This is a genomic window from Solwaraspora sp. WMMA2065 (assembly GCF_030345075.1).
Classification (GTDB): Bacteria; Actinomycetota; Actinomycetes; order Mycobacteriales; family Micromonosporaceae; genus Micromonospora_E.
The window spans coordinates 4,596,964-4,654,634 of sequence record NZ_CP128361.1; the positions used below are offsets into that span (position 1 = coordinate 4,596,964).

At 68.7% G+C, this 57,671-nt stretch carries 48 protein-coding genes and 3 pseudogenes (2 of these 51 only partly in view); 18 read left to right on the plus strand and 33 right to left on the minus strand.

The genetic code is table 11. From position 1 onward, the window contains the following. From O7610_RS20925 to O7610_RS20940, 4 genes are all read right to left on the minus strand, one after another. Positions 1-1,840, minus strand: partial view of an AfsR/SARP family transcriptional regulator gene (locus tag O7610_RS20925; RefSeq protein ID WP_289211658.1) — the 5' portion only. It extends 797 nt beyond the left edge of the window; only the first 1,840 of its 2,637 coding nucleotides appear in the window; it begins with the start codon at positions 1,838-1,840; the stop codon falls past the left edge of the window. 251 nt (positions 1,841-2,091) lie between these two features. After that, positions 2,092-4,113: an AfsR/SARP family transcriptional regulator gene (locus tag O7610_RS20930; protein ID WP_289211659.1), complete on the minus strand. Its 2,022-nt coding sequence runs from the start codon at positions 4,111-4,113 to the stop codon at positions 2,092-2,094. A gap of 41 nt (positions 4,114-4,154) precedes the next feature. Beyond that, positions 4,155-5,879, minus strand: coding sequence for an Hsp70 family protein (locus O7610_RS20935; RefSeq protein WP_289211660.1), 1,725 nt, complete (start codon positions 5,877-5,879; stop codon positions 4,155-4,157). Positions 5,880-7,261: 1,382 nt separating this feature from the next. Then, complete coding sequence (locus O7610_RS20940) at positions 7,262-7,792, minus strand: hypothetical protein (RefSeq protein WP_289211661.1); 531 nt, start codon at positions 7,790-7,792, stop codon at positions 7,262-7,264. Positions 7,793-7,856: 64 nt separating this feature from the next. Between O7610_RS20940 and O7610_RS20945 the strand changes: the two genes are divergently transcribed. The 6 genes from O7610_RS20945 (at position 7,857) to O7610_RS20970 (ending at position 13,110) form a co-directional block, all read left to right on the plus strand. Beyond that, a complete protein-coding gene (locus tag O7610_RS20945; protein ID WP_289211662.1) occupies positions 7,857-8,066 on the plus strand; it encodes a hypothetical protein in 210 nt (69 codons plus the stop codon). A 345-nt stretch (positions 8,067-8,411) separates the two neighbouring features. Then, positions 8,412-9,470 carry an Imm1 family immunity protein gene (locus tag O7610_RS20950; RefSeq protein WP_289213656.1) on the plus strand — a complete coding sequence of 353 codons (1,059 nt, stop codon included), beginning with the start codon at positions 8,412-8,414 and terminating at the stop codon, positions 9,468-9,470. Between the two features lie 440 nt (positions 9,471-9,910). Further along, positions 9,911-11,365, plus strand: coding sequence for a helix-turn-helix transcriptional regulator (locus O7610_RS20955; RefSeq protein ID WP_289211663.1), 1,455 nt, complete (start codon positions 9,911-9,913; stop codon positions 11,363-11,365). Next, on the plus strand, positions 11,341-11,505 hold the full coding sequence (locus tag O7610_RS20960; RefSeq protein ID WP_289211664.1) for a hypothetical protein: 165 nt from the start codon (positions 11,341-11,343) through the stop codon (positions 11,503-11,505). The genes O7610_RS20955 and O7610_RS20960 overlap by 25 nt, the downstream gene beginning before the upstream one ends. An 83-nt stretch (positions 11,506-11,588) precedes the next feature. Then, positions 11,589-12,641 carry an asparaginase gene (locus O7610_RS20965; protein ID WP_289213657.1) on the plus strand — a complete coding sequence of 351 codons (1,053 nt, stop codon included), beginning with the start codon at positions 11,589-11,591 and terminating at the stop codon, positions 12,639-12,641. Continuing rightward, positions 12,634-13,110 carry a PPC domain-containing DNA-binding protein gene (locus O7610_RS20970; protein ID WP_289211665.1) on the plus strand — a complete coding sequence of 159 codons (477 nt, stop codon included), beginning with the start codon at positions 12,634-12,636 and terminating at the stop codon, positions 13,108-13,110. The genes O7610_RS20965 and O7610_RS20970 overlap by 8 nt, the downstream gene beginning before the upstream one ends. Before the next feature lie 360 nt (positions 13,111-13,470). On the opposite strand, the gene O7610_RS20975 is transcribed toward O7610_RS20970, so the two are convergent. The 8 genes from O7610_RS20975 to O7610_RS21005 all read right to left on the minus strand — a co-directional run bounded on the left by O7610_RS20975 (position 13,471) and on the right by O7610_RS21005 (position 22,379). Then, complete coding sequence (locus tag O7610_RS20975) at positions 13,471-14,841, minus strand: hypothetical protein (protein ID WP_289211666.1); 1,371 nt, start codon at positions 14,839-14,841, stop codon at positions 13,471-13,473. A gap of 36 nt (positions 14,842-14,877) precedes the next feature. Beyond that, positions 14,878-17,112: an ATP-binding protein gene (locus tag O7610_RS20980; RefSeq protein ID WP_289211667.1), complete on the minus strand. Its 2,235-nt coding sequence runs from the start codon at positions 17,110-17,112 to the stop codon at positions 14,878-14,880. Between the two features lie 181 nt (positions 17,113-17,293). After that, entirely contained in the window at positions 17,294-18,340 is a 1,047-nt protein-coding gene (locus O7610_RS20985; protein ID WP_289211668.1) for a DNA adenine methylase, read from the minus strand. 249 nt (positions 18,341-18,589) lie between these two features. Then, positions 18,590-19,729 (minus strand): hypothetical protein, encoded by a 1,140-nt coding sequence (locus O7610_RS20990; RefSeq protein WP_289211669.1) that lies wholly within the window; start codon positions 19,727-19,729, stop codon positions 18,590-18,592. After that, on the minus strand, positions 19,726-20,904 hold the full coding sequence (locus O7610_RS20995; RefSeq protein ID WP_289211670.1) for a hypothetical protein: 1,179 nt from the start codon (positions 20,902-20,904) through the stop codon (positions 19,726-19,728). Before O7610_RS20995 ends, O7610_RS20990 begins: the two co-directional genes overlap by 4 nt. A gap of 368 nt (positions 20,905-21,272) precedes the next feature. After that, positions 21,273-21,848, minus strand: coding sequence for an AMP-binding protein (locus tag O7610_RS30725; RefSeq protein ID WP_353850281.1), 576 nt, complete (start codon positions 21,846-21,848; stop codon positions 21,273-21,275). Positions 21,849-21,960: 112 nt separating this feature from the next. After that, entirely contained in the window at positions 21,961-22,161 is a 201-nt protein-coding gene (locus O7610_RS21000) for a hypothetical protein (RefSeq protein ID WP_289211671.1), read from the minus strand. Next, positions 22,158-22,379, minus strand: a complete 222-nt coding sequence (locus O7610_RS21005; RefSeq protein WP_289211672.1) for a hypothetical protein — start codon at positions 22,377-22,379, stop codon at positions 22,158-22,160. Before O7610_RS21005 ends, O7610_RS21000 begins: the two co-directional genes overlap by 4 nt. Positions 22,380-23,219: 840 nt before the next feature. Between O7610_RS21005 and O7610_RS30730 the strand changes: the two are divergent. After that, positions 23,220-23,426 (plus strand): annotated as a pseudogene (locus O7610_RS30730) (IS630 family transposase); the annotation flags it as partial. Between the two features lie 2 nt (positions 23,427-23,428). On the opposite strand, the gene O7610_RS21015 reads toward O7610_RS30730, so the two are convergent. The 3 genes from O7610_RS21015 to O7610_RS21025 form a co-directional block, all read right to left on the minus strand. Then, positions 23,429-23,659, minus strand: a complete 231-nt coding sequence (locus O7610_RS21015) for a hypothetical protein (protein WP_281553180.1) — start codon at positions 23,657-23,659, stop codon at positions 23,429-23,431. After that, entirely contained in the window at positions 23,622-24,899 is a 1,278-nt protein-coding gene (locus O7610_RS21020; RefSeq protein ID WP_289211674.1) for an IS4 family transposase, read from the minus strand. Before O7610_RS21020 ends, O7610_RS21015 begins: the two co-directional genes overlap by 38 nt. A 250-nt stretch (positions 24,900-25,149) precedes the next feature. Then, a complete protein-coding gene (locus tag O7610_RS21025) occupies positions 25,150-28,446 on the minus strand; it encodes a helix-turn-helix transcriptional regulator (RefSeq protein ID WP_353850282.1) in 3,297 nt (1,098 codons plus the stop codon). 1,001 nt (positions 28,447-29,447) lie between these two features. On the opposite strand from O7610_RS21025, the gene O7610_RS21030 reads away from it, so the two are divergent. Beyond that, positions 29,448-29,753 carry a hypothetical protein gene (locus tag O7610_RS21030; protein ID WP_289211675.1) on the plus strand — a complete coding sequence of 102 codons (306 nt, stop codon included), beginning with the start codon at positions 29,448-29,450 and terminating at the stop codon, positions 29,751-29,753. A 789-nt stretch (positions 29,754-30,542) separates the two neighbouring features. On the opposite strand, the gene O7610_RS21035 is transcribed toward O7610_RS21030, so the two are convergent. Beyond that, complete coding sequence (locus O7610_RS21035; RefSeq protein ID WP_281552225.1) at positions 30,543-30,803, minus strand: hypothetical protein; 261 nt, start codon at positions 30,801-30,803, stop codon at positions 30,543-30,545. 971 nt (positions 30,804-31,774) lie between these two features. Then, positions 31,775-32,251, minus strand: a complete 477-nt coding sequence (locus tag O7610_RS21040) for a hypothetical protein (RefSeq protein ID WP_289211676.1) — start codon at positions 32,249-32,251, stop codon at positions 31,775-31,777. Here O7610_RS21040 and O7610_RS21045 point away from each other — a divergent pair. Beyond that, positions 32,241-32,429 (plus strand): hypothetical protein, encoded by a 189-nt coding sequence (locus O7610_RS21045; RefSeq protein WP_281552227.1) that lies wholly within the window; start codon positions 32,241-32,243, stop codon positions 32,427-32,429. The two genes, O7610_RS21040 and O7610_RS21045, sit on opposite strands and share 11 nt — an antisense overlap. A gap of 75 nt (positions 32,430-32,504) precedes the next feature. On the opposite strand, the gene O7610_RS21050 is transcribed toward O7610_RS21045, so the two are convergent. The 6 genes from O7610_RS21050 to O7610_RS21075 form a co-directional block, all read right to left on the minus strand. Beyond that, on the minus strand, positions 32,505-33,488 hold the full coding sequence (locus tag O7610_RS21050) for a HEAT repeat domain-containing protein (protein WP_281552228.1): 984 nt from the start codon (positions 33,486-33,488) through the stop codon (positions 32,505-32,507). Positions 33,489-33,851: 363 nt separating this feature from the next. Next, positions 33,852-34,205: a hypothetical protein gene (locus O7610_RS21055; protein WP_281552229.1), complete on the minus strand. Its 354-nt coding sequence runs from the start codon at positions 34,203-34,205 to the stop codon at positions 33,852-33,854. A 107-nt stretch (positions 34,206-34,312) separates the two neighbouring features. Continuing rightward, positions 34,313-37,117 (minus strand): RHS repeat-associated core domain-containing protein, encoded by a 2,805-nt coding sequence (locus O7610_RS21060; protein ID WP_289211677.1) that lies wholly within the window; start codon positions 37,115-37,117, stop codon positions 34,313-34,315. Between the two features lie 455 nt (positions 37,118-37,572). Further along, positions 37,573-38,208: a class I SAM-dependent methyltransferase gene (locus O7610_RS21065; RefSeq protein ID WP_281552231.1), complete on the minus strand. Its 636-nt coding sequence runs from the start codon at positions 38,206-38,208 to the stop codon at positions 37,573-37,575. Positions 38,209-38,227: 19 nt separating this feature from the next. Further along, entirely contained in the window at positions 38,228-38,479 is a 252-nt protein-coding gene (locus tag O7610_RS21070; protein WP_289211678.1) for a hypothetical protein, read from the minus strand. A gap of 273 nt (positions 38,480-38,752) precedes the next feature. After that, complete coding sequence (locus O7610_RS21075) at positions 38,753-39,742, minus strand: glycosyltransferase family 2 protein (protein ID WP_281552233.1); 990 nt, start codon at positions 39,740-39,742, stop codon at positions 38,753-38,755. Positions 39,743-39,953: 211 nt separating this feature from the next. Between O7610_RS21075 and O7610_RS21080 the strand changes: the two genes are divergently transcribed. After that, positions 39,954-40,913, plus strand: coding sequence for a sulfotransferase (locus tag O7610_RS21080; protein ID WP_281552234.1), 960 nt, complete (start codon positions 39,954-39,956; stop codon positions 40,911-40,913). Here O7610_RS21080 and O7610_RS21085 read toward each other — a convergent pair. From O7610_RS21085 to O7610_RS21100, 4 genes and pseudogenes are all read right to left on the minus strand, one after another. Then, entirely contained in the window at positions 40,865-42,583 is a 1,719-nt protein-coding gene (locus tag O7610_RS21085; RefSeq protein WP_289211679.1) for a glycosyltransferase family 2 protein, read from the minus strand. The genes O7610_RS21080 and O7610_RS21085 overlap by 49 nt on opposite strands. 77 nt (positions 42,584-42,660) lie before the next feature. Continuing rightward, positions 42,661-43,458, minus strand: a complete 798-nt coding sequence (locus O7610_RS21090) for a DUF427 domain-containing protein (protein WP_281555756.1) — start codon at positions 43,456-43,458, stop codon at positions 42,661-42,663. A gap of 83 nt (positions 43,459-43,541) precedes the next feature. After that, positions 43,542-43,883, minus strand: coding sequence for a hypothetical protein (locus O7610_RS21095; RefSeq protein ID WP_281555823.1), 342 nt, complete (start codon positions 43,881-43,883; stop codon positions 43,542-43,544). Positions 43,884-44,028: 145 nt separating this feature from the next. After that, positions 44,029-44,235 (minus strand): annotated as a pseudogene (locus O7610_RS21100) (AfsR/SARP family transcriptional regulator); the annotation flags it as partial. A 77-nt stretch (positions 44,236-44,312) separates the two neighbouring features. Between O7610_RS21100 and mobA the strand changes: the two are divergent. Both mobA and O7610_RS21110 read left to right on the plus strand, forming a co-directional pair. Beyond that, on the plus strand, positions 44,313-44,951 hold the full coding sequence (gene mobA, locus O7610_RS21105) for a molybdenum cofactor guanylyltransferase (RefSeq protein ID WP_289211680.1): 639 nt from the start codon (positions 44,313-44,315) through the stop codon (positions 44,949-44,951). A 17-nt stretch (positions 44,952-44,968) separates the two neighbouring features. After that, a complete protein-coding gene (locus tag O7610_RS21110; RefSeq protein WP_281555757.1) occupies positions 44,969-45,253 on the plus strand; it encodes a DUF6457 domain-containing protein in 285 nt (94 codons plus the stop codon). Here the strand turns inward: O7610_RS21110 and O7610_RS21115 are convergent. After that, positions 45,231-47,501: an FdhF/YdeP family oxidoreductase gene (locus O7610_RS21115; protein ID WP_289211681.1), complete on the minus strand. Its 2,271-nt coding sequence runs from the start codon at positions 47,499-47,501 to the stop codon at positions 45,231-45,233. The genes O7610_RS21110 and O7610_RS21115 overlap by 23 nt on opposite strands. 171 nt (positions 47,502-47,672) lie before the next feature. Here O7610_RS21115 and O7610_RS21120 point away from each other — a divergent pair, with 171 nt between their 5' ends. Continuing rightward, complete coding sequence (locus O7610_RS21120; RefSeq protein WP_281555758.1) at positions 47,673-48,770, plus strand: T3SS (YopN, CesT) and YbjN peptide-binding chaperone 1; 1,098 nt, start codon at positions 47,673-47,675, stop codon at positions 48,768-48,770. Positions 48,771-48,818: 48 nt separating this feature from the next. On the opposite strand, the gene O7610_RS21125 is transcribed toward O7610_RS21120, so the two are convergent. Further along, positions 48,819-49,286, minus strand: coding sequence for an Lrp/AsnC family transcriptional regulator (locus O7610_RS21125; protein WP_281552238.1), 468 nt, complete (start codon positions 49,284-49,286; stop codon positions 48,819-48,821). A 59-nt stretch (positions 49,287-49,345) separates the two neighbouring features. Between O7610_RS21125 and ddaH the strand changes: the two genes are divergently transcribed. After that, positions 49,346-50,185 carry a dimethylargininase gene (gene ddaH, locus O7610_RS21130; protein WP_475052029.1) on the plus strand — a complete coding sequence of 280 codons (840 nt, stop codon included), beginning with the start codon at positions 49,346-49,348 and terminating at the stop codon, positions 50,183-50,185. 48 nt (positions 50,186-50,233) lie between these two features. Here ddaH and O7610_RS21135 read toward each other — a convergent pair whose 3' ends face one another. Next, the gene (locus O7610_RS21135; protein WP_289211682.1) at positions 50,234-51,439 is read right to left on the minus strand and encodes an ABC transporter substrate-binding protein; all 1,206 of its coding nucleotides are present in this window, start codon (positions 51,437-51,439) and stop codon (positions 50,234-50,236) included. Positions 51,440-51,687: 248 nt separating this feature from the next. On the opposite strand from O7610_RS21135, the gene O7610_RS21140 reads away from it, so the two are divergent. Continuing rightward, the gene (locus O7610_RS21140) at positions 51,688-52,365 is read left to right on the plus strand and encodes a bacterial proteasome activator family protein (RefSeq protein ID WP_475052032.1); all 678 of its coding nucleotides are present in this window, start codon (positions 51,688-51,690) and stop codon (positions 52,363-52,365) included. On the opposite strand, the gene O7610_RS21145 is transcribed toward O7610_RS21140, so the two are convergent. Together O7610_RS21145 and O7610_RS21150 are read right to left on the minus strand one after the other, a co-directional pair. After that, entirely contained in the window at positions 52,320-53,174 is an 855-nt protein-coding gene (locus tag O7610_RS21145) for an HAD family hydrolase (protein ID WP_281552241.1), read from the minus strand. The genes O7610_RS21140 and O7610_RS21145 overlap by 46 nt on opposite strands. 4 nt (positions 53,175-53,178) lie before the next feature. Further along, positions 53,179-53,994, minus strand: a pseudogene (locus O7610_RS21150) (HAD family hydrolase); the annotation flags it as partial. Positions 53,995-54,211: 217 nt separating this feature from the next. On the opposite strand from O7610_RS21150, the gene O7610_RS21155 reads away from it, so the two are divergent. The 3 genes from O7610_RS21155 to O7610_RS21165 are packed head-to-tail and all read left to right on the plus strand — an operon-like array spanning position 54,212 to position 57,111. Further along, positions 54,212-55,219, plus strand: coding sequence for a lysylphosphatidylglycerol synthase transmembrane domain-containing protein (locus O7610_RS21155; RefSeq protein ID WP_281552242.1), 1,008 nt, complete (start codon positions 54,212-54,214; stop codon positions 55,217-55,219). A 9-nt stretch (positions 55,220-55,228) separates the two neighbouring features. Continuing rightward, on the plus strand, positions 55,229-56,365 hold the full coding sequence (locus O7610_RS21160) for a glycosyltransferase (protein ID WP_281552243.1): 1,137 nt from the start codon (positions 55,229-55,231) through the stop codon (positions 56,363-56,365). Further along, positions 56,362-57,111 (plus strand): class I SAM-dependent methyltransferase, encoded by a 750-nt coding sequence (locus O7610_RS21165; RefSeq protein WP_281552244.1) that lies wholly within the window; start codon positions 56,362-56,364, stop codon positions 57,109-57,111. Before O7610_RS21160 ends, O7610_RS21165 begins: the two co-directional genes overlap by 4 nt. A 24-nt stretch (positions 57,112-57,135) precedes the next feature. Here O7610_RS21165 and O7610_RS21170 read toward each other — a convergent pair whose 3' ends face one another. After that, positions 57,136-57,671, minus strand: partial view of a glycosyltransferase family protein gene (locus O7610_RS21170; protein ID WP_281552245.1) — the 3' end only. 1,033 nt of this gene lie beyond the right edge of the window; the window shows 536 of its 1,569 coding nt (coding positions 1,034-1,569); the start codon falls outside the window, past its right edge; it ends in the stop codon at positions 57,136-57,138.

The following is a 57,671-nucleotide window of genomic DNA, read 5'->3' on the forward strand; positions in this document are numbered from 1 at the left end:
CTTCTGGCCGTGGGCCGGTGTCCGGGCGGTCGTCGGCGGGGTCCACCGGCCCGGCGTCCGCGGGCCCGGGGTGTGCGGGGGTGTGGGTGTCGGCGGTCGTGGCGTCAGCCGGCGCGGGGCCTGGGCTCGGGTCGGGCGGGCCGTCCGTGTCGCTGGGGTCCGCGGCCGAGGGTCGCGGATCGGTGGGTGCCCCGGTGACCGTGCGGATCAGGTCGATGGTGTCGGCGGTGGTGAGGACGGTCAGCCGGCCACCACCACCGTCGTCGCTGGTGGTGGTGCCGTCGGTGTCGACGGTGACGGTGCGGCCGTCGGGCCACGGGGTCAGCACGACGCCGTGGATGTCCAGGCGGTGGCCCTGGGCGAGGACCGCGGCGGTTCTGGTCGTCGCGTCGGCGGTGTCGTCGGCGATCAGTAGCAGGGGCGGTGGGGTGGGGTGGCCGCCGTGTCGCAGGTCGGCGACGGTGTCGGTGTCGTGCTGGTCGAGCAGCCGGCTGCGGGACATCAGCTGGGTCTCGAGGATCCGCAGGGCGGCGTCGAGGTTGGCGGTGAGGGTGAGGCGCGGCGCGTCGGGAAGGGCCCCGGCGTCGCCGAGCAGGGCCGCGGCGGTCGTGGACGGCATGACCACGTGGGTGGGCCCGGTGGTGAGGGCCGCGGTGAGCATGCCGCGGGCGGCGGCCGGCGCGCCGGGTCCGGTCAGGCCCAGCCCGCCCACTGGGGCCGTCGGGTCGGGGGCGTCGTCGGGGACGGTGCCGGTACGGTCGCCGGCGTCGGGGAGGTCCGGGTCGGGGATGGTCCGGTCCCGGGTGTCGCCGGCGCCGTGGGTGGTGGTGCCGGGACCGGCCGTATGGTGCAGGCTGCGGCGGATCTGGTGGATCATCCGGGGCAGAGCCGCCGGGTCCTCACCGTGCCGGCGGTGGCGGCGTCGGCGCGCCCAGACGGCCGTCGCCGTCGCGGCGAGGGCCACGGCGAGTCCGGCCTCGACCCAGCTTCCGTCGGGTAGCGCCACTCCGACGGGCCGCCGCCCGGTGTCGGTGGAGGTGGTGTCGCAGGTGCTGTCGGCTGGGGCGTCCGGCCGGGGGGTGTCGGCGGTGGGGTCTGCCTCGGGTGTGACCGTGGGGGTCGGTGGTTCGGGTGTCGGCGGGGTGTCCACCGCCGCCGGTGGTGGGGGCCGGTTGTCGTCGGGCGGTGCGGCCACGGTGGCGGGTAGGTCGAGGACCCAGCCGGGATGGATGAGGTCCGGGTCGGTGAGCGTGCCGCCGGTGGGGAACCGGGTGCCCCGGTTGAGGTCGTAGATGTCGGTCCAGCGGTCGTGGTCGCCGAGGCGCCGGTCCGCGATCGCGGACAGGGACTCGCCGCGTCTGACCGTGTGAGTGGACCGAGGTCCGTCGTCGGTGGTGGCGACGGTGGTGGGCGGGTCGGCCGTGCGGATGGTGTCCGCGACGGGTTGCGGGGGTGTGGCGGTGGTGGAGGCCGGGGTGGTGGCGTGGGCGGCCCCGGCGGTGGTGGCGGTGACGGCGGAGGCGCCGAGGACCGCGGCGGTCAGGCCCTGCAACGGGCGGGGCAGACGCAGGGGTGGCAGCCACCGGGCCAGCCTGGTCGCGGCGGCGCACAGCCGCGCCGCGACGGCGGTCGCGATCACCGCCCACACCAGCCATGCGCCGGCCAGCCCGAGCGCGGCGAGGAACCCCGGGGTGAGGGGCTGGTGGATCCACGCCCGCACCGCCGCCATGGACACCGGAGCGGTCGTCGTGACGCCGATGTGGACAAGGACGACGGGCAGCACGGCGACAGCGGCGGCCACGGCGGTGACCCGGACCACGGCACGGGGACGACACGGCACGGCGGCTCCTGTTCACGGGGCGCGGGACCGCCCGCGGCGTCGGCGGCGGCAACCGAACCAGGGCGGTCAACGGGGGATGCCATCGACGGTATGGCCGTGACCGGTCCGAAGACGCGGCCACGCGTCTGACAGCACCTCACACGACCTCACACCGGCTCACAACGCCAGCTCACACCACCGCCGCGCCGCCGGTCCCCGCGACGGCGGTAGGGGTCGATCTTCGTCGGCACCCCCGGGCGGCCCCGGGATGGTCAGGTCGCGGGGTCGAGGCCCGCCCCGGCCAGCCGGTCCTGGAAGGTGCGGAGCAGGCCGCGGGCGGTGTCCCCGTCGCCGAGCGCTGTCAACATGTGCGCCGCCCGCCGGTGCAGGTGTTCGTTGTAGGGGTCGACGCGGATCGCGGCCTCGAGCAGCGTCACCGCCTGACGCGGGTCGGTCTGCGTGTCGGCCAGCGCGACGTGGGCGTCGATCACGTCCCGGCGGACGATCTCCCTCGGTGTGTCGAGCCACGGCCAGGTGTACCCGTCGGCGAGGCACCCGCCGTACAGGTCGATCACCGCCTGCCACGCCGCCGGTCGGCCGGTCACCGCCGTCGTCGCCTGCCGCACAGCCCGACGCAGCCGCCACAGGTCCACGTCCAGGTCCGGGTGGAGCCGGTACCGGTCGTCGACGTGTTCCACCACGGTCACACCGCCGTCCCCGACCCCACCCGTAGCCTCCCGGATCGCTTTCCGCAGGTCACTGACGGTGGTGTAGAGGCGGCCGGTGACCCGGTGGGCCGGCGCCCCGGGCCAGATCGCCTCGACCAGTTCCCGGACCGTGCCGCCGCCGGGATGGACCGCGAGGAACACGAGGACCTGCAGCGCGGCGCTGCGACGCACCGTCACCGGCGTGTCCTGAACGGACAGGCCGACGCCGCCGAGAAGCCGCAGCCGCAGCGCCGCCACCCCCGACCGGCCACCGCTGTCCCGGTCTGCTGGCGGGCCGCCGCCGTCCGGGCCAGGGTCCGCCGGCCGCTCCCTGGCATCACCGGACGCCGGCGGCGCCGGCCCCGGCGCGAACGCGGCCTCCGTACCGTCGCCGGCAGTATCGGGTGGGCTGACCACCGCGAGGACGTCCCGGGCCGCCGCCACGTCCAGCACACACATCCGGCCCCGGACAGCGGGACCCTGCACCCGTCCCGACGTGTCCACCTCCCAGGCGCCGCCGGTCCGAGCCTGGCCCACCACGACCACGGCGACACCACCGGCCGCCGCCTCCGCGAGACGGTCATCGACAGGTCCGCGGGTGAGCAGCACCACCCGGTCGCCGCCGCCTACATTCCCGCCGGCCGGCGTCTGGCCGGCGGCCCGCGACGCGACAGCGACCGCGTCGGCGACCGTGGACGCCACCTGGACGCCCGCCACCGCCGGCGCTGCGGCACCCGCACCGAGGAACACCTCCAGGTCGGCCCGGGTCGTGACGACCCGCACCACCGCGGCGGGATCACGCAGCGACCGCACCGCCGCCGTGACCAGCACGCCACGGGCCGCGTCACCCGCGCCCGGCCCGGTCAGACCCACCCCACCGGCGGGAAACACCACACCGGCCGGCCCGTCGTCCTCCCGCCCATCCGCTGCCGTGCCGGCCCGACCGCCCGCCGCACCACCATCGGCGGCGGTTCGGGCTGCCGCGACCACCGCCGGCAGCGGCGCCAGATCATCGTCGCTGCGCCGCTGGCCGGGCACGACCGGCCGGTACGACCGGCGACGCCGCAGCCACAGCAACACCCCCGCCGCCGCCACCTGCTCCGCCGTGCCCCGCGGCAGCCAACCACCCGGAACCGTCACCCCCACCCGCTGATCAGCCGCCCGCCACCGCGGCACCTCACCGGCGCCGCCGACCTCGGCCGGCGCCGCCGACGGCTGATCCGTTACCCCACCCGGAACCGGCCCGGTGTTCGCGCCGAGCACCGCGACCCCCGCCAGCCCGGTGGCCGTCGCCTGCCACGGCGTCGGCAACCGCATCCGCCGCACCCACCCGGCGACCGCCCGCACTCGGACCAGCACCCGCAGTAGCACCACCGCGACGACCAGAAGCCACAACAGCCATCCCCCGGCCACCGCCGCCGCCGCGACCGTCCCCGACGTCAGCGGATCCGCCGCCCACCGCGCCAACCCCTCCCTGTCCGGCCAACCAGACCACGACCACCTCGTCAACCGCGCCAACCACAGCGCGGGTGCCACGACCAGCACCCCGACCACCACCACGGACACGACCCGCCGCGCCCACCCCACCGCCGATCACCCCACCCGGGCCGACGTCGGCACGACCCCGCTCACCCGGCCGCCACCGCCGGCGCAGCCCGCACGATCCGCGTCCACAACCGACGCAGCCACCACACCGCCACCGCCACCGCGAACACGGCCCCGAGAATGCCCGTCGCCCGCCAGCTCACGATCGCCGCGCCGATCACCGCCACCGGCGCCACCAGCACCAGCCGCAACACGACCGGACCCACCACCGCCACCACCACCGCCGCGCCCAGCAACCCGCCACCCACCCGACCCGCCAGATCGATCCACACCGCCATGCCCGGCGACCGGCCCGCCGACATCGAGTACTGCACCAACCACATACCCGCCCCCGCCGTCACCGCCGCGCCGTTCGGAAACGCCAGGAAATCCGCCCACCCACCCACCGGCGTCCGCCACCCCCGCGCCGCCACCACCGCCGCCGCCACCGCGCACACCGCCACCGGAGTCACCGGCAGCAGCGTCCACCGCAGGAACGGCCCCACCCCCACCTCCAGGTACAAACTCCCCACGATCGCGTACAACCCCGCCACCGCGACACCCAACGACAACCCCGCGAGAATCCCCGTACCGACCTGCCCACCCACCGACCCGACCCGCCCGCCCACCGGCCCCCGCGCCGCCGCCAACGCACCGAACACCGTGCCCGCGTTCAACCCCGCCACCACCACCAACACCGCCGCCAACGCCAACTCACCCCAGTTCACCAATACCGACCCGCTGAACAACGGACCCGCCCAGTCCACCGTCGACAAGCACTGGGTCACCAGGCCCAACGACACGAACCCCGGCACTGCCATCCCCACCACCCGCCGCACCGACGGAACCTTCGGCACCTCCACCACCGGCGACGCGCCCGACCCGGCGACACCCGCAGCTCCCCGCACCGCCGCCGTCACCGGATCCTCCACCACCACAGCCGGCACCGACACCGCCTCACCCACCGCGCGCGGCACCACCGGCACCAACGACGTGCCACCCGCACAGAACACGCCCGCCACATCACCGGGCAGCAGATCAGCCGCCGCGACCGCCTCCGCCGTCAACCGACCCACCCGCTCCGCCACCGGCCCCGCCACCCGCTCCAACAACACTCCATCCAGCACCACCCCACCCCCGGACGGCAACGGCACCGTCACCGCCGGCAGCCACGACAGCGACTCCTTCGCCGCCCGCACACCCACCCGCACCGACCACCCGCCCCCCGCCCCATCGGAAACGCCACCGTCGACACTGCCCAGCAACGCGTCAACCAGTCCACCGTCCAGCGCGTCACCACCCGCGTCCGGATCCGCCAACGTCGCCAGCACCTCGAACCCCGCCGAACCCCGCCGCAGCACCGACACCTCCGCCCCCGCACCCACGTCACACACCACCACGAACGCACCCACCGGCACCTGCGTACCCCCGGACACCACACGCTGCGCGACCGCGACCGGAGCCTCCACCAACGACGGCTGACCCAACCCCGCCCGATGCGCCGCCTGACGCATCCACAACCGCCGCCGAGGCCCCCACCCCGCCGGCACCACCAGACACACCTCACCCACCGACCCGCCCACCACCCGACCCGCCGCATCAGACACCCGCCGCAACAACGCAGCCATCACCTCGACCGACTCCACCGTCGTCTCACCCGCCGTCACCGGCCCGCCACCGGCCGCCGGTACTCCCACCAACCGGTCAGGAAACGCCGACGCGACCCGCCACGCCTCCCGCCCCGTCACCAACGACCCGTCCTCAGCCACCGCCACACCCGACAACACCGGCCCGCCATCAAACAGCACCGGCGTCCAACCACCCTCCGGGCCCGACACAACCCCCACCACACCAGCCCGACCAACATCGATACTCAGGCGCGTTCCCGCAGGCATACCAGCCAGTCAAACATGAATCACTTACTCACGTCACTCCACGCGTTGACCTCTCACCACGTCCGTCAGGTCCTGGAGCGGAAACTCCGAGCCGCGTGCTGACCCTTCTCTTGACCAGTCCCCAGAAACCAGCACGCGTCGCGATCGTCCGCCGACCCGAGCTGCTGATCACCGCGCTCACCGCCGGTGGCGTACTCCGCCTCGGACCCTCATCTTCGCTGTCGCCGCAGGCACCACGGGAATGAGAGACATCCCCTCGCCGCCCTGCTCGGCGCCGCCCTCGGCGCCGCCAGCTGGCCCGCCGCACCCCTCGGGGCGGTAGGGCCCCACCTGCTCGCTACACCCACACCGTCGCCCTGACCGTCACCACAGCCAGACCGCCGTGCCGCGACGCTGCGGGCGAGTTGCCATCCGCTTGCCGTGCGAACGCTGGTCGCAGTCGCCGAAGGGATCGACCGCGTCCGGGAGGCGGACGACCTTTGCCGGCACCATGAGGGCGCCAAACACAACCGACGACGGCGAGCGACACCCTCGACCGAGTTCAGCCACCCGTGGGCAGCCCCGCCAGGAGCCATCGACCTCTTTCGTCGCGGGTTCAGCTCAGCCATTACCGAGGCGGCGTGCCTCGGCCACCGCGTGATCAATACCGTACGTGGGCGACCTCGGCGTCCGGGGTGTGGAGTCGGCCGAGCACCGGCTCCACACCCGGATGCTCCACTGGGCTACTGGCGGAACACGGCCAGGGCTGTGGCGACCGCGGAGATCACCGCTGCCACGCCGCCAAGGACCGCAGCCACGTCACCCAGGTTGACACCCCGCCCACGGCGGGCCTTGCCGCGCGCCTTGGATCTTGGCCACCTACTTGCTAACTTCACGGTTCCCTTTCCTCTCTACACAACCGGGGGAAGGCACAGGGACGGCATCCGCTGCAACGGATGCCGTCCCGCACTACACGGCCACATGTTCGGCCGCCAGGATCAAACCACGAAGGACCATCGCCTTCTGTGATTTCCGAGGCCATTTCGGGCCACCCTGACCCCGCCTCACCATCGAGAAACACACCGCATCCAGGCCAGGCCAACAGCGATCGTCGCTGACCTGCGACTTCCCTTGCTGGCTGCAAGTTGCATTAGGCAAGACGAGGAAGATTCGCATAGCAAGATATCCGATCGAGACACGCCGATAGGATGCGAACACTTTGGCTGGCGATTCAAATATGATCAGCATTCACAAATGGGCATCGGCGCGGGAGATCCTCAACCTGTCTGCGGACGCAATACCACCCGTTTCCTCCGGTTGCCCCTCGCCGACACTCGCTGGCGTTCCGGACCGGAGCGCGACCCCGCCGATGTCGACGGTTCGTCGACCATCATCATGATCCGAGCCACCAACGGACGCAGCAGGTGCTCACAGCCCGCCGTCACGGCGCGCTCCCGGACCTCATCCAGCAGCGACTCCCAAAAATCGTCACTCGAACGTGCAGCGGCTACCCGCCGCGCCGCCCGATGCCTCCGGCTCCACGCGAGACCACGCGGCCGCGCCGGCGTGATCGCCGCCAGGTCGTAGACCACCCTCCTCAGCTGCAACAACCGCACCTCAAGTTCGGCGTACCGTCGCGCCAGCTCACCGACCTCAGCCCGAGCGGCGTCCACCACCAACTGGACATCCGCCCGCGCCTGACGCGCCATCCGGTCCCGCTCCCGCGCGGCCTCAACGCGGATCTGCTCAGCCTCCCGGACCGCCGCGGCCGACTCGACCCGCGCACAGCACACCGGTGGCCAGGCCACCAACGCCTCCGAGCTCAGAAACCGGTTCGACGCCAGCCTGCTGCTGGAAATCGACCAGACCACGATGCGGAGACGGTTGACCGACGTCGAACAGAGCGACGGCGTCTGCCGGGCCAATGACTCACTGGCCACCGCGATGGCCAGCTACCAGGCGTTCGTCGCGACCTGGCGGCGGCTCGGCGCTGTCCCTGTCGACGGTACGCAGGACCCCGACCAGGTATGCCAGGACCTGCTGATGGCAGCTGCATCCGCCGCACTCGGCCGCCACCGCTGATCACAACGCTACGGCGACTCTCCGCGTCCTGACGCACCATCAAAGCAAGGGGTAGTTCAGGGGACCAGCGGGCCAACGCCTTGAACCGGGTGATCGACGGAACACCCCCACGTGCGTGGGGAGGACTACCAGGACAGCAGACACGCAGATCTCATCGAAACACTTCACCGTCGCAGTGGTGAAGGGCGGGTTCTGGTGAGCGTGGCCGACGTAGGCGCCGCCCTGCGGGCCGTCATCGACGGCATCGAGCGTGAACGCCAGCGCGCCGCACGGGTGGCCGCTGCTCTCCAGAGCAGCCGCGACCGCCTTGCCGCGACGGTACGGGAGAGTCACCACCCGCTTACCATGCGGGCGCTGGACGCGGTCGCCGCGGCGACCGACCGTGTTCTCGGGAGGCCGACGACCTCGCCGCCCAGGCGGTGGAGGCGGCCAGGGGGTACGCCCGCGCGATGGGCATCGCCATCGCCGCCGCACACCGACGTCGGTCAGACAAGCGGACCGACCGCGACACCAGCCCCAGCCGAGGCGTCTCCACTCTCGCTATGGGTCGACGACGCCGGAGGCCGGCTGCCGCGCCGCCCCGGCGGCAAGGGCCCCACCCACGGACTGCTCTGCGACGGCGACGGAACACCGCTTACCGGAACCCCGCTCACCCAGTCAGGAGGGCTTCTCCGTAGCGGCGCGGCGCCCAGCGCCCGCGACGGACCCCGACCTGACTGGCATCCACTGGCGCAGGTCACCCGTGAGCACGTGGAGGCACACACGGCGGCGCTGCTACGCAAGCCCGGTGCGCCGAAGGACGCGGTCCTGGTGGTCAACAAACCGACCTGCGTCAGCCGAGGTGAGTACGTCGACTGCGACGAGGCGCTACCCGGTATGTTGCCCGAGGGCAGCCGACTGGCGGTCCACGTGTCCGATGGAGCGACCACCAGACCGTTGAAGGTCTACACCGGCACCAGGGGAAGGCATCGCGTCATGAGCTACACCGTCTCCTGGGACGGCCCCTCCGCCGAGGAGCCGCACCGCGGCAACGAGGTCGCGGTGTCAACGGTTGAGGAACTGGACCTGGTCCTCGACCGTGTCCACGCGCAAGCGGCCGCCGAGGACCTGCCCTACGCGGTCCAGGTCCACCGACCCGGCCGGCACGGCGCCATCATGATCGGCATCGGCCACCACGAACGGTCCTTCGTCGACTGGCTCGACCGCGGCCAACCCCACGGCAGCGACAACCGCTACGCCATCGACCCGGACCTGGACCCAGCCGCCGAGACGATCGCCTTCGACTTCTACGGAGACTGGAGCGAGGCGCCACCCGACCGCACCCGCATCAGCCCGCACCGCGCCCGCGAGTTCCTCCGCACCGGCCAGCAGCCGTCGCTCGACTGGACTACCGGCAGCCAGTGACGTACCAGGCCCTGACGTCGAAGGTGCTGCCGTCAGCTGCGGCGAGGTAGGCGTAGGCAGCAATGCCACCCTCGGCTGGGTGCTCAGCGGCGCGTCCGATCATCGCACTGATGCTGCCGGCCAAATCAGCATGGCCGGTGCGTAGGTTCCGAAGACCGTAGGCCGAGGGCTGTCGAGGTTTCGTGTCGAGGGTGTTCGACATCGCCGCTCTGGTGTTGGGTGGATGCGACCAATCTCAAGTGCTCCGCCGCCTTACCGCCGTCTGGGACCGTCGCGCACGGGCTCCGCGACATCCGAGACCGGCGGCTTGAACGGAGGTCTCGAGGTTGATCCAGGACTGGACAGCTGAAGACGGCGGGTCCTCCAGCCCCGGATCCCGCCCCACAGCTGACTACGGTCAGCTCACCAGGCACCATCGACGGTAGACGGGATGTTATCCAGTGGACGGGGCCAACCACGGCGGGAAGGACTCCGCGACCCTCGAACGACGACACCTGCAGGACGCGAAGCGTGCGCTCGGCCGGAAGCTGCGCGAGCTTCGTACGGCGCGCGGTCTCGTGCAGAAGGAGGTCGCGCGCTGGGTCTTCAGTACTCGCAGCACCGTGGCGAACGTGGAAGCCGGCCGGCAGGTGGCCGACCGGGTTTTCTGGCAGCAGTGCGACACGATCCTCAACGGTGGCGGTGGACTGCTCGACGCCTATGACGCCTACCGCCGGTTGGAAAAGCAGTACCAGACGCAGCGGTCCGAAGCGGCGTTGCGCGACCGGTGGGGTGCGGCGGCCGAGGCAGCCCTGGACCGCCCACCAGGCTCCAGTACCCTGTCGGTCCACCCGAGGCTAGCTCCCGTCGGACCGGCCGGCGGCGATCTCTTTTCGATGATCGCGGCGACGATCGGCGAACCGGCCCAGGACGCCAGAGCAGACCACACCATTCCCGCACCCCGTGGGCGGCATTTCCCCGGCGCGTCCGTCGAGGTGGAGATCTACCCGGCGACTGATGACGGCCGGATCGTCGCGACGATCCCCCGCACCGATGCCGGTAGGCAGCGGCGGCGGCATTCGCTGCAGCGTCGGATCGTCGCGGGGCGGGCCGTCACGTCTACCAGCGACGGGCTGTTCGGGCTGGACTCCCGGCAGGCGTGCCAGCGGCTGGTCGACACCGGCGACGATGTTCGTCTGCTCATTCCCCGCGCCTACCAGCTCGACGCCATCACCGCAGCGGTGCTGTGGGCTGTGGCCAACCTGGATCAGTCGCTCCTGCTCGACGACGCCCGCCTCGACACCACCCGGACCGCCGCAGCCGAATACAGCCGCCTCACCCGGTCCGCCGTCAGCGCAGACATCGGCGACGACCTGGACACCGTGTCACGGATGTGGCTCGGCTCGGCGTTCTGCGCCGACCACATCAGCCGCCAATGGGACCGGCTAACCGAGACCCCCACCTTCTGGACGCGGGAACAGACCGGTGAAGAAGCCAGCACCTGGCTGCTCTTCCGCCACAAGCTGCACTACCTGAAAGCGACCGCGACGCGGTCCGCCACCGGCTCCCAACGGCCGACAAGGATGTTCTGCGTCCCCCGATCCGCTGTGGAAACGTCCACCGAGTCGGAGCGGATACTCCTGCTGTTGGCGGTCGCGTTGATGGAATCCTTCGGCATCGACACCGCCGTCACCGACGAACCCGAGTACGGCACGCTACCCGGCCTCGTCCTCACCCCCCCCAGCGGGCGATCGTCGCCACCTGGCTCCGCGCGGACGGTGTGTGGCACGTCGACGTCACCGACCAGCACGCCGTCATCACCGAATACCGCGACGCCGCCGCACACGTACAGGCCCACTCGGTCATCGCCGGCGACACCCCCGGCACCCGCATGCGAGCCCTCGCCGACTACCTGAACCTGGACTGGACCCGCCTGCGCCACCGGAGCGCCGAACTCGGCGACCACGGCCTGGCCGGCATCGCCGAACCCCGCAGCCGCCTGCTCTGCCTCGACGGCGTCGACCGGGCGTGCCGCTTCGTCGGCTCCCTGCCGTAATAGGCTCCCGACACCACCACGAACACGCCCGTCCGTACGGAAGGAACCCGGTGTCCTCAACCCCGGCAACGCCCACGCCACGGGTGGTGGTATTCGGCCTCGGCGGCACCATCGCCATGACCAGCAGCACCGGCGGCAGTGCGGTCAGCCCCACCCTGACCGCCCAGCAACTCGTCGACGCCGTACCCGGACTCGCCGACGCCTCAATCGTGATCGACGTCGTCGACTTCCGCCGCCGACCCGGCGCGAGCCTCACCGTCGCCGACCTCACCGACCTGCACACCGCCGCGACGCACGCCCTGGCCGGCGGCGCGGCCGGTGTCGTCGTCACCCAGGGCACCGACACCATCGAGGAAACCGCCTACCTGCTCGACCTGCTCCACCACCGCCCCGAACCGATCGTGGTCACCGGCGCGATGCGTAACCCCACCCTCGCCGGAGCCGACGGCCCCGCGAACATCCTCGCCGCCATCCACACCGCCACCTCCCCAGCGGCGCGGAACCAGGGCTGCCTCGTCGCCTTCGCCGACGAGATCCACGCCGCACGATGGGTGACCAAGACCCACTCCACCAGCGGCGCCACCTTCCGCTCCCCGGACACCGGCCCCCTCGGCTACCTCCTCGAAGGCACAGTACGAATGCTGAACCGGGTGCCCCACCGGCTGACCATCCCCACCCCACGCCGGGCAGACACCGCCACCGTCGCCCTGCACACCGTCACCCTCGACGACAACCCCACGCTCCTCGACGCCATCGGCAGGCACTGCGACGGCCTCGTCATCGCCGGATTCGGCGTCGGCCACGTCCCCGAACCCCTCGTCGACACCCTCACCACCCTCGCCGGACGAATCCCCGTCGTCCTCGCCTCCCGCACCCCCGCCGGACCAACCCTCACCCGCACCTACGGCTTCCCCGGCTCCGAGCAGGACCTCATCGGTCGCGGTCTCATCCCCGCCGGCTGGCTCCACCCCTACAAGGCCCGCGTCCTGCTCCGCGCCCTCCTCGCCGCCGACACGAAACCACACGACATCACGGCTGCGGTCACCACAGCCGGCGGACTCACCGAACCCGCCGCCTGGCCCTGGACCACCACCAGTAACGACGACCGGTCGGTTGGGAGCCGTACAGATGCGTAGCCACGACCTGACCCCCGGCCGCATGATCGGCGTCGTCCTCGACCACGGCGACGACTTCTTCACCGCCCTCACCGACGCCTGCCGCACCCACAACCTCCGACAGGGCTACATCCCGATATTCATCGCCGGCCTCAGCACGGCGAGGATCGTCGGCACCTGCCAACGCCTCGACAACCCCGCCGCCCCCGTCTGGTCACACGTCGACCTCACCAACATCGAAGCCCTCGGCGGCGGCACCATCGCCTGGGACGACACCACCGGGACCATCACCCCGCACATCCACCTCACCGTCGGACTCAAGGAACACAGCGCCACCGCCCACACCAGCCACCTCCTCGACGCCACCGTCCAGTTCCTCACCGAAATGCTCATCGTCGAAGTCACCGCACCGACCATGCACCGGCTACCGAACCCCGACCTGTACGACGTACCGCAACTGCACTTCGGACAGACAGGGCACGGCAGCTGATCGAGCATGACCCAAGGTCGCTGGTCGGGTCTGTAAGAACAACGGCCTGTCTCACATCCGGTGGTGACGGACTGTGTTGCTATCCGAGGAGGATGCGTGGCAGGACTACCCCCGGCGACCAGGGATCGCGCGCGAACCGACACGACGGAAGCCGAGCCCCGCAGACCTCAGGCACTAACCAAATGACCGAAGTCAGGCTTGACGTAGGACATCTGCCGGCAGTGGAACGAAGGTCCCTCCTTCGCGCTCTCGACATCGCGGAGTCGGTGCTAGAGCTGACCGGCCCGCGCCCCACCAGATTGGTCAGCAAAATCTTGGCCGGTCCGCTGTCGCAGTTAGAACGATTTGCGGTGCGCCCAGTCACTCACTCGAAGGTACAGTGCGCTCCGTCAGCATTCTCAGCACCTTTTCGGCGTTGGCCAACGGGTAGGCAGCCCAGTGGTGAGCTAGTGCAACTGGTATTAGTGCGTCGTCATAAAGGCGCGTTCCAATATTGTCGAGCAAATCGAGCGTCCTGGCAAGTGCTGGGAATCGAGAAAAATCACTGTAGTCTGTCTCGCCATAGCCGTAAGCCAGCTCGGTTTCTGGAACTACCGTGATAACGAGCAATTGTCCGTCGCCGGAGTGGTAGAAAAGCTTCCGGCCAAAGTAGGTCTCGGCGAGACTGCGGACGCGAAGCCTCTCGGTCATATAAGCGTCATCCAGCCGCATGAGATGTCGTCGTTCAACAAAGCGTCGTATCCCATGGAAATGCTCTACCGGGTACCCGCTCTTAGCCACCCCGATGATGGTGGGCGGTTGGTGTCCTCGGAGACGAGAGCGCCGTATTATTTCTTGCCAGCAGCCTCGAAGTCCGTGCTGGAATCGAGCTGGCTCGCCAAAAAGTGCCAGATCGCCGTCACAAATAAAGGCTGTTTGTTGAAGCATGCGAGGCGACATGGCCTCGATGCCCAATGCAACGCCTATGAGCACAAGATGTTCGACGATCTGACTTGTGCGGTTCAAAACCTGCTTGTTGCTATCGTCGGAACTAAACTGCTCCCAAATTCGTAGCGCGTCTGTCGGCCACAAGGCGGTGCTACACGAACTGCACCTACTTATGGTCAGGCCGGGAATCGGGGACCCTTGATAGCCACGCGGGGGCTCGCTGAGCGCACATTCCCGGTTGGGGCACTTGGTCAGGAGGAGGTTGCCTCTTTCGGCCGCAGCAGCCTCATGAGGCCGGGCGAAGCGTTGCGTCTCCAGCAGCAGTTCAAGGAGTGACCGTTTCTGGATTACCGTATCGGCGAACAGTTCGAAAAATTCCGCTCGGAATGCCTCGTTTGGATCGTCGTAAGTCTCGTGTTCCAGGAAAGAGCCGGGCAGGAATCCTGATACGACAGACGACTCCGTAGCGTCGGCGAGTCGAGCCGGATCAACGAATGGTCCAGCCTGTTCGAGCATCTGCCGAAGATCAATGAAGACGCCGGCGATCTGCATATAGAGCACCCGCGTGGAAGGGTACCGGTCATATGCCTCTTGATCTTCATGCCCTGATCCGTCTACGCAGACTACATACTTGATATCAGGGCTGTGGGTCTGTCCCAGTGAGTCGACATCGACGATCCGATCTACAATCATGGACTTGTTGAAAGAATCTTCCGGCTTACGGTAGCGCGCAAGCCGCTCGGCAATGACAGGGTTGCTTGACGTTGGCAGATGACCGAGCCGCGAGGCCATCTCGTAGCGCACGCCACCGAGTGGCGACCGGGAAACGTACGACAATGCCTAGCCCTCCAGATCGAACATGGGTTCCGCCTGGGGTGGGAACCTCTTCGCGTAGATTTCGTCGGGATCTGGGCAGTCCTCAAAGGAGTCAGGCTGGGCCACATCTGGAGCAAAGTCGGTGCTCCGGCCAGTAGCCGGAAGACCGCATTCTGCCCGAATGCGGTTGACCATCTGAAGGTCGAACTTTGCGACCTGAATAGGGAGGGTGTAGGGTGATGAGTCGGTTCGGAGGCGGACGAATCCTCGATCGTCCACACTGAGTATCTGGTCGGTGAAGTCTGAGAAGTCGTAGAACTTGGCCAACTTGTCGACCTCTGCTGAGTTGTTCATATACGCACACACCCAGTTCGCAGTGTTTGAGAGGATTGATTGATCAACTGTGGACACCTCTTGCGTCGCATAGATGAGACCAATCTTGTACTTAGCGGCTTCGCGTGCCAACCGAACATAGGGGTCATTCGCCTTGGTAGTCTTCGCAAACTTGTCGCGATCAAGAAGCCGGTGCGCCTCTTCTAGGAAGATCTGCATAGGACGCGGCGGCATTCCATCACGGAACCGCTTAGAAGAATTGCTTAGGATCACCGAGATAACACGCTCGGCGCAGACCTGGAGCACCTGTTCCGACCCACGTGATAGGTCGACAATTACCAGCCGGCCTCTCGCGAGATCAGCGTAGATCGACGGCGCAAAATCAGTTGTCGCGTCAGCCGCGTGGTACTCACTAAGGAATCGAAGGATCTTCCAGCCGCTCGCAGAACCGGTCGGCGAGAGCATGTTCACCATGCCGTCGATAGCAGGATCACCGTGCCCCCCCGACGCCCGGTCCGCGATCCACAACGCAATCGCCTCCACGCCGGACTCCTCAGACACCTCACCGGCTTTGGGCCTCCGGCCTCGCGCCCGTCCCGATGACTTCGCAGCTCGGGCCGCTTCTGTAGCGATGCGAACACATGCCTCCTCCAGCTGCGCACCGGTCAGGCGCAAGTACTGATCCCTGCCGCTGACGTTCACACCGCGGACGTCCTTGAGGAGGTCGCGCGTTTCCTGGTTCACGGGGAGCTGGCAGCGCCAGTTCGGCGGCGGCCGCAAGCCAGCTTTGTGGAGGATGGCGAAGTACATTGCCCGCACTGCCAGAAGTCGTTTTTTGTCGCCATGGTCGTCGACGTCACTGGGACTCCGCGTGGGGTCGCACGCAAGAAAGTTGTTTATGTATACCTTGTTCTCGCCGGTAAGGAATGAGCTGATTAGACCCCAGCACCCATCGATTTGATTATCGTCAAAGAAGTTGAGGGACAGCGGACGGATGTTGTCGGCACGCTCCTTTTGGGTCGCGCCGAGCCGATAGATTCTCACGTTGTCGCCGAGCTGTGCGAGCGCCGTGCCATCCTGGCGATTAGCGTAAGCGTACTCGCCCGCAGGATCGAAGATCAGTTGTCCGACTCGTGTACGTGTCTTGTGCGCATAGAGGTGGACGGCGGACGCCAAGACTTTCATCGTGTTCGACTTGCCAGCTCGCGTCATGCCGAAGACTGCTGTCTTGTGGGCGACAAAGTCCTTCGGTCTTACCCTTACCTGAACTTCAGTGCTCTGACCCTCGGTCCTAGCTACGCGTTCGCGCTTGCGCGCCGAGGAATAGCGCAGCGTGCCGACGACCATCGTCGCGTCTGTGTCTGGCAGGTCAGCGTTAGGAGCCTCATCGCCATGTTGATCGCCAGGGCGCTCGCCCATCGGCAGCTCCACATGGTCGATGACGATCTGGAGGCTCTCGCCATGAGGCTTAGAGACAAGGTAGCCCGCAGCAGCGTACACGGCGTCCACGTCCTTGCCAAAGACAAGATCACCCGACTCATCTTCAACGAATGTGCCGAGTACCCGGCACCGGAAGGCGGCCTGCTGCATCATTGCCTGGGTGAGGTTGTCGGTAGGTGGCGCCGCGTCACGGTTTTGCCTGTAGTGGTTAGTGATGGCGCGGTCCGTGTCGGCGGCGCGGAGGTGAACCAGGTCTGCCTGGTTCGGCAGCGACGTCTCGCAGATGACGCGGAGAAGTATGACGCCACGGTCAGCCGGCTCAATCTCGGCCGAGGCTTTGGGGTCGTCGAACCCCCGCGGGAAAGCGAGAAGTAGGCAGTGTTGAGGTACGCCATACGCGCGCGCTATCCACGAGTCGTTGGTCAGCACGCTGGCTTCGTGATAACCCAGGTTGAAGACGCCGCCGATCTTCACCGACTGCTGCACGAGACGAAATAGTGGAGATTCCTCTGCTGCTGCGTGTTCTCCTAGGTTGAGTGACGACATGGCGAGACCGATACCTCCGGGCGGGTGGCTATTGAACTTTCGATGAAGCACGACCATGATGCATCAGGTGTACGACACTTTTGCGCGTCGCCCGGGAGGCATCGACGGTGTCTGGGCGCCGCTAGCTGACGGACGATCCCGCTACTACGTAGTAGGAATCAGAGAACGGTACATCTAGGAAGTTCGTCACCAGCAGCTCATCGCGTACGATCCGCGCCTGTTTGCGCTGGTTCTCGGCGGGCTGACCAGCTGCCGTGTACCTGTTCTTGACGTAGATCAGGGTTCGGGTAGGGCTCGCCGGATAGAGTGCCCGCGTCGTGGGCGTGTCGTCGTATGACAACATCCACCGGAACGGTTGATCCGCGAGTAGAGCTTCAGCCAGGCGCTTGTGATGATCATCCTGAAAAGACCACTCATACAGGTAGGGGGCTTTTTCCACATAGGGAGGGTCTAGGTAGACTAAGACCTCATCTTTATCTACTAGGTTACCGAACTCGGTCTTGAGGCGAGCGATGCTCGCCGACCAGTCGCCATGCCAGACATCCAGGAGGCGCCCTGTATCGGCGAGCTCGCCAATGGCTCGCAATTTCGTTGCAAGTGCATTCTTGTTGAACCGACAGTCGATCTTGTACTCCGAGGTTTGACTACGCCCGCCGATCGGTCCTGCCCAGCCGTGCAAGATTCCGGAGAACGTGGTCCTGTTCATGAACAAGCATTTGAGACCACGTTCCTTCACTCCACGCGGGTTCGACATCCGCCACCAGTCCCACCGCTCGACCGACACTTCTTCTTCCATCATCCGGTTGACCAGCCAGCTGGTGTGAAACGCAGCTGTGTACCAGAATGACGAGACCAACTCGTCTGCGTCCGCTAGGACGGCGTGTTGAACAGCTCCTGTTCCGAGTAAGCGAAGGGCTGCCGAAGCGCCACCACAGAACGGCTCGAGCAATAGTCGCGGGGGCGGGACGTTCGCGCGCACCAATGACTCAATGATCGGGACAAGCTGACGCTTGGCACCTGGGTACCTGAGCGGACTTAGAACAGCTTGGTTGAACAGTTTTTCGTTAGTGATGGCGCTGGGCTTGTTCAGGACCTCATCCGCTGGCCATGGTCGAACCCGCTTAGGGATGGCTCTGCTCCGCTCGCGTCGGACGACGTGCGCGGCCACCTTCGTTCCTTTCACGTGGATCGCTGGGTCCACCGCACCTGCCGCACCCTCGCGGCGTAGTACGGACACAGATCGGGGCACTCAAACCTTACGGCCGCGCCTCGGTCCAATCAAGACCGCAGGTCGGATACACCCCGAAGCGGGCGAGCGGGGCGTGGCATCACGACGTGACGAGGAGTGTGGGACGGAGGTGCCCGTGCCCACAGCCGTCACCACAGTCCGCTTGGGTTTCAACACGCACCTGGCCGTTCAACAGTCTGGCTCGCCGTCCTCCGGCGCGCCAACCGCGGACGGCTGCGCGAGCACCTGGCGCGCGAAGCTTCGGAAGCCGGCGTCCAGTCTGGAGACAGTCACGAGGAATCCGCAGACGTCTGCGAGTAGCTTGGCAGCGAGCGGGTCGAAGCCTTCACCAAATGCATCAGCGACGGTGGGTGTCACCTTCGCTAGCTGGGCTTCAGCTGCCCACTCGGCGTACCTGAGTTCGTCGCTGATGGAGTTCGGTCGGCGTAGGTGCCGAGTGAGGAGGTCGAGCAGTTGAGGATACCAGGGAGGAAGCACCCCGTCGGACCCGCCGATCACGGTTTGTTTTGGCGCGAGGCGTTGCAGGATCTCAGCAAGCCGTTTCTTTTCCTGCAATGCCATTTGACCGCCGAAAAGGTACTGCTGTAGCGCGGTGTCAATGTCGGTCACGTGGACGGCTCTGACGTTGCGGGCTGCGTGCGCCAAAGAGAGAGTGTACAGCCATGAGCAGTCCAAAAACAATGCGCGATGGACCGGGTGCTTGGGGTCAAGTGCCCTCGCAACCTGTTCCAGATGTGCCACTACCTGCAAGAGGTTGCGGTGCTCTTCGTACACCCAGTAGTCGAACTGGCGATATTCGGCTAGTTTGTCGAGCTTCTTATCCATTCTTGTGAACGCTTTAAGTGAGGCTTCCACCAGCCTCTGATCAAAAAGTATCGACAGCGGCCCTGTCGTTAACTCCAGAGTTGTCGGGTGGAACTCTTCGAGCCGGGCTAGGTCTCCCGGTTCAAGAACGGAGATGCCCAGCCTGGCCGCAAGTTGGCGCGAGGCAGCGGTTACGCCTCCAGCCCGAACCATCCACGCGTCATCGGCTGAGAAGAAATCCGAAACGCCTCGGACCCAAAACATGCGTTCCGTCGAGCCACGTTGCGATGTCTTGCAGTCAGAGATGACCGATCGCAGCGCAAAACCCGGGCTGATAACGATTCCGAGGACGTCTAAGTCGGTAAACGACTCAAAACGAGGCGTAGCCCGGCCTGTATTAGCAGGGATGTAGGCGCGCAGCGGGACGTCGACCCGAGTGGAAAAGCCCATTCGCCACAGGAGGCGGCGAGACGTGATCTTGAGCCCGAGATCATGTTCGGTCACAGGGGTGCCCTTCCCATAGCCGTTGCCATCAACACGCTGTACTCCTTGTCCGTCAGCGACTTCTTCTCGCGGCGGCGGCTCACGGTCTGCAGAGGTGCTTGATAGGGCGAGTTCAGCGAGAGCAGACCACGTGCCGCGTCATCGCCTGCGCGGTCCTCGATCGGCTCGCCGTAGGTCATGAGATCCCGGGCTAGGCGGACCGCTTCAACGTTGTCGTTGGTTACGATGAGCTGAGGCATTACCCAGTTGCCGGACGGTACGAAGTCGACGATCTGCATGCGGAACAATAGCTGGTACTGTCGCTTGTGCGATCCGTGCGGGCTGAGGCGGTGGCCCCGGTTGGGGTCGAGCAGGGCCGTGAGCAAGCGGGCCGGCTCACGAGTTCTCGTAGCACCACCGAAGTGTTCGCCACACCGTACACATGCGATGATCGCGAGTGCTTTCTCTAGCACGCACTTGCGCACAGTCAGAAGGCTCGGGTCAGGTAGGTAGGGAAGGGTGGCAAAGGGCTGGTCGAAGCCCTCGGGGCGGGTAACAGAGGGGGCCAGGATGAAGCCCCGCGTGATGGCGTCTGACAGGGCAGGATAGCTCTTGTCGTCGATGGGCAGACCCTGGTGGGAGCGCACCGCTGCGAGCTCCTCGGCAATGCGGCCACTGCCGTGCTGCTCAAGCAAGGAGCCGAGTAGTTGTGGGTTCTCGAAGCCGAAGAACGGCGAGTAGAGGACCTCCCCGTCGATCAACGTAATTCCGTTGATCAGGGACGCGGCCTTTCCGATCTCGATTAGCCGAGGAACGTCCCCATGATCAAGCCCAAGTTCGGCCTCCAACTCCTCACTCGGCACGGGTGAGTGGGCGAGCCGGTCGACGACGGCTAGCATCTCCTGCTCAAGCTGGCTGGGTTGATCTTCCTGCCAGGCATTGCCTAGCCGCCCGTAGAGGTCTTCGTGGTATGGCACAGTCTCGGTAAAGCTAACGATCTTCTGCCCCCGACGCTGAACGTCATCAACGAGCCCGGCGCGCTCCAAGGTGTCGATGACCGCGTTGAAGGCGTAGGGGCTGATATCGAGCTGCTCGGCCACGATCGTCTTGAGTGCCTCGGCGTCCGAGACAATGTCCTGGCCTCGGACCAGGGATGCAAGGCTTGCAGCCATCCCCACCGTGCGAGTATCCGCCAAGGGGGTAAGCGTAGCGCTGTTCGGATCGACGTTGCGAAGGCCGTTATGAATATCATGGCACCTCAGCCCAGCCCTGAAGCTCTCAAGAGGCCCTGTCATTACCCATCCCCTGACACGCTGTCCATGACCCCCACAAAACGGGCATAACTGGGTCACATGAACCCGGGGCGTGGTCGGAGGGGTGGACGATCACACCGCTGTCCCGAAGCAATCTACCGGAGCAGCCCGGCCGCACCGAACTTGCAACTTCGGTGTCCGCTGCCGCTTCACATTGCGGTTGCCGGCGGCGTGCGACGGGGTCGTGGCGAGGCAGGCCGTCGGGTGCCTGACCGTTGGCGACCACGCATCCGCGATGCAGACGGGCAGCGTCATCGGCTTGGTGGAGGCGCCGGGTCTGTCGAGCCTTGCGTGACGGTTCGAGGCGGTGGGCGCCCAGCTCCTAGCCCTGCAGATGGGGCAACGCTGGAGCGACGACGGTCTAGCCGACCTGCGCATTGTCCGCGACGCCGTACTCGTGCCGGTCCTGTGTCGGGGTCTGATCCTGTGGGAGTACCAGATTCTCGAGGCCCGCGCGCTCGGTGCCGACGCGGCGAAGTCCCGGTGGCCGCGCACCAGCGCCGACACCTTGACCCGCTCGGTGAGGGCGCGGTTGCATCGACCGGTGTCCGCGGGGCGAGCGGGTCGGAAGCGGCCCCGGTACCCAGTACTCCGAGCAGCGCGGGGTAGACCGGGGCGGCCCTGTCTGCCAGGACGACCCTCCTGTCGGCGGCGCCGATGCCCCGCTCGTTGAGCCAGCCGGTCACCGCCTGGGCACGTTCGGCCAGTTCGCTGTAGGTGAGGCGGGTCCCGGGCATCTCGACGGCGATCAGGTCGGGCTGCCAGGTGGCCAGCGTGGCGACCCGCTCCGCCAGGAACACCCCGGCGACCGGCTTCGGCCGGGCCACCTCGCCGGGTTCCTCGGTCAGTTGCCAGCGAAGGCGAGCATGCTGACCGTTCCCGCCGCCAGTATGAGCGTGCGCTGCCGCAGCTGGTCGACCAGCGTGCCGACCGGGAGGCTCAGGATGATGTACGGCAGCGCCTGGGGCTGCCGACCAGTCTGGCCTGGAACGGTGATCCGGTCAGCAGCAGTACCATCAGTGGCATCGCCACCAACGGGAACTGTTTGCCCGCCCCGGAGGCGAGGTTGCCCACCCACCAGAGGACGTAGTCGCGGTTGGCCCGCAGTCGTCCGGGCGCCACGGTCACGTCGCTACTCATGCCCGTTTCTTCCTGTTTCCTCGTCCACGCCTCGGAAAGTAGTCGGCCACCCACCGGTCGTTGTAGACCGTGTCGGCATAGTTGTCGTCCAAGTCGGGGCGGAGGCAGGCGACGTCGGTGAGCTCGTCATGCTCGCGCAGGTGCCGCATCGCCGCGGCCAGCACCGCCCGCTGGAACCGCCGAGACCGATGCCGGTCGGGCCCTTCCGCCGGCGGCACAGCAGCACGTCGTCCCGTCCGGTGACCATCTCCACCGCGTCGCAGGTGCCGGCGTCGACGTGGCACCGAGCTCCCGTTTGACGTCCTGGACCTGCTGCGGATCGATCACGAGAGTCCCCGACTCTCCACCACACGTTGGAAGGGCACGATCGTCGTTCGACGCAGAGCGAAACCACCGTAACCGGCCGATGCGTAGACGGGTGAATGGTAGGCATGCCGGGACCCCGGATGTGCCGTCCCGGTATTCGGACCCCGACGGCTGGCGCCCCGTCATGATCGAAACCCGACCGTACGCGACAACCTGCGACCGGACCGGGCCGGACGTGGGGGATGCTCGTCGTACGAGCACCCACGGAGCACCCAACCGACCACAAGGGATGGCAATGCGAAGGGGCCTGGCTGCCGTTTCGGCAGGTCAGACCCCTGTTGATCTTGCGCGCCCGAAGGGACTCGAACCCCTAACCTTCTGGTCCGTAGTCCGAAGCAGACATTCAGGCCTATCCTGCTTCAACTCACTTTTGTGGTGGTTCGACGGGAGTCGACTTAGTCCGGCTCGATCCTGATGTTTCGCCTAGTTGGCCATGAACGTACACCGGGTCGGTGACGTGCCGGGCGGCGTTCGCTGGTAGTCGCTGGTTACGGCTCACTCTCGACGGCGGTGATGTTGGTCGTTGAGAGTGGGGTGGCGGGGTGGCCGAGCCGGTACGAGCGCGGCGGTTGACGCAAGAAGAAGGCCGTAAGCTGCAACAACTCGTCCGCCGGGGGAAGCGCGATTCCGTGCGGGTACGGCGGGCGCTGATCATCATGGCGTCGGCGTCCGGGACACCGGTCCCGGCGATCGCCCGGCTTCGAATGTTCACCATGGCGAGCTCGAACCACCCCAACCACACCGTTTTGGCCCGAGAAGTGCAGAAATACCTGCGCTGGCGCAACGCCAATGCCCGCCACCCGGACGTGCTGGCCGCGCATCGCCGCGAACGCGCTCGTGTCCGCAGCGAACGCCAACACCGCTGGGGCCGCCCCCGGACCAAGGCCCAATGCTGTTAACTTTATGGGTCCTGGCTGGTGGTGACCCAGAGCCTGATCTTCGTGCGGGGTGGTAGCGGCTTCTTGTACTCGTCTTTCTGGCGTGGGTAGCGGCGGCCGGGTTGGCGCTGCTCGCGGGCGAAGCTGCGTGGCCGGCGTTCGGCGGGAAGCAGGTTACGCGGGTCGGTGATCTCGTAGATGACGTCGTGGACGAGCTCAGCCAGTCGTTCGGGGGGAAAACGCCGCGTCGTCACTGACGTGACGGGCGACGGCATCGCGGGCGCGGGTGAACGATATCCGGTCCGGGTCCAGGCCGGCCTGTTCCGCGCCGGCCACGATCAGATGCCGGATCGCCTGGTAGAGACAGAGCAGCCCGTACACCTCCTGGCGGACGAGGTCGGGTTTACGGGAACGGAGCACGACGTCGGCTCCACCGCGCAGCCGGGTCTCCACCTCCCCGATGGCGGTCTCGATCCGCCACCGGTCGCGGTAGAGGTCGGGAAAGTCCCCCAGCGGATAGGCCCGCTCATCGAGCAGGGTCGTGACCAGGCAGAACAGTTCGCTGACCTCGTACTCGCCGTGCTGGTCGGGTTCGGTCTCGACGGTGTACTCGATCACCCGTACCTCGATACCGGGAATCTCCGCGGCCGGCACCTTCCGCCGCCGTAGCCGGCGCGCCGCGACCGGATCGGCGATCCGCGAGATCCAGGAGCCATCCGCCAGCCGGCGCAACACCGGCAGGTCCACCCCCGCCTTGACCCGAAACACCGCGTGCGCGCCGGTCGCGGCGATCGCCCCCAGGTCCTCGTACGACAGGAAGTTACGGTCACCGACCACCACATCGGTGGACCCGAGCAGCGGCCACAGCGTCCGGGCCAGCGGCTGCTCGCCCTCACCCAGACCACCGAGCGCCACCCCCCGCAGGCAACGGGTACCCGTCTCGGCCAACGCCACCACCCGTACCTGCGGATACCCCACCGGGCCCTGCCCGTTGGACGGCGACCCGAACGCGGCCACGTTCTCCGGCGTCCTCGCCACGTTCAGGCAGAACCCGTCGACAGCCACCTTCCGCAACCCGTGGAAGTACCCCCACGGCGCCTGTTCCGGCCCCACCACCGACCCGCCGAACGAGGTCTCCAACACCCCTTCCAGCACCTCCGGACCCAACCGCCCCCGAGCCTTCGTCAACGCCGCCGCCGTCGGCTGCATCCCCACCTCACGACGCGTCCGGTACCGCCCGGCCCACGACAACCCCGACAACAGCCTGTTCCACACCTCCACATACGCGCTGTCCATGAACAACACACACGCGATCACGTAGTAGACGACCAACCGAGCCGGCAACAACCGGGACCGCTGCTCCCGCGCGTCCCACCGCTCCACCACCAGATCGACCACCTCCGGCGGAAACGCCGCGGTCAACACCCCCACACCCACCAGATCCGGCAACCGAACCCGCGACTCCTCCGCGACCCGCTCCTCAACCCTCGCCACGACCAGCGATCATAACCCCACCCACACTAAGTTAACAGCATTGGGACCAAGGCCGCCTGACCGGTCAGACCCGGAGAAACGTTCATGGCCAACGCACTAGGTCGTGGCCATGCGGGGCCTCGCCATCGACATGTATGGGTTAGCTTGGCGGTTCGTGGAAGCTGCGGAATCTGGCTCGGTCCTGGTGTCTCCATGCTGGTTCCCCGACATTCGAGCACCTCCCATGGAGCACCCGCCCCGCCGTTGGCAGTCATCCGAAGAAGCCTTCACGATATGCCATGGCGACCGCTTCCACGGTGCGGTGCACCCCCATCTTCCGGTAGATGCTGCTCAGCTGGGTCTGCACCGTCCGCACTGAGACTCCGCGTGCGCTGGCGATGGTTGCGGGACCGAGCCCGTCGCATAACAGTCGTAGCGTGTCGAACTCGGCGCGTGTGAGGCGGTAGGGCAGGGTAGTAGGGGTCGGCCGATCGCGGAGGGCGAGGCCGATCTGGGCGGCCAGTCGGGCTACCTCGGCGCGCAGCGGCTCGGCTCCGAGCGCGGTCGCGGCTTGATGGGCTTCCCGGGCCGGTTGTCGCGGGTCGCTGCCGTCGTTTCTGGCGTACGCCGCAGCTGCTTGCCGCCATCGTGCGTAGGCGGCCTCATACGGCCGGTCGAGTTCGGTCCAGCCGGCTGCGACCCGGCTCCACTCGGCGGCGGTGTCGCTGCCCTGCAGACGCCTTCGTTCCGCGCCACACAGCGCTATCAGCCGCGCGGTCTCCGGGGTTGTCTCCTGGTTCGGTGTCCATGCCGCTTGCGCGAGCCAGTCGCCAAATGCCATGTCGCGCTGGTCGGCAGCGCAGCGCAGCCCGACCGCGCACAGGCGCAGCAGTTCGAGCTGGTTCTCGCCGTCGCGGACCGCCTCGATTCCGCGCCGTATCTCGTCGCTGGCCCGGCGCAGGTCGCCTTCGCCGAGCGCGAGCAAGGTTTGCGCGGTGTGCAGTGGCCCGAGAAACCGGGGATCACGGCGGTGGTCGGTGTCAGCGATCGAGTCGAGTAGATCGTGGGCCTGGGCGTACGCTCCCCGCGCCACCTTGATCTCGCCGAGAGTAAGCCGCAGGTAGAGGCTCTCGGCTGGCGACCGGCCCTGGATCGCCTCCGTGATGATCCTCTCGGCCTTGCCCCAGTCGCCGAGCAACATGAACGCGGCGCTGGCGTTATTCGCCAGGACCATCGTCTGGCGCGTGTCCGCGAGGCCGTACCGCCGTGCCTCCGCCAACCCTTTCGCAGATGTCTCGGCTGACTCGCGTAGCCGTCCGGCATGCTCCAAGATCAGGCTGAGGTTCCCGTGCCCCCGCAGCAGGTCCTCGATGTGGTTTACGGCCTGCGCGATCTCGATCGCCCTCTCCAGCAGACCGGCGCCGCCGGGGTCGCCGAGCAGGCCGAGTGCGAGCCCAGAGATGTTCAGCGCCCGGCCCTCCTCAGCTCGTGCCCCTGAAGCGATCGCTGTCCTCAAAGCCTCGGTAGCACGTTCACACCCGTCCTGATACCGCCCGGCTTGCAGGTCGGCGGTGGCAACGCCGACGAGCACGCGGGCCTTTACCGCCGACGCCGGCTTCTCGCGCAAATCCGAGGCTGTCTCCCGGAAGGCCGTCGCCGCCTCGGTCCGGCGGCCCAGCTCCCACAGGTAGGTGGCGCGTCGCTCGCTCAGCTCGGCGGCTCGGTCGGCGCCGCTTTCGGCGGCGGCCTGGCTGATGTAGTCGAGTGCCTGTTCGGCGTCGCCTGACCAGCGGGCCGCTTCGGCGGCCCGCAACAGCAGTTCCTCCTTGGTGACCCCGGCGGTCTTCTCTGGGTCCTGCGTGTGCGGCCACACTCGCAGGGCGCGGGCGTACTGGGCCTGGGCCGCGCGGAAGGCGAGTGTGCGCTGGGCGGCGTCGCCCGCGTCGACGGCTGTGGCCAGTGCTTCCGGCCATCTTCCGGCTTGATACCAGTGGCTGGCCAGTTCGGCCGGAGCCGTGCCTGCGGCCAGACTAAGGTGGGGGTCGGCGGTGAGGGCTTCGGCCATCGCTAGGTGCAGATCGACTCGGATGTCGCGGACCGTTGACTGGTAGACCGCCTCGCGCAGCAGGGCATGCCGGAACTGGTAGACGTCCTCGTCGCGGTCGGTGACTAGCATCTGCCGGTCGAAGCACTCCTGCACTGCCGCGCCGAGCGCGTCGGTGGGTAGGCCGCTGATCCGGCGCAGCAGTCGACGGCGGATCGCGCGGCCGGCGACCGAGGCGACTCGCAGCACCTCGAGCGCGTCCGGGCCGAGCACGCGGATCCGAGCTAGCATCACCGACTGGACATCGGCCGGCAGCGGCAGGGAGCCCTGGTCGTCCAGTACACCGGCCGCGATCAGCTGCTCCGCGTAGAACGGAATGCCGTCGGACAATTCGAAACACCGCTGCGCCATGTGTGGTTCGGCGTCACCATCACGTGCAGCGGTGAGGAACTCGCGCATCTCCGCCAGGGTGAACGCCGGTAGCTCCACCCGTTCGGTCCGGCGCGAAAACAAGGGACTGGCCAGCATCTGCCACAGCGGATCGTCCCGCCTTAGATCGCTGGAGCGATAGCCGCACACTGTCAGCAGGCGGCGCCCTTCGGGCCGGACACGGGCGAGATGCCGTACGAGATCCAGGGTGGACGAATCGGCCCACTGCAGGTCATCCAGGATCAGCACGACCGGGGCGTCCGCGCCGATGTGTTCCAGCATTTCACCGACGGTCAGGAACACCTGCTGAGGGCTCGTCATCCCGGTGTCACCGGAGTCGAAGAAGTCGATCAGCCGCCGGTAGGCAGGCCCGCCCAGCCGCACGCCGTCCTTGCGGCCGAAGACCTCCAGGATTTCCAGCAGCGGCCCATACGGCGTCGGGTCGCCGAAGTGCGGCTCGCATGCCCCTTCGAGTACGTGGGCGCCCGACGCGCGGGCCTGCAGGGCGAAGGTGCTCAACAGCCGGCTCTTGCCGATGCCGGCTTCGCCGCCGATCAGAACCGCCCGGGGGTTGCCCTCCCGTGCGTCGGCGAGACGCTTCGTGAGTAGCCCGAGTTCCGCCGTGCGCCCGACGAACGAAACAGGGCGTGGCTCCTCATACAGGGCTTGCCATCTGCCCGCGCCATCCCCCGGGCGATCTGGCCCGGAGGAGTGGTCGGGGTGTAGCCGGTACGGCGTGTCGTGGATCGCGTCTCGGGATGCGATGCTTGGGCTGCATACGTAAGTTCCGGTAATCGTCGCCGTCGTCGTTCCGTCGGCCTCTCGGGTGCCAGACGATGTACTTCGCGAAGGTCTGAGGACGAACCCGCAGGCCCTCGCACCGACACGGCCCTGGATCTGGACGGCGTCGGAGGGGCCGGCCGTAGCCGCGGACGGCCCCACAACAACAGTGCCGCATCGGTCGCGGCTACCGTCGTTGCCGGCCGATGAGGCGGCGTGTTCATCGCCACGCTCGGCCGAGCACAGCACACAGCGGCCTCCACGTCTGAATGTCCGCCCCGGCACGCGCCGACCGCCAGGCACCGCGTCGACCACACCCGACTGCCGCTACTGGCCGAGGCCGGATGATCCCGCTGACCGGTGCTCGAGACCGGGCGACTGCTCGCCGACGCCCTCCACCACCCACAACCACCCGACCACGCCATCGCCTCGCTGACATGGCGCGCCGACCTCAAGCCCGCCCGCTGGTACCACCAACGCACCCGACTCAACCGCGGCTACGGGAAGTGCCTCTCTGGCCGAGAGACGTCGTCGGTGCGATAGTTGTAAGATGACATGGGGAACGGTAACCGCATCGGCACTAACTGCGGCACTTACCTTAGCGGGAGGTCTGGTCCTTTTGCGGTTTCAAACCGCAACTGAAGCTGCAAAGGAACGGCGTGCGGCGCGCAGGCAATGGCATGATGAGGCCGTTAATGTAATCGTTGATGTTAGTAGCTTGACGTTAGATGCAGGCCTTCTTGCCCTTGGTCTTCTGACAGGAGCCGCAGGTGAGATTCGAGCCGACCGTAGCGACGAATGGAAGGACCTGCAGGAGCAGTGGAGGGAACTGCGCCGTCGGGTACAGAGAATAGCACGTGGGCACCCTGACCCCCGTATGCGCACCGAAGCTGCTCGTGTAGCAGACGCCACCATGCGCGCATTGAGGGTTGCGTTCGAGTCTGTCAATCAAGCTAGACGCGACGATGAAGAGCTGCTTCAAATCTTCGAGTCTGAAATCGCGTCGGCGACTCGTTCCTACATTCAATGCCTTCACGGCGACGATGATGGGCAGCCAGTGTCAACGCTGCGCCGCATTCGCGACGCCTACCGCGAAAGTGGAGTCTTTCTGAGGCCGATGGAAATTTCTTAGTGAATCTTTGCGATAGTTGCGTCGGGCGGCGTGTTCGTCGGCGGGGTCGGCTGGGTTCACGGCCCCGCCGTCACTGTTCTACGTCCGGTTTCACCGTGGACACCAGCTGGCGGACGTTCCTGCGTGCCCAGCGCACGGCCTGCTGGCGATCGATTTCCACGTCGACACGATCCTGCTGCGACGCTTGTACGTGCTGGTGGTGATAGAGGTGGCCACTCGCCGTGTCCATCTACTCGGGGCTACCGCCAATCCGGATCACGCCTGGGTCGTCCAGCAGGCCCGCAACCTCGTCATGGACCTCGACCAACAGACCCGCCGGTACCGTTTCCTGATCCGAGACCGTGATGGCAAGTACAGCGCAGCGTTCGACGAGGTCTTCGCCGCCGAAGGCATCGAAGTGGTCAACATCCCAGCAAAGACACCGCTGGTGGACTGCTACATCGAACGCTGGGACGCAGCCTCCGCGAATAGTGCACCGACCGGCTGCTGATCTACGACGAACGACACGCCCGGACCGTGGCCGGCAAGTACGTGGACCACTTCAACAACTGCCGACCACACCCCACACCAAGGCCGACAGCAACACCCACCCAACCACGACCCGGCCATCACCATCCCCATCAACAATCCCGTACGACGCCGACAACGACTCAGCGGAGTGATCAACCAGTACCACCAAGCAGCCTGACACGATCTACGCTGCGGCAGAGGAGCACCCACGGAGCACCCCAGATCCATGATGGACTGCGACTATTGGCCAGCGATCGCGTTCCCGCAGGTCAGCGCGATAGCCAGGTGGGCCCGATCGACCAGAGGCGGCCTGTGCTGCAAACTTTTAATCCTTAGGTTCTGGGTTCGAGTCCCAGGCGGCCCACCACATGACCTGGGAAAATAGCAATCAATCGATGATTGGCCCACCCTTTATCTGGCCAGATTTGCCGGATATGACCCGCTATGCGGGGAGCACCCAGCGAACACCCAAGACGCCCACGACCACGGTCGGCGTCGACGGCTGCAGCCGGACTGCAGGGTGTGGTACGCAGAGCGGGGGAAGGCCGGCCGGGTGGCCATGCTCGCCGCCGGGTGCAACCCGGCCGTTCCGGGCGGCTTCATGTAGAAGTTCGTCAACTTCCGGCTGCGGTTGGTCGTGGTCGGCGACATCACGGCCGCACCGCTGGCGCGCGCCTTGTCCGCTGGCCCGGTCCTTCAGCAGCTCCAGGTACCGCTCGTCGTCGGGCGTCTTGTTCACGCGGAGAGACGCCAGCCGCTGGGTGCGGAGTCAGTTGGCGACCTGCGCGTCGACGATCGGCGCGGCGTTCGGGTCAGAGATGCCATCGACGGCCGTGGTGAAGAACCGCCACGTGGTGAAGAACGCCCCACCCAGGTACGCGACGGGTCGGCCGTCGGCGTGCGGCCTGGGCCTGACCGCCCACAATCCCGCGCACCGGGCGGGGCTGGTGGACCCGAACGGCCGTGAGCCCGAGGTGCTCGACGCGGCCTGCCGATATGCTGCGGTCGGGCGGCGCGGCACCATCTCCATGTCGATCTCCCGCAAGAGTCGATCGCGCCGCCCCGACCCCTGCCCGGCATCACCCCGGGTCGTTGGTGCTCTGACCGCCGGGTGAGGCAGGTGGGCCGGCGGCCCGTGGCGGTGTACTCGGCGACGGCGCGGCCGGCGGCGGCGACACTGACCCGGGCCAGGACGGCGGGTACGGTGACCAGGCCGGAGTCGGGCGATTCGACAACCGTGATCGGGCCGCCGGGTTCGCGCTCGATGCCCCGCGTGCCGTCCGGGAGCCAGCACACTGCGGCCCGGTTGACGCGCGTGTCGACGTCGATCCGCAGCTGAGCTGGCCCGTCCACGGGGCCGATCCAGATGGTCTGGCCGGTTCCACCGTGGGCCATGATCGACTCAGCCTGGCCGGCGAACAAACTCGGCGGCGCGGCCCGGGTCGGGCAACGGCTCGCGGTGGCCGTGGTAGTCCACCATCACCGCGGCCAAAGGTCCTCCTTCCCCTATATCGGTCGGTCGGGCCGTGTGGCCGGCGGGCGCTGGTGGGCGCGATCGCGGTGGCGGCGCGTCGGGCTGGGGCCGCCGGCATCGGTCTTCTGCCTGGGTCCTGTCGAGCGCGGATGGCCACTCCAGGGGTCCCGCAAGTACGGGCCGTCGTCTTCCTGCTGTCGTGAACTCATCCGCGACCTGGGCTGCGTCCATGGTGGTGATCCGGGTGTGATCGGGTTGCTTCCCTGTCCAGTCCCCCGTAGATGTCGAACGTGGTTGTTTCCGGGAAGGGGTGGGAGTGTCACGTCGACGGCGTACCGGTCGCCGTTGCCGTGCGGGCGGCCGCGGTCGGGTCAGTCGACGAACGGCCGCTCGGGATGCCCGACACCGGTGACGTGGTCGCGACCTCGTGGCCGTGGTGCGGCTCGGTCGCTGGCCTGCGGCCCCGGCAGGCGATGGTGGTGGTTCCAACCTTGTACCTCGTGGGTCTGGTGGGTTGGCGCGTCTGGCTAGCGGCCGAGGCGTCTGGCTGTCTCGTCGGTCAGCGTGTCGGTGAGGTCGTGCAGGAGTGCGAGCGCCGTGTCCGTCTCTGCGGTCGGTGTCAGCGCTTGCACGTATGCCATCACGATCAGGTTCTCGTCGCGGACGAGGTGAGTGATGTCGATCTGGGTGGCTCCGAGGCCACCGCCGGCGGTGGTGCTGTTCGCGTCCAGGTCCTGGACGGTTTCGAATGATAGGCCGCTGTCTTCCCACCAGCCGGTGAGGTCGGCGGTGGTGGTGCCGGGTGTGGTGTCCTTCCACAGGTCGACGTAGCGGGCGGCGTCCTGGTTGTACGCCTCGACCGCGCCTGGCACGTCGTCGTAGACCCGGACCTGTACCCCGCCGACCGGTTCGAATGCGCCGAGTTTGGTGGTGAGACGCCCGTCGGGGGCGTGGGCGACGAAGGCGCAGGCCGCCGACCAGTGGGTCCGGCCCATGGTCGTCAACCCCGAGATCATCCGCGCGGCCCGGGACAGGCTGCCCAACCCCGAGGGCATCGCCAACGCCCGACCACTCGCCCCGCTACTCGAACCAATCACCGACCCCGACCGGCCCGCCCACCTGAACATCCACCGACGCGACCGCCTCGGTGGCATCCTCCACGAGTACGAGCATGCCGCCTGACCTGCCCGGATGTCATTCTCGGCAGGTACACCGTCGAAGGCCAGATCCGCCGCGCCGGCGACAACTTCCGAAGCGCTACCGGCCCCCGGCCAGCCAGCCCCGCAGCGACGCCGGCGCGGACGGCAGACCGTACCGGCCGAGCAGCATCGCCACCATCGGCCCGTCTTCCCAGACCACGCTGTCCACCAACGCGCGAACCGCCGCCTGCTGGGCATCGACGATCCGGCCTGGTCCCGTCGCCCCGGCGTCGCGGCCCCGCCCCGTGGCGTCGTGTTCTGGGAAGGCCGCGTCCAGCAACGCGCCCACCAGTGTGAACCGGTCAGTGCCGGGCACCGTGTCGGCCAGCCGCCGCGCCAGGATCTCGACCCGATCCGTAGCGCTGTCAGAGTCCAGGCGCGCCAGGGTCAGCGCCGCCAGCCCTGACATACCCCCAGCCAGAAACGGCCAGTCCGGCACCGGTTCGGTCGCGTCCAGCAGGCAGGCGTACAACTCCTCGACGAGCGCTCGCGGCGGCCGGGCGGTCAGCCGGGCCACCCCCAGCACCGCCGACCACCGCTCCGCGCGGTTTGGGCCGGCCCGCCGACGCGACAGCGCCTCGACCAATCCGGTGTCGGCCTGGGTGGCACCGCACAGACCGGCGGCTACGCAGGCCGTCGCCGCCACCACCGGGTCCGAATCCCCGGCGATCACGCGCGTCAACGCGGGAACTATCAGGTCGCGCTCCTCAGGGAACCAGGCCAACAGATGCGCGGCGTGCAACCGCACCGCAGGCTCGGGCGACCGCAACGCCGCCACATACACCGCGACACCCGAACGGACCGCGTCGTACGCCTCCAGGTCCCACCGTGCCGCGCACCGATCGGCCTCCACATCCCGGTAGCGGACGGTCGACTCCCGCGCCCGCCGCTCCTCGCCGTCGACAGCTGCGGCCACCCACATCGACTGCTCATGTTCCAACTCCGCCAGCGTCATGGCAGCCTGGCGGTCCACCTCACGCCGAACAGCGGCAATGTCCGGCGACTCGGTCAACCAGTAACTCTCGTCGCCGATCGCGATCATCCGCAGCACCTGGCAGGCGGCGAACCGGTCAGGCGCCGAAGGATCCGCTACAACATCGATCAGAAACTTCGCGGCGACGGCACTTGCCTCGTACCGCGAACCCTGATGCACCAGACGACCCGCCAACGCCCGATACGCCCCACGACGGACCACCGCATCACCCGACCACAACCCGTGCAAAAGCTCAGGAAGATCTTCGGCCGCACCATGGGCGTCCTCAAGCGAGGCCCAGTCCATTCGCCGCAACGCCGCTATCCGCTCAGGCATACACACTCACCACCCACCGAACCACGACTTACCACCGTTTGAACGAACCACTCCACCGCAGCCACGGTTGATCGGCATTTATCGATATTTGCGAGGTCACGCGTCCCAACGGTCGGCTTGTGCATCACAGAGAACGCCGACCCTGAGAACGGCCAGGGAACCGTCCAACACACCCGCACGCTGTTCGGATGTCAACCGGTCACCGCCGGCATACTCCACGGTGGGTGGGTCCATCCGGTGCAGCCACACCGAGCAGTCACCCGTGTCATCCGCATGCCCTCGGCCGTCGGCTATGTATTTGAAGGATCCAAACGACTGGTCATCCGGACTGACCGACAGGACCAACCCAGGACCGGACACCGCATCAATAATGGCGACTGCTGCCGGACCGACATACACTCCAGTAGCACTATCCGCGTATGCTTCACGAGTCAGCTCGAAACCGGCCACGGAAATCATCCGCCGGTATTCGATAGACTCGTTGGTTGACGCCCCACAGGTAGCAACTCCGAGAACCAGCAGCGGAGGCAACAAGAAAGCCATTAATCGTCTCGGGGTCAGCAACTGAATACACCTGACTCACAAATCAGCTGGTCCGAGGCCTGCATATAGCGACCTATTGTTGCGGTATAGGTAGAACCCCTGGGGCCGAACCTCCCTCTACTGCGAGCCGCATTATAGTTATCCGGTCCGATATTATATATACCTGCGGCAACTTGTTGTGGCGTCCAGATGGCCCGCATGCCATCCGGAGCGTTCTTCTCCGCCAGCGCTTGGTAGTCGGCAAGGGCGTAGGCGGTCACCTTGATCGAGAGCGATGGGTCGGCAATGAGGTCAGTCCAGTCAACGGAACCCAGCGCCTCCGGATGGTTTCCCTTAACTTCATTGAAAGTACCTTCCTGAATGTTACCCCATCCGATTGATGGAGGATTGCATCCTTCACCCTTCTTAAACCCAGTTACCCACCCGACGATATTCTTGATCGGACCGTAGACCCCGAGCTTATCGGCCGCAACGGAGAGCAACTGCAACCTCCTGTCGAGCGGGTCCCAGTTCTCAGAGTTTCCAACCTCTGCCATAAGCACGGACAGAACAAGCCTCGGATCGACACCCGCTTCCGCTCCGTATCGCACAGCGTCGACCATCCAGGCGGCCGGACCCCCACATCCGCTGCGATTATCGGAGCCGCCCGAGCAGCGCGACGGGAAGAGTCGTTTGAGGGCCGTCGCCCAGTTGGCGTTCCACTTCGGAGCGAGCGGCGTATTTCCCCAACTTGAAGTGCGGTCGTGCCCACGTTCACACGACTTGATACTCGAGCAACTCCCCTTCTGGTCGGTGGTCTCGTGTTTTCCACCGCCGCCCGCGTCATCCTCCTGGACGGTATTGGTGGCGAGGGGCCTGAGGCCGTCGGGGTCACTCATGGTGATGGGGTTGTTGTTGGCGTAGGAGTAGCCGTTCCATTGTTGGGGGTCGCCCATGTCCTGGATGGGGTCGACGCTGATGAACTGGCCGGTGGTGGGGTCGTAGTCGCGTGCGCCGAGGCGGGTGAGGCCGGTGGTGGTGTTTTCGGGTTTGCCGAGGAAGCCGCAGTTGTCGGGTGGGGTGGTGGTAGCGCCTCGTGGTGCGCCGTAGGGCGTGTATTGGCGCCAGGTCGGGGTCTGGGCGGTGTGGTTGAGGTAGAGGGTGGGTGTTCCTTGGCGGTCGGTGATGGCGAAGGTGTAGTTGGTGCCGGTGCCGGTGCGGATGCAGACGGTTCCGCCGGGGAGTGTGTAGTAGCGGGCGCCGGTGACGGCCTGGGTGGTGGTGTTGAGGGTGTGTTGCTGGCCGGGGAGGTAGAGGGTGGTGGTGCCGGGGTCTTTTTGGAGGAGCAGGTTGCCGTCGGCGTCGTAGAGGAAGGTGCTGTCGCCGGTGGTGCTGCCGTCGATGGCGGTGAGTTGTCCGGCGTCGTTCCAGGTCAGGGTCTGGTTGCCGTTGCCCGCGTCGCGGCTGGTCATGTTGCCGGCGTCGTCGTAGCCGTAGGCGTGGCTGGTGGTGGTGGCTCCGGTTGTGGTGGTGCCGGTGAGGGTGTGTGGTTGTCCGGCGCCGTTGCCGTCGTGGGTGTAGGTGGTGGTGGTGTCGGAGCCGCCGCTGGTCGAGTAGCGGGTTTGTTCGGTCCGGTTGCCGATCAGGTCGAACTGCCAGCTGGTCCAGTAGGCGCTGGACGGGCCGAGGTTGCTGCCGACGGTGCTGCGGCTGGTGGGGGTGGGGGTGGCGGCGCAGTCGTCGGTGGCGGTCCAGGCCTGGGTGAGGCGTTGCAGGTCGTCGTACTCGAAGCACTGGGTTTCTGAGGTGCTTGTCGAGGCGAGCCGGGTGGAGGTCTGTCGGGTGACGTTGCCGTACGGGTCGTACTGGTAGTGCTGCCGGTCGATTTCGGCGGGTGTGGCCGCGGCGCGGGTGACGAGTTGTTGGGTGAGGCGGCCGGTGTGGTCGTCGTAGCTGTTGGTGATGTAGGCCCAGTTGGGTGATGCGCCGATGGTGACCTGGTTGGTTCGTGCCCAGGCGTCGTAGGAGGTGCCGTCGGCGTAGCCGGCGAGACCGCCGACGACGCTGGGTAGGTCGAAGCCGCCGGTGTAGAAGTGGTTGACGGTTTCGGCGGGCAGGCCGCCTCGGCCGGGGTACACGCTGCGGCCCAGCAGGCCGGTGGTGGTCGTGTACACCTGGGTGAAGGTGTAGGCGCCGGCGAGGAGGCCTTCGGCGGTGGGGATGGTGACGGTCTGGCCGATCGGCTTGCCGAACACGTTGAACCCGCGTTGCTGCGTCGTGTACGGGTTGCCGTCCCAGTAGGCGGTGGTGGTGGTGAGTTGCCCGATCGGGTACCGCATGTTGGGGATGGCGTTGTTGGCGTTGTCGTACACCCAGGACGCGAGTTGGTTGGCCGGTGTCTGGGAGGCGATGGTGGCGGCGTACCTGCCGGTCTTGCGGTTGAGCGCGTCGTAGGTGTGTGAGGTGGTCTTGCCCCGGGAGTCGGTGGACTGGAGCAGGTTGCCGTTGCCGTCGTAGGTCATGCCGGTGGTGGTGCCGGCGTCGGGGTCGGTCCTGGCGGTGACCCGCCCGAGCAGGTTGTAGGTCGACGTCCACATGTTGCCGTCGGTGTCGGTGACGCGGTGTTGGTTGCCGTGTCCGTCGTAGCCGTAGGTGGAGGTGACCGGGGTGCCGCCGGTGACGGTGAACACGCCGCTGAAGGTGTTGGCGGGGGTGTTGAGGGTGGGTGGGGTGCTGTATTCCAGGAGCTGGCTGGTGCGTCCGAGGGGGTCGGTCACGGTGGTTCTGACGGTGCCGCCGTCTGGTGGGATGACGGTGGTGCGGTCGCCGTTGTGCACCATGGTGGTCCGGGAGACCTCCAGGCCGTTCCTTGAAGCTGTCGAGGGCGAAGGTGCGGTTACCCGCCTCGGACTTGACTTTCTTGTCGACGGCGGCGTAGCCGACGGTGGTGCGCTGACACCCCCGAACCGATGCGTGTGGGCTGTGGCGAACATCCGCCGCGCTCACAGGCGCTCACAGGCGTCGACCAGAGTCTCGGCTGCGGCCTCGGTCGTGCTGTGGCCGGTCCGAAGCCCGTGCCCGGGGTGTCGCGGCTCCCCGAGAACCGGTCTGCGGCGGTCCGGCCGGTCGGCCCCGGGTGGTGGCCGGCGTTGCCGCGGATGCCGGGGCGGCCCTGACCGCGGTGTGCGACGGGCGGGAGTGGTCGGGCGTTGTCAGCGGGACGGGTGTCCGGTGGACCAGGCTTTTCCGGCAGGGACAATCCGATCTCCGGGACCGTCAAGTCGTAGGTCCTCCGTCAGGTGATGAACTGGAAAATCTTGCCGTTCTCCAGCGGTTGTGGGGTGCCGGTAAAGCGGTGAACGCCGACGGAGAACAGCACGTCGTCGGGAGCGGTGAAAGCCTGTTCGGAGAACCCTGCGTCGGTCAGCCACCTTCGGACAGCCGGTGTCAGGTCGAGGGCTCGTCGTGTCCTGGTCCAGATCACCGTGGCGTCGGCGGCGCAGAGCTGCGGCAGCGCGTGAATGGTGGTGTGGGCGTCGGCGTCGCTGATGTTGCCCAGGACGCCGGCCATGATGACCAGGTCGGCGGGCACCGCCTGCCGGTATGAGGCGAGGTCACCGGCATCGGCCTGCGCGACGGTCACCCTGTCGAGGTTCTCGGCGATTGCTCGGGTCCGGGCCGCGGCGACGTTGCGCGGTTCGTACTCGATCAGCGTTGTACTGACTCGCCTGGCGTCCGGGCGCGACGCGAGCACGGGCAGAATGTCGTGACCTTGGCCGGCGCACATGCTGACCACGGACACCGGTTCACCAGGTCGCTCATCGAGCCACGCGGCGATGTGCTGCTGGACCAGCCTCAGCCGGCGTGCCAGGGGCGAGCCGGGATCGGTGTAGGGGTTGTGCCAGGCGTACCAATCCTTGCCGTCGTTCATGAAGGTGAGCCTGCCAGGGTCAGCCCGCGCGGCGGCGGGTGTCGGCATGCCGAGCATGGGAAGGCTTTGTCGGGGTGGTAGAGCTGTCCTGTTGCGAGGCAGTGGCGCAGGCAGCCGAGGAGCCGGTTGAACAGGTGGCGTAGTGCGGCGGGATGGCGGTCGCCGTGGTCGCGGTGGCGCTGGTAGTGCTGTGCTGCTTGGTGGGTTCGACGTGGGTGGCGGCGACGAAGGCCCAGAGATAACCGGCAGCGGCGAGCCAATCGTTCTTCATCTTGCGGTGGGTGATGGAGGTGCGCGCCCGGACGCGCGGGTGACCGGGGCCGCGCCGGCATAGGCCTTCAGAGCGCGGGCATCGGCGAACCGGGCTCGGTATACCGTCAATCCGGGCCAGATTTGTCGGATATGAGCCGCTACGCGGGGAGCGCCCAGCGAACACCCAAGGCGTCACGGCCTGCAAGGTAGCGTGAGATCAACTTACCGACCCTGTCCGTCGAACCGGGTCGACCCAACTGCAAAACGGGCGAAGCTGATGGGTGAAGCGGAGCTACCGCTGGAGCGCGTCCGTTTCAATCCCCGCCGACTGCTCGGGCTGCGTCTGGCGGCGACGGCGCTTGAGGATCATGTCCCGCACAGTACGGCGCAGGTCCGGTGGGATCAGCCAGATCTGGGCGAACGTGAAGTAGTCCAGCGCGCCCGGCTGCCCGTACCGGCGCGCCTCACGCAGCAGTGTCGCGAAGACCTTGCCACTGCGGGTCGGTGCCGCCATCGAGCTGATCACGCTCATTGTGAGCGCGGCGTACGCGCGGGGCGTCATCAGCGGACGGCTGCGCCGCAGCCACTCGAACTGTGCCTGCCACGGCGAGTCCAGGCTGATCCGTGGCCGGTCTTCGTCCTGATGCCAGATGACCAACGGCTCGTCGGCGAAGGTGAGCGCGACGTCGTCGTGACTCAGCGCGCGCAGCGACCAGTCGAGCTCCTGCATCCGGGGCACCGTCGGATCGAACGGCACCCGGCGGAACAGCTCGGTCGGGGCCATGATCGTCGACGTCTGGATGAAGCCGTCGCCGTGGAACAGTCCGCGCCGGACGGTGAAGTACTCGCTCGGCGGCTCACCCGGATCCGGTAGCCGCCGGGGGATCACGAACTCGGCCCGTGGGGTCCGGTTGACCAGCCGGCTGGCGACGATCGGCAGCGGCGCGGACGCCTCGCGGGCCGCGCCGAGCTGGGCGGCGAGCTTGTGGGGCAGCCATTCGTCGTCGTCGTCGAGCAGCGCCACCCAGGGTGCGCGGGCCTGTCGTACCCCGGCGTTGCGGGCCGCCGGTGCGCCGCCGCTGGCTGGCAGCTCGACTACCCGCAGCCGGGCGTCGGCGACCGCGTCGAGCGCGGATCGGGTCGCCGCATCGGGCCCGTCAACCACGACGATCACCTCGATGTCCTCGACGCTCTGCGCGAGGGCGCTGTGAGCGGCGCGGGTCACGAGGTCCGGGCGGTTGCGCGTCGGGATGACCACGCTGACGGCTGGGGTATCGGACATCACGCCTGACGATGGCGACCGTGGGCGACCATTGGGTGAATTCTGGGTAGTCATCATCCGTACGGGTCGGGAACACCCTCGGCAACCGGACGACGCACCGGCACCGACCCGGCATCCGGCACCGGCACCCGGCCTGTCGAGGCCCGAGGAGCGGGCCGGGCCGGCATCGTCTCCTGGCTAGACTCCGGCCGCAGCCTGTGGAGGGAGCGGTGTGACCAAGGTTCTGTTCATCGCGGCGTGGGGACGCAGCGGCACCACCATCTTGGACAACATTCTGAACTCGTACGAGTCGGTCTTCACCGTCGGTGAGCTCACCTACCTCTGGCTCCGCGGGCTGCAGCAGCGCCGGCCGTGCGGCTGCGGCGTCCCGGTCCCCGAATGCCCGCTCTGGCAGGAGATCCTCCGCGCCGCGTACGGGGACGACCCGCCGTCGGCCGCCGAGGTGTATGCGCTGCAGCGGAGCGCGCTGCGGGTCCGCCACACGCCCACCCTCCTGCGCGCCCGGCCCGCCCCCGACGTCGAGCGCTACCGACGGCTGATGGCCTCGCTCTACCGGGCCGTCGCGGACGTCACCGGCGCCACGCTGATCGTCGACTCGTCCAAGTCGCCCGCCGACGCCGCGATGCTGTCGGGCGTCGCCGGGGTGCAGCCGTACCTGCTGCACGTGGTGCGCGACCCACGGGCGGTGGCGTACTCCTGGTCCCGGACGACCTCCCACCACGATGCCTCGACCCCCGGCCTGACCCACCACCACAGCCCGGCCGAGAGCAGCCGGCTGTGGCTCGGCTGGAATCTGCTGATCGAGCGGACCGCCCGCGCCTTTCCCGGCCGGCACCGACGGCTGCGGTACGAGGATTTCATGGTCGAGCCCCGGGACACGGTCGAAGGTCTGCTCCGCTTCGTCGGCCTGCCGGAGGAGGTCGTGTCACCGCCGGCCGGCGGGCCGTTCGTCGACCGGCGTACCGTGCGGTTGCGACCCAACCACACGGTCTCCGGCAACCCGAGCCGGTTCCGCACCGGCGAGGTGTCGCTGAAGTTGGACGATCGCTGGATCGACCAGCAGGCCCGGGGCCAGCGGCTGATCTCGACCACGGTGTCGATGCCGTTGCTGCCCCGCTACCGCTACCCGCTGTGGCCGGCTCTGCGCCGCACCGCCGACCCGGCCCACTGAGCACGGACCCGCCGGCCCGCCATCCAGGCAACCACCACCGTCGCCTTGGCCAGCGACCGTACGCCTGCCACCTCGACCGTCGTCGGCACCAGCGCGGCAGGTGTCCGGCGACGCCGGGACGGCCGGGGCATGCCGTTCGCCAGGTCGGTCACCTCGAACCCGGTGAGGTCCACGACGCCGACCTCCTCGGCAGGCACGTCGCGGTGCCCGTACACCGAGGTCACCGCGTCGAACAGCGGCTCGTCGGCGGACCGCACCCAGCGCGCCCGGCTGAGCGCCGCGGTCCGCCACAGCCGTACGCCGGCCTCCCGCGCCGGGTCCGCTCCGGGCTCGCCGACGTTGACCCGGACCACGCCGGCCTGGTGGCGGTCGGCGACGTCGATGAGGCGTCGCAGGGCGTCCGGTGCCAGGCCGTACGCGGCCGGCAGGTCCAGCAGGTACGGCGCGGGAAAGACGCTGCCGGGCCGCTCGGTGGCCAGCCGGACGCGTGGTTCACCCCGGTAGGTCGCGGTGATCAGTCGCAGGTCGCGCAGCGGGTCGGTGAGCACCCGTACCCGCGCGTCGTCGAGCTGATCCCATGGACCGACCAGGGTGACCCGGATGTCGTGCTCGCTGCCGCACAGCACCGAGTCGACGGCCGCCCGTACCCGTTCCAGCGGCTGGTCACCGACTGCCGTGACCACCTCGACGAGCGGGACCGACCAGGACGTCCCGCCCACCTTGCGCCAGCTGCGTGGGTACGGGATCCGGTCGGCGAAGAACGGACGGTTCCAGCGGGCGATCTCCTTACGGGCGCGCATCACGTGGGTCCGCCCCAGATGCCAGCTCCGCGCGGCCGGCTCCGGCACGAACACGGCACCCGCCTGGGCCAGCCGGTAGCCGAACTCGGTGTCCTCGCCCAGCCGCAGCTGCGCGTCGAACCCGCCGGCCCGCTGGTACAGCTCGCGGCGCAACGCGGCGGTCGCGCCGACGTGGATCTTGAACGCGTGATGGTCGGCGATGCGCAGCTGGTCGGTCTGGTTGACGTACCGCTCGACGTAGCTGTGCGGCTCACCTGGGTCGCCACCGAACAGGTCCGCTGCCGCGCCGCGAGCCAGCGTCCGCGCGACCGTCTCCGCCGACGGCCACCGCCCGTCGCCGTCCGGGTCGACGAAGCGCTTGTAGCCGAGGGTGACCGCGTACGGCAGCACATGCTGCCAGCGGACCTGGGCCGCCACATGCTCGGGAAAGGCGATCATGTCGGCGTCCAGCCAGTGCAGGATCTCGCCGGTGCTGTGCGCGACGCCGCAGCGCAGGGCGGCGGCCCGCCCCCAACCGGCCTCGCCGTCGGCACCGACCCGGACAATCTTCGTCCGCGCCGGCCGGACCTCGGGCAGGATCAACGGCGGGTCCGAGCCGTCGTCGGCCACGACGACCTCGAGCAGGTCCGCCGGGTACGTCTGCCGGCTCAACGACGCCAGCGTCAGATCCAACGTGGGCTGGCAGTTGTAGGCCGGGATGACGACGCTCACCGTCATCGTGGGCCGCCAGCTGTCCAGATCGGGTACGGCCACCGACGACCAGTCGTTGCGGACGACCCGTGGGACACCGCCCGCCGGCTGCCCGACTGCCCCGGAACCGTCGAGCGTCCCGGATCCGTCCGTTGCGGTTGATCCGTCTGCCTGCGCCACGGGCAGAAGTTAGCAGGGGAAGGTGACCACCGGACGACACGCACCGCACGTACGGCCGGCGGGGTGTCGCGCCGGCTTCAGCTGAACTGCGTACGCGGCCGTTGCTGGGCGACGCCGTCGACGTACAGGTCGACCTTTTCGCTGTAGAAGCAGGCCAGACCGGCGATCTTCTGGCTCTCCGGCAGCGGCGCGCGGTAGATCCAGACCAGGTCGTCGTACGTCCGCTCGCCGAGCCGCACCGACCAGTACTCGGCGGTACCCTTGTACGGGCAGTGGGTGCGGGTCTGCGACGGCATCAGCAGGTCCCGCCGCAGGTCGGTCAGGGGCAGGTAGTAGCGCGGCGGCAGCCCGGTCTCGAACAGGATCCGGGGCGAGCCGGAATCGGCCAGCGTCACCCCGTCCAGCTCCACCCGCACCCGCCGGCTGCTGGCCAGAATGTCTACCCGGGTGTACGGATCACGCGGGTGCGTGTAGACCAGCTCATCCTCCTCCAGCCAGTCGTCCATCGCCGCCCAGTCCAGCCGTACCGCGTCGCGTAGCTGCGGCAACGGTGAGTCGGGGTAGCGGCGGGCGGCTCCGGCGGCGGTCCGGCCGTCCCCGGTGACCACGTCGAGGATCTCGGCGGTGCCCCGGCTCGGCGACCGCTCTGTGGCGCCGGTCGCGACGAGTGCCGCGCGGACATCCACCGCCGGCAGGTAGTAGGTCGGATAGTAGGGCTTCTCCCAGACCAGCAGCGGGGCGGTCGTGTCGGCCACCACCTCGCCGTGCAGGTACACCCGGACCCGTTTCTGGCCCGGTTCCACCCGGACCGCGCCACGCCGGCCCGGGGCCGGGCCGGCGTGGGACGTCTCGTCTCCGCTGTCGGGTCCGTTCACCCCGGAATCGTCCATACCACCGGCAACGATCATCGGGGGGTGGATGTTTCCCGTTGGCGGAGTCCGGGCTGGGCTCCCGCAGGTCAGGGCTGAAGATCGTCGCAGATGTTGTGCGCGCTGCCGACGGTGAAGCGCAGCGTCCGGTACCCCGACTTGCTGACATCCACGGTGTAGATGCCGTTCGGGACGTACATGCCGCTCGGATAGTTGCCCTTTCCTTCGTGCATGCCCAGCAGGATCGGGCCCCAGACCCGCCAGGTCACGTTGTTGGAGTAGGAGCCGCCCGGCCGGATGTTCAGCACCGAGGTGCCGCTGATGTCCACCTCGACCGACTCCCCGGTAGACGTGTTGGTGACCCGGTAGATGAGCGCTCCGGTGTAGATCTCCCGCTTTGACGAGCCGTCCGGGTACGTCGCCAGCACCATCTTGACCACCCGGTCCAGCGGTGGTGCCGGCGACCTCCCGGGCCAGGTCGGTGAAGCGGGTCGCGTCGACCTGCCCGGCCGGCACCGCGTAGCCACCACCCTTCGTGGTGATTCGCACCCCGTACGGCGACAGGGCGGCCCGCAGCCGCCCGACGTAGGTGTGCACGGCACCGCGGGCGTTCGGCGGCGGTGCACCGTCCCACAGCAGGTCGGTCAGCCGATCGGTGGCGACCGGACGACCGGCTGCCAGCAGCAGGATGGCGAGCAGCAGGCGTTCCTGCCGGCGCCGGCCCACCGGTACCGGCCGGCCGTCCCGTACCACTTCGAAGTTCCCGAGCAGCCTGAACTCCATACTGGAAGGACGCCCCGGCCGGCCGGCTTCGATGTCAACCGCACCGACGGGTTTCACCTCGCGGTACCGTCGGCGACGTGACCGGATTCGCGGCGGTGGTGCTGGCCGGTGGTGCGGCCCGACGGATGGGCGGCGTCGACAAACCGGACGTACCGGTCGGTGGGGTGGCCATGCGGGACCGGGTGCTGGCCGCCGTCGCGGGCGCCGACCCGCGCGTCGTCGTCGGCCCGCTGGCCGACCCGCCGCCGGGTGTCCTGGCGGTACGCGAGGAGCCGCCCGGGGCCGGTCCGGTCGCCGCCACCGCCGCCGGCCTCGCCGCGCTCCCCGCCCCGGCCGCGTTCGCCGAGCCGACCGGTCTGGTCGCCGAGCCGGCCAGTCTGGTCGCGCTGCTCGCCGGCGACCTGCCGCTGCTCACCGCCGACGCGGTGGACCGGCTGACGCGGACCGTACGGGCGGGTGGTGTCGACGGGGCGCTCTACGTCGACACCACCGGCCGGCGGCAACTGCTCTGCGGTGTGTGGCGGACCGACCGGCTGCGTGCGGCGGTGGCCCGGCTCGCCGCACAGCGCGACGGCGGCCTCGTCGGGGCGTCGATGCGGGCGCTGCTCGGCAGCCTGTCCGTCGCCGAGGTGACCTGGCCCGGCGTCGGCGCGGCACCGTGGTTCGATTGCGACACCGACCAGGACGTCCGGCAGGCACGGGAGTGGGTCCGATGAGCGACACGGTGGGTGCGATGAGCGACACGATGACGAGCTGGGTGGCGTCGGCGGCCGCCGAACTCGGGCTCGACCCCGGCGAGGTGCCGGTGCCGGTGGTGCTGGACCTGGCCCGCGACGTGGCGCACAACGTGCTGCGACCGGGTGCGCCGGTCACCGCGTACCTGTTGGGGTTGGCCGTCGGCCGTGGCGCCGATCCGGTCGAGGCCGGTGCCCGGCTGGCCGCCCTGGCCCGTGCCTACGGTGACGGCGAGGAGGTCGGGCCGGCCCCGGGCGAGGTCAGGCCGGCTCCAGGCGGATGACGATCTGCTTGGACGTCGGGGTGTTCGACCCGGCGGCGGTGGAGTCCAGCGGCACCAGCACGTTCGCTTCCGGGAAGTACGCGGCCGCGCAGCCGCGCGCTGTCGGGTAACTCACCACCCGGAAGGCGCTCGCCCGGCGCTCGACCTGATCCGACCACTCCGACACCAGGTCGACCTGGTCGCCGTCGGTGAAGCCGAGCGCGGTCAGATCGTCCGGGTGGACGAAGACCACCCGGCGCCCGCCCCGGATGCCGCGGTAGCGGTCGTCGAGCCCGTAGATCGTGGTGTTGTACTGGTCGTGGCTGCGCATGGTCTGCAGCAGCAGCCGGCCCGGCGGCACCTCGATCACGGTCAACGGGCTGACCGTGAACGCGGCCTTGCCGGACGCGGTGGCGAAGGTCCGCCGGTCCCGGGGCGGATGCGGCAGCACGAATCCGTCCGGCTCGGCGACCCGGCGTTCGAAGTCGGCGAAGCCCGGTACGACGTCGGCGATGGTCGCCCGGATTGCCCGGTAGTCGCCCTGGTACGCCTCCCACGGCACCGGCGAGTCGGGCAGTGTGGCGCGGGCCAGCCGGGCGACGATCGCCACCTCGGAGAGCAGTTGGTCGGAGGCGGGGGCGAGCCGGCCCCGGGAGGCGTGCACCGCCGACATCGAGTCCTCGACGGTGACGAACTGGTCGCCGGCGGCCTGCCGGTCCCGTTCGGTGCGGCCCAGGCAGGGCAGGATCAGCGAGGTCGCGCCGGGCACCGTGTGCGAGCGGTTCAGTTTGGTCGACACGTGCACGGTCAACGCGCACGACGCCAGGGCGGCGACCGTCACGTCGGTGTCCGGGCTGGCGGCGGCGAAGTTGCCGCCGAGGGCCATGAAGACGCTTACCTCGCCGTCGCGCATCGCCCGGATCGCGCCGACCGTGTCCAGCCCGGTCGAGGTCGGCATCGGTACGCCGAGTCGCCGGCCGAGCGCTGGCAGCCAGGCCGGCGGCTCGTGCCAGATACCCATTGTGCGGTCGCCCTGCACGTTGGAGTGTCCGCGCACCGGGCAGAGGCCGGCCCCCGGCTTGCCGATCATGCCGCGCAGCAGTTGCACGTTGACGATCTCGCGGATCGCGTCGACGGAGTCCTGCCGCTGGGTCAGCCCCATCGCCCAGCAGACGATGGTCGCGTCGGAGGCGGCGAACAGCTTCGCCACCTCGACGACCTGGGCCCGGTCCAGCCCGGTGGCGGCGGTCACCGCCGACCAGTCGAGCCCGGCGCGGGCGGCGTGGTACTCGGCGTACCCGCTGGTGTGGGTGTCGACGAAGTCGGTGTCGACCGCGTCGTCGGCGACCAGCAGCGCGCCGATCGCCTGGAAAAGCGCCAGGTCGCCGCCGATGCGGATCTGCAGGAAGTGGTCGGCCAGCGGGGTGCCGGCCCCGACCAGGCCGCCGGGGCGTTGCGGGTTGCGGAACCGCATCAGCCCGGCTTCGGGCAACGGGTTGACGGCGACGATGGTGGCACCGTCCCGCTTGGCCCGCTCCAGCGCGGAGAGCATCCGGGGGTGGTTGGTGCCCGGGTTCTGCCCGACGACGACGATCAGTTTCGCCCGGTGCAGGTCGTCCAGGGTCACCGAGCCCTTGCCGATGCCGATGGTGCTGAGCAGCGCCATGCCGGACGATTCGTGGCACATGTTGGAGCAGTCCGGCAGGTTGTTGGTGCCCAGCGACCGGGCGAACAGCTGGTAGAGGAACGCGGCCTCGTTGGAGGTGCGGCCGGAGGTGTAGTACACGGCCCGGTCCGGGGAGTCCAGGGCCCGCAGTTCGTCGGCGATCAGCCGGAACGCGTCGTCCCAGCTGATCGGGGTGTAGTGGTCGGCACCCGGTCGGCGGATCACCGGGTGGGTGAGCCGGCCCTGCTGGCCGAGCCAGTGGTCGGAGCGGGTGGCCAGCTCGCTGATCGGGTGCTCAGCGAAGAACTCCGGGGTGACCCGGCGCAGGGTCGCCTCCTCGGCGACCGCCTTGGCACCGTTCTCGCAGAACTCGGCGTGCGCGCGGCGCTGCGCGGCCGGCTCCGGCCAGGCGCAGCCGGGGCAGTCGAAGCCGCCCGGCTGGTTGACCCGCGCAAGGGTGAGCGCGGTACGCCGTACACCCATCTGGGCGACGCCGGCGCGCAGCGCATGGGTGACGCCCGGCAGTCCGGCCGCGCTGGTCGCCGGCCGGTCGACCCGCAGGTCGCGGTCGCCGGCGTCGTCTCGGGGGGCGGAACGTGCCATGCCGCCACCTTCTCACGTGCTGCGATCCGCCGGCTACATCCGAAAGCGCAGGCCAGCGGCGGTACGGCAGCTACGGCCGGCCAGTGCCGGTTATCCGACGGCGGCTGGGGCTAGCCGGTGTGGTGGCTCACCTGGGTAGGGTGTGCGCACAACGAGACTGAGTTGATCATCGTGGGGGAGCAGGTGCCGGCAACAGGAGATCAGGCGTCCGGGAGTCAGCCGGCGGCGCACGAGCCGCTCCTGCTCGACGAGCCGAGCACGGCCGACCTGCGGGAGAAGGTGACCCAGGCGTGGCGGGACTTCGCCGCCGCGCTGGCCGCCATGCTGCCGACGCTGCCGGCAGGTGCACAGGTGGAGCTCACCCTCGATCCGACGGCGTCCGGCACCGGGGACGCGATCTACTCGGTGGATGTCTCGGTCGGCCTGCAGGACCGGTTGACCGCGTCGGCGGTGAGCAACGCCACCCTGCCGCCGGACTACCGGATGGGCCGGGACGCCGTCGCCGAGCTGGTCGCGCTCGGCTGGTCGCCGCCCGGGGTGGTGCCGGGTTGCGGTGACAACTTCGGGCTGGCCACGACGACCACCGACGTCGCCCGGCTGGCCTCAGTGATCACCCACACGCTGCGCCAGGTCTACGGTGCCCCGCATCCGGCCTTCGTCGTCTACTCGGTGAACGACGACAGCGACTCGCCGATCGAGGTCGAGCCGCTCGGCACCGCCCGACCGGCGTCGTCACTCGGTGACCATCTCGGGCTGCCGACCGGCGACTCGCTGCCTGACGACGGTGACGACGGTCCGGGTGACGCGCTGCCGCTCGACGACCGGGTCCGTACGGTGGTCGCGACGATGATGCGCAGCACCCCGGAGCACCTGCACGTGGACGCGGACGGCGACATCGGGATCCGGGCCGGCTCGGCGATGGTTTTCGTCCGGATCCGGGACAATCCGCCGCTGGTGGACGTCTTCTCACCGGTGCTGACCGAAGTGGAGCCGACCGAGCAGTTGTACGTGAAGCTGTCCGAGTTGACCAACCGGATGCCGATCGGGCGGCTGTACTGCACAAACGACACGGTGTGGGCGTCCGTGCCGGTCTTCGGCCGCAACTTCCAGCCCACTCATCTGATGCTCGCGGTGCAGGTGATGACCGGTCTCGCCGACGAGTTGGACGACCGGTTGCACGGCGAGTTCGGTGGCAAGCGGTTCTTCGGCGACGGGGACAAGCCGTCCCGGGGCGACGCCGGGGATCACCGCACCGGCATGTACCTCTGACCTGACCGGGCACTTGCCGGACAGGTCAGCGGGTCGGGCACGGGCCGGTCAGGCCGGTGGGTCGGGGACGGCGACCGGCGGCGGTGCGTCGACCAGCCGGGAGAGCACGATCATGCTCTTCGTGGCGGTGACGAACGACTCGGCCCGCAGCCGTTCGAGGGCCTGCTCCAGGTGCGCGATGTCGGCTGCCCGCAGGTGCACCAGGGCGTCTGCCTCGCCGCTGACCGTGTACGCCCCGACCACCTCCGGGTGCTGGCGGGTGGCCGCCGCGATCTGGGCCGGTGTGGTCCGCCCGGTACAGAACAGTTCGATGAACGCCTCGGTTGTCCAGCCGACGGCGGACGGGTCGACGACGGCGGTGAAGCCACGGATCACCCCGGCCGCCCGCAGCCGGTCGACCCGACGTTTGACCGCCGGGGCGGATAGCGACACCCGGGCACCGATGTCCGCGTAGGACGAACGGGCATCGGCCACCAGCGACGCAATGATTCGCTGGTCCACGGCGTCGATATGCAACGTTTAGCCCTTCAGGCGCAACGATAGAGACTTCTTATTGTGTGACAGCATACCTACTCTTGGTTCCCGTGACCGATGTGCGCGCTGCCGCCGGGCAGCCCCGGACCTACCTGATGTGTCCGCCGGAGCACTTCGCCGTCGAGTACGCAATCAATCCGTGGATGAACCCTCAGTTGCCGGTGGACACCGAACTCGCCGTCAAACAATGGGAAGGGCTACGCGAGACGCTGACCGGCATCGGGCACCAGGTTCGGCTGCTGCCGGCCCGCGCCGACCTGCCCGACATGGTGTACGCCGCCAACGGCGCCTTCTCGGTCGACCGCCTTGTATTCGGGGCCCGGTTCACCTACCCGCAGCGGGCCGCGGAGGCCATCGCGCATCGGGATTTCTACGAGGAGCTCGGCTGGCGGTACGTGCGGCCCACCGAGACCAACGAGGGCGAAGGCGACTTCACCTACCTGCCGGGAGCGTACGGTGGCACGATCCTCGCCGGCTACGGATTCCGTACCGACCCGGACGCGCACCGCCGGCTCCAGGAGACGCTGAGCCGGCCGGTTGTGTCGTTACGTCTGGTCGACCCGCACTTCTACCACCTGGACACCGCGCTGGCCGCCCTCGACGACGAGACCGTCGCCTACTACCCGCAGGCCTTCTCCCCCGCGTCGCAGCGGGTGCTCCGGCAGTTGTTCCCCGGCGCGGTGATCGCCGACCGGTCCGACGCGCTGGCCTTCGGGCTGAACTTGATCAGCGACGGCCGGTATGTGGTGGTCAACAGCGAGGCGACCAGGATGGCCGGCAAGCTGGCCGCCGCCGGCTACCAGCCGCTGCTGGTCGAGTTCACCGAGCTGCACAAGGGCGGCGGCAGCGTGAAGTGCTGCGTCGCCGAGCTGCGCGGCTGACCCACGGTTCCAGCCCAGTCCAGTCCGGCGCTCGGCTGACTGTGGCGCTCAGCCGAGCGTGGCGAGCTCGGTGATCAGCACGTTCGACAGCACCGGACCGTCGCGCAGCACCTCACGCAGGTACCACTTCTGCTGCGGCGTACGCGGCTGGTTGAACTGCCACAGCCCGCGCGGGCTGTCGATCTGTCCCACCCGGCCGAGCGCCAGGTTCAACTCCTGGGAGGTGACCCCCGATCCGGCGGATCGGATCGCCTTGTCCAGCACCTGGGCCGCGTCGTAGGACGACATCGCGTACGTGGTCGGCGATGCCCCGTACCGCTTGCGGTAGCCGGTAGCGAACTGCAGGTTGGCCGAATTGTCCAGGTCAGCCGAGTAGTTGAGGGCGGTGACGATGCCACTCGCCTCCTCGCCCAACTGGTCGATGACGTTGCCCTCGGTGAGGAAGCCCGGGCCGTAGATCGGACCTTCGAAGCCGGCGTCGCGCAGTTGCCGGATGAACTCGACCGCCGCCGAGCCGGTGAAGTGGCAGTAGACCGCCTCCGGATCCCGGAAGATCACCTCCTGGATCGGCTCGGTGAAGGTGTCCCGACCCGGATTAGGGGTGGCGTTGGCCCAGATGACCGCCCCGGAGATCCGCTCGTCGCTGGCGCCGAAGCCTTCCCGGAACCCCTGCACCACGTCGCGGCCGGCCGGCTGGTCGGCGGCGACAATCGCCACCTCGCCGTTGGCGGACACCTCTCGGGCCAGGTAGCCGCCGAGGGCGAGGCCAGGCTCGTCGGCGACGTACGAGGTACGCCAGATGTAGACGACGCTCTGCAAGCTGCGGGGCGAGGCGTTCGAGCCGATCAACGGCACCCGGGACTCTTCCACGGCGTCCCGGATGGCGAGCATCACCGCCGAGTTGGCCACCCCGGTGAGCGCCAGCACCTGCTGCTGGAGCAGCGAGTCGACCGCCGCCAGCCCGGACTCGGGGGTCTCCCCCTCGTCGGCGATCACCAGGTCGACCGGGCGGCCCCCCAGCCGCTGCTGGTTGGTGTCCAGGTAGAGCTGGAAGCCGTTGAGCATCTCGTCGCCGATCGGCTTGTAACCGCCGGTCTGCGGGACGATCAGCCCGATGCGTACCGGCCGGTCGCTGACCGGGCCGTCGTCTTCGCTCGAGTCGTCACCCGTACCGACGCTGCAGGCGCTGGCCAGCCCGGTGGCGCCGAGCGCGGCCAGCAGCTTCAGGGCTTGCCGGCGGTCGATGTGAGGCACAGGGGTGGTCCTCTCCCATGGGTACGACGATCGGTCGCGCAGGCGGAGCACGCCGACGGTGGCGAGTTGGTCGGCGGTCCACTCGGCGTTCTACCCGCTCGGCTGCGTCCAGTCAATGGTAGGTGATCTGCCGGTTCACGCCGCCGACGGGCGGCGTGATCGGAGAGCCGGCGGGCGGGGTGATCGGAGAGCCGGCGGGCGGCGTGATCGGGGGACCGGCGAGCGGCCGGCCCTGGTGCTGCGTCAAGATGGAGCCTATGACCGAGACGTCAGGCTCCCCGGAAGAGACCAACGAGTCCGGCCCGGCGGCTGGCCGGCCCGGCGCGGTGGTGGTGGTCGGCCCGGACGGACGACCGGTCGGCACGGTGAACGTCGGCGGTGCCGGTGCCGCAGGTGCCCCCGGTGACGCCAGCGGGGCCACCGGTGCCGGCGACGAGCCGGTCGACCCGGAAGACCCGTCGCAGCTGATCGAGCAGCCGGCCAAGGTGATGCGGATCGGCAGCATGATCAAACAGTTGCTGGAGGAGGTCCGCGCCGCCCCGCTCGACGAGGCGAGCCGGCAGCGGCTGCGCGAGATCCACCGGCGTTCCATCACCGAGCTGGAGGACGGCCTGGCACCGGAGCTGCGTGAGGAGCTGGCCCGGATCTCGCTGCCGTTCGAGGACGGCGCCACCCCGAGCGAGAGTGAACTGCGGGTCGCCCAGGCCCAGTTGGTCGGCTGGCTGGAAGGGCTGTTCCACGGCATCCAGGCGGCGCTGATGGCCCAGCAGATGGCGGCGCGGCTGCAGCTGGAGCAGATGCGTTCCGGCGGGCGTCCGGCGCTGCCGGTCGGCCCGGGCGGGATGATCCCCGGCATGCCGGGGCAGCCGGGCCAGGCCGGTCAGCCGGGCGAGGGCGGCGGCACCCGCACCGGCCAGTACCTCTGACTCTGCGCCAGCAACTGCTCAAGGTACGCGGCTACCCCGTCGTCGGAGTTTGACGCCGTCACCGCGTCGGCGACCTCCTGCACCGCCGGGTGGGCGTTCGCCACCGCGACCGCCTGCCCGGCCCAGGTCAGCATCGGGACGTCGTTCGGCATGTCGCCGAAGGCGACCACGTCGGCGGCACCGATCTGCCAACGGGCGCAGAGCCAGGCCAGCCCGGCCGCCTTGGTGACCCCGGCAGCTGAGATCTCCACCAACCCGGACTTCGACGAGTGGGTGGCCTCGGCCAGCCCGGCGAGCGCTCCGGCGACGATCCGGACGAACACTTCCGGGTCATCGTGGCTGCTGCGGGCCAGCAGTTTCACCGCCGGCGCGGCGAGCAGCCGCGTCGAGTCGGTGACCTGCCGGGCGGTGGGGTGATCGCTGTTCCAGTGCGCCGGCCAGTCGGTGCCGTGCCGCATCAACCGGCCATCCTCCACCTCGACGGCGAAGACCACATCCGGGACTTCGGCGCGCAGTCGCCGGGCGACCTCGGCCATGATCTCCGGGGCGAGCGGGTCGGCGCGCAGCACGGTGTCGGTACGCGGCTCGTAGACCACGGCACCGTTCGCGCAGACCGCCGGCACCGGGGCCCGCAACTGTTCGTACACGGCCGGCAGCCAGCGCACCGGCCGACCGGTGACCAGCACCACCCGCCCGCCGCGCAGCTGGAACTCGTCGAGCGCAGCCGCGGTCCGGGCACTGAGCGACTTATCGGGCCGCAGCAGTGTCCCGTCGAGGTCGGTGGCGACCAGACGTGGATGCACTTCCATCTCCGGACAGTAGCCGGTCGAGGTAAATCGCTACGCCGTCATCATCATTACGCAGTGTAACCTCATCGGCGGCACGGCGTACTGTCGGATGGGCGTTCGACACCGCCACCCTCGACCACCCGGCCCAGGCGAACATCGGCAGGTCGTTGGGCATGTCACCGAAGACCAGCACGTCCGCCGGGTTGACGCCGAGCGACTCCGCGACGACCGCCAGGCCGCTGGCCTTGTCGACGCCGGGCGGACAGATCTCGATGAAGCCCAGCCCGGCCTGGGTGACCGTCGCCAGCGTCGGCGGGACGATCTGCACCGCGGCGGCGAGCAGCGCGTCGACGTCGTGCGACGGGGTCCGGGCGAACGCCTTGATCACGTCGGTGGCCAGGCACTGCTGCCTGGTACGGGCCTCGAACCGCTCCGGGTACCGCCACTGCGGGTCGAAGTCGCCCCACAGCGGCGCCTCGTGCTCGTCAGACGCTTCGACCATCACGATCAGCGGACCGACTGCCGCCTCCAGCTCGGTGATCAGCTGGGCCAGCACGTCGGCGGACAGCCGCTCGTCGCGCAGCACCCGTACACCGGTCGGGTCGCTCTGGTCGACCACCCGCCCGCCGCCGGCCATCACCAGATAGTCGGCGGCCCGGATGTCGTTGCGGGTCAACTCGATCAGCCGGGGTCCGCGGCCGGTCGCCCCGACGACCGGGATGCCGAGCGACCGGGCCCGGTCCAGCACCTCATGGGTGTACGCGGAGACGGTCTCGTCGCTGCGGACCAGGGTGCCGTCAAGGTCGGTGGCGATCAGCTTGGGTAGACCGGAGCGCGGCATGCTGTCCTCCTTGATCCCCGGGTCGACGGGTCGACGGGTCAGCAACCGTACCTCGCGTACCGTGACCTGGCCATGACGTGCGCGCGAAGACCGGATGCACACTGACCAGGGCCGGGACGCAGGCGGCGGGCGGACGGCATGGGCGGGGGCCGCGCGGTGCCGCGACCGGGCCGGGGTGACCAGCGACCACAGCCGACGTACGAGTAGGGTGCCTGGCGTGCATCCGCCGGCGTCGCACCGTCCCAGTCTGCTGAGACGAGCGCTGCAGGTCGCCGTGGTCGGTGCCTTCGCCGGATTCATCGGCTGGGCCCTCGCCAGCCAATGGTCGCAGGTCCGAGCCACCGCTACGGACCTGACCGTCCCCAGTCTGCTCCTGGCCACCGCCGGGGCCATCGTCGCGCTGTGGTGCAACTTCCTGAGCTGGCGGGCGATCCTCGCCGACTTCGGTAGCCGGATACCACTCGGTGCCGGCATGCGGGTCTTCTTTGTCGGACAGCTCGGCAAGTACCTGCCCGGCAAGCTGTGGCCGATGCTCACCCAGGCCCGGCTGGGCCGGACCTACCAGGTTCCCGGTCGATCCTCCGCAGCAGCGGCGCTGCTGGTCATGGCAGTCTCGCTCGGCACCGGCCTGCTCCTTACGGTGTGTCTGTTGCCGCTGGTGAGCCCGGCGGCCTTCGATCGCTACTGGTGGGCGTTGCTGGCCCTGCCGCTGGCCGCAGCGGGGCTCTGGCCTCCGTTGCTCAACCGGGGTCTGGCGATCGCCATGCGCCTGGCCCGCCGCGAGCCGATGCCGCGGCCGCTGTCGCTGAGCGGGATCGGCCAGTCGGTGCTCTGGTCGGTACTGGCCTGGCTGGCGTACGGCGGGCACATCTGGGCGCTGCTGCGGGGTCTCGGCGCAGCGGACGGCCCCCACCTGGTGTTCCTGTCGATCGCCGCGTTCGCCGGCTCCTGGGCGATCGGATTCCTGCTGATCGTCGCGCCGGCCGGGGCCGGACCTCGGGAGGCCGCGCTGGTGGTCATCCTCAGCGTGAGCGTGAGCCAGCCGATCGCTCTGGTCGCGGCCGTGGTGTCCCGGCTGTTGATGATCGTGGTCGATGTAGCCGCACCGGCGGTGGCGGTGCTGTTGGCCAACCGGTTCCCCGGCGGCGAACCTCGTCAGCCGGGCCTGGCTGACCGGACCGACGAGGTGGACAGCGCTCACCACAGCCGATCCGAACCTGGTTAGACTGCGCCCGTGCGCTGGCTGGTGTTCGGGACCTACGAAGCCCAACGTCATCCCCGCGTCGCCGTGCTAATCGAAGGTCTGCGAGCGGCCGGCGACGCCGTCATCGAGCTCAACGCCCCGCTGGGGCTGGACACCGCCGGGCGGGTCGCGATGCTGCGCCAACCCTGGCGGCTGCCGCTGCTCGCGGTCAAGCTGGCCCGTTGCTGGGCTTCGCTGGCCTGGCGGGCCCGCCGCTTCCGCCGGCCCGGGAAGGTCGACGCGGTTCTGGTCGGGTATCTGGGGCACTTCGACGTACGGCTGGCCCGCCGGTTGTTTCCCGGTACCCCGATCGTGCTGGACCATCTCGTCTCGGCCGCTGGAACGGCCCGTGACCGCGGTCTCGCCACCGGCGGTGGGATCAAGGGTCGGTTGATGCGTGCGATCGACGACGGCGCGCTCGGCAGCGCCGACCTCGTCGTGGTGGACACCACCGAGCACGCGGCTGCGCTGCCCCCTGCGGCAGCCGACAAGGGTGTGGTCGCGCTGGTCGGCGCCGGACGGGAGTGGTTCGCCGCCCGACGGCCGGATGCCGCTGAGGTGTCCGGCCCGCTGCGGGCCATCTTCGTCGGTCTGTACACCCCGCTGCACGGCACGGCGGTGCTCGGGGCAGCTCTGGCCGACCTCGCGGCGGACGAGTCGGTCGAGGTCACCATGGTCGGCACCGGCCAGGAGTACGCCGAGTGCCGCGCCGCCGCAGCCGGCAACCCTCGGGTTACCTGGATCGACTGGGCCACCCCCGACGAGCTTCCGGCCCTGGTGGCCGGGCACCATGTGGCGCTGGGCATCTTCGGCACCACCGACAAGGCCCTCAACGTCGTGCCGACCAAGGTCTTCCAAGGGGCCGCCGCCGGCTGCGCCGTACTGACCTCGGACACTGCGCCGCAGCGGCGGGTGCTCGGCGAAGCGGCCATCCTGGTGCCACCTGGCGATTCGACGGCGATCGCGGCCGAACTTCGGTCGTTGGCCGCGGACCGGCCTGCGCTGCGCCGATGGCAGCAGGCCGCCGGCCGCCGGGCCGACGAGAGCTTCCAGGCTGCCGCGGTGACCGAGCCGGTCCGGCAGCGTGCCGGCAGCCTCACGACGGCCGACAGGGTGGCGGGCCGATGAGCGCTCCGGGCCGACCACCGTTGTCCCCGCGCGCGGCACTGCGCTGGGACATCGTCCGCCGGCAGATCGCGGCCCTGCAGCCGACGAACATCCTGGAACTGGGCTGCGGGCTCGGAGCCGTCGGCACCTACCTGGCCGGCGCAGCGCCGTACACTGCGGTCGAGCCGGACGATCAGAGCTTCGCCGTGGCACACCAGCGGATCACCCCGCATGGCGGAACGGTGATCCACGGCGATCACCGCAAGGCGCCGGCCGGCACGACGTACGACCTGGTCTGTGCGTTCGAGGTGCTGGAGCACATCGAGGACGATGCCGCCGCGCTCGCGGCCTGGCTCCCGTTGGTCCGTCCCGGTCGGCAGCTGCTGCTGTCGGTGCCGGCCGATCCGCACCGGTTCGGTCCGTCCGATGTGTTGGCCGGGCACTACCGGCGGTACACCGCCGACCAGTTGCACGAGGTCCTCACCGCTGCCGGTGCCGAGCAGATCAGGATCATCCACTACGCGTGGCCGCTGGGCTACATCCTTGACATCGTACGCGACCGACTCGCTGCCCGGCGCACCGCGACCGCGGCGGAGAGCGCGCAGGACCGGACACACACCTCGGGGCGGCTTTTCCAGCCACGCGGAGCGCTGGCCGGAACACTGATCAGGGCCGCCGTTGCGCCGTTCGCGGCGGTGCAGCGGCTGCGCCCGGGGCATGGGCCAGGGCTGGTCGCCGTGGCGACCCGCCCCGCCGTCTCAGCCTGATCTCAGGTGCCGGCGTCTGTCGGATCAGTCGACGGCCGGCAGCGCCGATCGGATGTCCGCGACCCGCAAGAGGCCGTACCGGCCCTCGGTGTCGACCACCGGCACCGACTCCGGCACCCATCCTTGACGCAGGTCGGTGCGGAAGAGGATCAGATCATCCGGTTGTGCCTGCGACAGCACGTCGGGACTCATCACCGCCGGTGGCAGATCCCAGTAGTAGGCGACCCACCGGGGGGTGCTGATGTTCATCACCCAGGCACGCTGCTGCTGGGGACCAGGGGCGTAGGCGTCGACCAGCCGGCCGGCGTCAGCTGGCTCGTAGACGTAGTCCCGGGCCGTCGGCCCCAGAGCTATCGCCCCGAAGGCGACCGACAGGCCGACCCCGGCCGCGATACCGGCGCTCGCCGACACCAGCGTCGGAACACGCCGCACGATGAGATCGAACAGGGCGCCCATCGCGACCACACCGGGAATGAGCACCGGGTAGGCCCAGTAGTCGTGGATGAACGACCCGTTGTTCAGCCCGATCACCCACGCCCCGACGAAGGCGAGCGTGACCA

Coding starts and splice junctions, on each gene's coding strand:
- O7610_RS21045 (WP_281552227.1), top strand. CDS start 32,241: ATGGTCGTCAACCCCGAGATCATCCGCGCGGCCCGGGACAGGCTGCCC.
- O7610_RS20950 (WP_289213656.1), top strand. CDS start 8,412: ATGCGGGCGCTGGACGCGGTCGCCGCGGCGACCGACCGTGTTCTCGGG.
- O7610_RS21145 (WP_281552241.1), bottom strand. CDS start 53,174: ATGGAAGTGCATCCACGTCTGGTCGCCACCGACCTCGACGGGACACTG.
- O7610_RS21035 (WP_281552225.1), bottom strand. CDS start 30,803: ATGGAGATGGTGCCGCGCCGCCCGACCGCAGCATATCGGCAGGCCGCG.
- O7610_RS21050 (WP_281552228.1), bottom strand. CDS start 33,488: ATGATCGCGATCGGCGACGAGAGTTACTGGTTGACCGAGTCGCCGGAC.
- O7610_RS21060 (WP_289211677.1), bottom strand. CDS start 37,117: ATGGTGCACAACGGCGACCGCACCACCGTCATCCCACCAGACGGCGGC.
- O7610_RS21165 (WP_281552244.1), top strand. CDS start 56,362: ATGAGCGCTCCGGGCCGACCACCGTTGTCCCCGCGCGCGGCACTGCGC.
- O7610_RS21075 (WP_281552233.1), bottom strand. CDS start 39,742: ATGTCCGATACCCCAGCCGTCAGCGTGGTCATCCCGACGCGCAACCGC.
- O7610_RS21065 (WP_281552231.1), bottom strand. CDS start 38,208: ATGAACGACGGCAAGGATTGGTACGCCTGGCACAACCCCTACACCGAT.
- O7610_RS20970 (WP_289211665.1), top strand. CDS start 12,634: ATGCGTAGCCACGACCTGACCCCCGGCCGCATGATCGGCGTCGTCCTC.
- O7610_RS20960 (WP_289211664.1), top strand. CDS start 11,341: ATGCGAGCCCTCGCCGACTACCTGAACCTGGACTGGACCCGCCTGCGC.
- O7610_RS21000 (WP_289211671.1), bottom strand. CDS start 22,161: ATGAGTAGCGACGTGACCGTGGCGCCCGGACGACTGCGGGCCAACCGC.
- O7610_RS21110 (WP_281555757.1), top strand. CDS start 44,969: ATGAGCGACACGATGACGAGCTGGGTGGCGTCGGCGGCCGCCGAACTC.
- O7610_RS21070 (WP_289211678.1), bottom strand. CDS start 38,479: ATGAAGAACGATTGGCTCGCCGCTGCCGGTTATCTCTGGGCCTTCGTC.
- O7610_RS21115 (WP_289211681.1), bottom strand. CDS start 47,501: ATGGCACGTTCCGCCCCCCGAGACGACGCCGGCGACCGCGACCTGCGG.
- O7610_RS20945 (WP_289211662.1), top strand. CDS start 7,857: ATGCGGAGACGGTTGACCGACGTCGAACAGAGCGACGGCGTCTGCCGG.
- O7610_RS21095 (WP_281555823.1), bottom strand. CDS start 43,883: ATGGTGCTGGCGACGTACCCGGACGGCTCGTCAAAGCGGGAGATCTAC.
- O7610_RS21140 (WP_475052032.1), top strand. CDS start 51,688: ATGGAGCCTATGACCGAGACGTCAGGCTCCCCGGAAGAGACCAACGAG.